This window comes from Falsiroseomonas ponticola (genome assembly GCF_016805305.1).
Lineage (GTDB): Bacteria > Pseudomonadota > Alphaproteobacteria > Acetobacterales > Acetobacteraceae > Falsiroseomonas > Falsiroseomonas ponticola.
The window spans coordinates 1-52,511 of sequence record NZ_JAERQN010000020.1 but is presented as its reverse complement, the minus strand read 5'-3'; the positions used below and the strand labels follow the sequence as shown (position 1 = coordinate 52,511).

The 52,511-nt window shown below is 71.8% G+C and carries 49 protein-coding genes and 1 tRNA gene; 18 read left to right on the top strand and 32 right to left on the bottom strand.

What is annotated here, in order from left to right:
* Positions 1-121: 121 nt before the first annotated feature.
* From gap to JJI54_RS30790, 4 genes are all read right to left on the bottom strand, one after another.
* Positions 122-1,144: a type I glyceraldehyde-3-phosphate dehydrogenase gene (gene gap, locus JJI54_RS30805; RefSeq protein ID WP_203077259.1), complete on the bottom strand. Its 1,023-nt coding sequence runs from the start codon at positions 1,142-1,144 to the stop codon at positions 122-124.
* A 22-nt stretch (positions 1,145-1,166) separates the two neighbouring features.
* Positions 1,167-3,110, bottom strand: a complete 1,944-nt coding sequence (tkt, locus tag JJI54_RS30800; protein WP_203077261.1) for a transketolase — start codon at positions 3,108-3,110, stop codon at positions 1,167-1,169.
* Between the two features lie 199 nt (positions 3,111-3,309).
* A complete protein-coding gene (locus JJI54_RS30795) occupies positions 3,310-4,389 on the bottom strand; it encodes a calcium:proton antiporter (protein WP_203077258.1) in 1,080 nt (359 codons plus the stop codon).
* 40 nt (positions 4,390-4,429) lie between these two features.
* Positions 4,430-5,455, bottom strand: coding sequence for an alpha/beta hydrolase family protein (locus tag JJI54_RS30790; RefSeq protein ID WP_203077257.1), 1,026 nt, complete (start codon positions 5,453-5,455; stop codon positions 4,430-4,432).
* A 97-nt stretch (positions 5,456-5,552) separates the two neighbouring features.
* Here JJI54_RS30790 and JJI54_RS30785 point away from each other — a divergent pair, with 97 nt between their 5' ends.
* Positions 5,553-6,302, top strand: coding sequence for a VIT1/CCC1 transporter family protein (locus JJI54_RS30785; RefSeq protein ID WP_203077256.1), 750 nt, complete (start codon positions 5,553-5,555; stop codon positions 6,300-6,302).
* Positions 6,303-6,376: 74 nt separating this feature from the next.
* Here the strand turns inward: JJI54_RS30785 and JJI54_RS30780 are convergent, their stop codons facing one another.
* The 3 genes from JJI54_RS30780 to JJI54_RS30770 form a co-directional block, all read right to left on the bottom strand.
* A complete protein-coding gene (locus JJI54_RS30780) occupies positions 6,377-7,810 on the bottom strand; it encodes a coiled-coil domain-containing protein (RefSeq protein WP_203077255.1) in 1,434 nt (477 codons plus the stop codon).
* Between the two features lie 170 nt (positions 7,811-7,980).
* Positions 7,981-9,228, bottom strand: coding sequence for a Zn-dependent hydrolase (locus JJI54_RS30775; RefSeq protein WP_203077254.1), 1,248 nt, complete (start codon positions 9,226-9,228; stop codon positions 7,981-7,983).
* Positions 9,229-9,321: 93 nt separating this feature from the next.
* Positions 9,322-9,891 (bottom strand): peroxidase-related enzyme, encoded by a 570-nt coding sequence (locus tag JJI54_RS30770; protein WP_203077253.1) that lies wholly within the window; start codon positions 9,889-9,891, stop codon positions 9,322-9,324.
* 68 nt (positions 9,892-9,959) lie between these two features.
* On the opposite strand from JJI54_RS30770, the gene JJI54_RS30765 reads away from it, so the two are divergent.
* The 6 genes from JJI54_RS30765 (at position 9,960) to JJI54_RS30740 (ending at position 15,308) form a co-directional block, all read left to right on the top strand.
* Positions 9,960-10,748 (top strand): aldolase, encoded by a 789-nt coding sequence (locus JJI54_RS30765; protein WP_203077252.1) that lies wholly within the window; start codon positions 9,960-9,962, stop codon positions 10,746-10,748.
* Between the two features lie 162 nt (positions 10,749-10,910).
* On the top strand, positions 10,911-11,585 hold the full coding sequence (locus JJI54_RS30760; RefSeq protein ID WP_203077251.1) for a hypothetical protein: 675 nt from the start codon (positions 10,911-10,913) through the stop codon (positions 11,583-11,585).
* 32 nt (positions 11,586-11,617) lie between these two features.
* Positions 11,618-12,508, top strand: a complete 891-nt coding sequence (locus JJI54_RS30755) for a DMT family transporter (protein ID WP_203077250.1) — start codon at positions 11,618-11,620, stop codon at positions 12,506-12,508.
* 19 nt (positions 12,509-12,527) lie between these two features.
* On the top strand, positions 12,528-13,712 hold the full coding sequence (locus JJI54_RS30750; protein ID WP_203077249.1) for a class I SAM-dependent rRNA methyltransferase: 1,185 nt from the start codon (positions 12,528-12,530) through the stop codon (positions 13,710-13,712).
* Positions 13,709-14,077: a DUF3293 domain-containing protein gene (locus JJI54_RS30745; protein WP_203077248.1), complete on the top strand. Its 369-nt coding sequence runs from the start codon at positions 13,709-13,711 to the stop codon at positions 14,075-14,077. The genes JJI54_RS30750 and JJI54_RS30745 overlap by 4 nt, the downstream gene beginning before the upstream one ends.
* A 58-nt stretch (positions 14,078-14,135) precedes the next feature.
* Positions 14,136-15,308 carry a zinc-dependent alcohol dehydrogenase gene (locus JJI54_RS30740; protein WP_203077247.1) on the top strand — a complete coding sequence of 391 codons (1,173 nt, stop codon included), beginning with the start codon at positions 14,136-14,138 and terminating at the stop codon, positions 15,306-15,308.
* 87 nt (positions 15,309-15,395) lie between these two features.
* On the opposite strand, the gene JJI54_RS30735 is transcribed toward JJI54_RS30740, so the two are convergent.
* From JJI54_RS30735 to JJI54_RS30710, 6 genes are all read right to left on the bottom strand, one after another.
* Entirely contained in the window at positions 15,396-15,770 is a 375-nt protein-coding gene (locus JJI54_RS30735; RefSeq protein WP_203077246.1) for a hypothetical protein, read from the bottom strand.
* A gap of 171 nt (positions 15,771-15,941) precedes the next feature.
* The gene (locus tag JJI54_RS30730; protein ID WP_203077245.1) at positions 15,942-17,048 is read right to left on the bottom strand and encodes a patatin-like phospholipase family protein; all 1,107 of its coding nucleotides are present in this window, start codon (positions 17,046-17,048) and stop codon (positions 15,942-15,944) included.
* Between the two features lie 160 nt (positions 17,049-17,208).
* Positions 17,209-18,003, bottom strand: a complete 795-nt coding sequence (locus JJI54_RS30725) for a 3-hydroxybutyrate dehydrogenase (RefSeq protein ID WP_203077244.1) — start codon at positions 18,001-18,003, stop codon at positions 17,209-17,211.
* Positions 18,004-18,059: 56 nt separating this feature from the next.
* Positions 18,060-19,514, bottom strand: a complete 1,455-nt coding sequence (locus JJI54_RS30720; RefSeq protein WP_203077243.1) for a dihydrolipoyl dehydrogenase family protein — start codon at positions 19,512-19,514, stop codon at positions 18,060-18,062.
* Between the two features lie 80 nt (positions 19,515-19,594).
* Positions 19,595-19,849: a DUF1150 family protein gene (locus JJI54_RS30715; protein ID WP_203077242.1), complete on the bottom strand. Its 255-nt coding sequence runs from the start codon at positions 19,847-19,849 to the stop codon at positions 19,595-19,597.
* Positions 19,850-19,913: 64 nt separating this feature from the next.
* Entirely contained in the window at positions 19,914-20,411 is a 498-nt protein-coding gene (locus JJI54_RS30710; RefSeq protein ID WP_203077241.1) for an Hsp20 family protein, read from the bottom strand.
* A gap of 150 nt (positions 20,412-20,561) precedes the next feature.
* Between JJI54_RS30710 and def the strand changes: the two genes are divergently transcribed.
* Genes def through truA form a run of 3 tightly spaced genes read left to right on the top strand, consistent with a single transcriptional unit; the run spans position 20,562 to position 22,788 of the window.
* Positions 20,562-21,104 carry a peptide deformylase gene (def, locus tag JJI54_RS30705; protein ID WP_203077240.1) on the top strand — a complete coding sequence of 181 codons (543 nt, stop codon included), beginning with the start codon at positions 20,562-20,564 and terminating at the stop codon, positions 21,102-21,104.
* Entirely contained in the window at positions 21,101-22,027 is a 927-nt protein-coding gene (gene fmt / locus JJI54_RS30700) for a methionyl-tRNA formyltransferase (protein ID WP_203077239.1), read from the top strand. Before def ends, fmt begins: the two co-directional genes overlap by 4 nt.
* Positions 22,027-22,788, top strand: a complete 762-nt coding sequence (gene truA, locus JJI54_RS30695; protein ID WP_203077238.1) for a tRNA pseudouridine(38-40) synthase TruA — start codon at positions 22,027-22,029, stop codon at positions 22,786-22,788. Before fmt ends, truA begins: the two co-directional genes overlap by 1 nt.
* A gap of 3 nt (positions 22,789-22,791) precedes the next feature.
* On the opposite strand, the gene JJI54_RS30690 is transcribed toward truA, so the two are convergent.
* From JJI54_RS30690 to dapD, 4 genes are all read right to left on the bottom strand, one after another.
* Positions 22,792-23,844 (bottom strand): Ldh family oxidoreductase, encoded by a 1,053-nt coding sequence (locus tag JJI54_RS30690; RefSeq protein ID WP_203077237.1) that lies wholly within the window; start codon positions 23,842-23,844, stop codon positions 22,792-22,794.
* A 29-nt stretch (positions 23,845-23,873) separates the two neighbouring features.
* The gene (locus JJI54_RS30685) at positions 23,874-24,440 is read right to left on the bottom strand and encodes a hypothetical protein (protein WP_203077236.1); all 567 of its coding nucleotides are present in this window, start codon (positions 24,438-24,440) and stop codon (positions 23,874-23,876) included.
* Between the two features lie 71 nt (positions 24,441-24,511).
* On the bottom strand, positions 24,512-25,633 hold the full coding sequence (dapE, locus tag JJI54_RS30680; protein WP_203077235.1) for a succinyl-diaminopimelate desuccinylase: 1,122 nt from the start codon (positions 25,631-25,633) through the stop codon (positions 24,512-24,514).
* Positions 25,634-25,711: 78 nt separating this feature from the next.
* On the bottom strand, positions 25,712-26,548 hold the full coding sequence (gene dapD, locus JJI54_RS30675; RefSeq protein WP_203077234.1) for a 2,3,4,5-tetrahydropyridine-2,6-dicarboxylate N-succinyltransferase: 837 nt from the start codon (positions 26,546-26,548) through the stop codon (positions 25,712-25,714).
* Positions 26,549-26,668: 120 nt separating this feature from the next.
* Here dapD and JJI54_RS30670 point away from each other — a divergent pair, with 120 nt between their 5' ends.
* From JJI54_RS30670 to JJI54_RS30660, 3 genes are all read left to right on the top strand, one after another.
* Complete coding sequence (locus JJI54_RS30670) at positions 26,669-27,916, top strand: sensor domain-containing diguanylate cyclase (protein WP_203077233.1); 1,248 nt, start codon at positions 26,669-26,671, stop codon at positions 27,914-27,916.
* Positions 27,916-29,106, top strand: a complete 1,191-nt coding sequence (locus tag JJI54_RS30665; protein ID WP_203077232.1) for a DUF2336 domain-containing protein — start codon at positions 27,916-27,918, stop codon at positions 29,104-29,106. The genes JJI54_RS30670 and JJI54_RS30665 overlap by 1 nt, the downstream gene beginning before the upstream one ends.
* A 97-nt stretch (positions 29,107-29,203) precedes the next feature.
* Positions 29,204-30,448: a phosphotransferase gene (locus JJI54_RS30660; RefSeq protein ID WP_203077231.1), complete on the top strand. Its 1,245-nt coding sequence runs from the start codon at positions 29,204-29,206 to the stop codon at positions 30,446-30,448.
* A gap of 15 nt (positions 30,449-30,463) precedes the next feature.
* Here JJI54_RS30660 and argB read toward each other — a convergent pair whose 3' ends face one another.
* From argB to JJI54_RS30585, 15 genes are all read right to left on the bottom strand, one after another.
* Entirely contained in the window at positions 30,464-31,348 is an 885-nt protein-coding gene (gene argB / locus JJI54_RS30655) for an acetylglutamate kinase (protein WP_203077230.1), read from the bottom strand.
* A 113-nt stretch (positions 31,349-31,461) separates the two neighbouring features.
* Entirely contained in the window at positions 31,462-31,800 is a 339-nt protein-coding gene (locus JJI54_RS30650) for a hypothetical protein (RefSeq protein WP_203077229.1), read from the bottom strand.
* Between the two features lie 72 nt (positions 31,801-31,872).
* Complete coding sequence (gene yihA, locus JJI54_RS30645) at positions 31,873-32,562, bottom strand: ribosome biogenesis GTP-binding protein YihA/YsxC (protein WP_203077228.1); 690 nt, start codon at positions 32,560-32,562, stop codon at positions 31,873-31,875.
* Positions 32,559-34,394, bottom strand: a complete 1,836-nt coding sequence (gene yidC / locus JJI54_RS30640) for a membrane protein insertase YidC (protein ID WP_203077227.1) — start codon at positions 34,392-34,394, stop codon at positions 32,559-32,561. Before yidC ends, yihA begins: the two co-directional genes overlap by 4 nt.
* An 11-nt stretch (positions 34,395-34,405) precedes the next feature.
* Positions 34,406-34,684: a membrane protein insertion efficiency factor YidD gene (gene yidD / locus JJI54_RS30635; protein ID WP_203077226.1), complete on the bottom strand. Its 279-nt coding sequence runs from the start codon at positions 34,682-34,684 to the stop codon at positions 34,406-34,408.
* Positions 34,681-35,052, bottom strand: coding sequence for a ribonuclease P protein component (gene rnpA / locus JJI54_RS30630; RefSeq protein WP_203077225.1), 372 nt, complete (start codon positions 35,050-35,052; stop codon positions 34,681-34,683). Before rnpA ends, yidD begins: the two co-directional genes overlap by 4 nt.
* Positions 35,053-35,077: 25 nt before the next feature.
* Complete coding sequence (gene rpmH, locus JJI54_RS30625) at positions 35,078-35,212, bottom strand: 50S ribosomal protein L34 (RefSeq protein ID WP_164694090.1); 135 nt, start codon at positions 35,210-35,212, stop codon at positions 35,078-35,080.
* Positions 35,213-35,529: 317 nt separating this feature from the next.
* Positions 35,530-36,132, bottom strand: coding sequence for a ribosome hibernation-promoting factor, HPF/YfiA family (hpf, locus tag JJI54_RS30620; protein WP_203077224.1), 603 nt, complete (start codon positions 36,130-36,132; stop codon positions 35,530-35,532).
* 67 nt (positions 36,133-36,199) lie between these two features.
* On the bottom strand, positions 36,200-37,693 hold the full coding sequence (gene rpoN, locus JJI54_RS30615) for an RNA polymerase factor sigma-54 (RefSeq protein WP_203077223.1): 1,494 nt from the start codon (positions 37,691-37,693) through the stop codon (positions 36,200-36,202).
* Positions 37,694-37,744: 51 nt separating this feature from the next.
* Complete coding sequence (lptB, locus tag JJI54_RS30610) at positions 37,745-38,485, bottom strand: LPS export ABC transporter ATP-binding protein (protein WP_203077222.1); 741 nt, start codon at positions 38,483-38,485, stop codon at positions 37,745-37,747.
* Between the two features lie 62 nt (positions 38,486-38,547).
* Positions 38,548-39,597, bottom strand: coding sequence for an LptA/OstA family protein (locus JJI54_RS30605; RefSeq protein ID WP_203077221.1), 1,050 nt, complete (start codon positions 39,595-39,597; stop codon positions 38,548-38,550).
* Positions 39,594-40,289 (bottom strand): LPS export ABC transporter periplasmic protein LptC, encoded by a 696-nt coding sequence (lptC, locus tag JJI54_RS30600; protein ID WP_226382266.1) that lies wholly within the window; start codon positions 40,287-40,289, stop codon positions 39,594-39,596. The genes JJI54_RS30605 and lptC overlap by 4 nt, the downstream gene beginning before the upstream one ends.
* Before the next feature lie 148 nt (positions 40,290-40,437).
* The gene (locus JJI54_RS30595) at positions 40,438-41,061 is read right to left on the bottom strand and encodes a ribonuclease D (protein WP_203077220.1); all 624 of its coding nucleotides are present in this window, start codon (positions 41,059-41,061) and stop codon (positions 40,438-40,440) included.
* A 161-nt stretch (positions 41,062-41,222) separates the two neighbouring features.
* Complete coding sequence (locus tag JJI54_RS30590; RefSeq protein ID WP_203077219.1) at positions 41,223-42,836, bottom strand: sensor domain-containing diguanylate cyclase; 1,614 nt, start codon at positions 42,834-42,836, stop codon at positions 41,223-41,225.
* A 317-nt stretch (positions 42,837-43,153) separates the two neighbouring features.
* Positions 43,154-43,240, bottom strand: a tRNA-Leu gene (locus tag JJI54_RS30585).
* A 154-nt stretch (positions 43,241-43,394) separates the two neighbouring features.
* On the opposite strand from JJI54_RS30585, the gene JJI54_RS30580 reads away from it, so the two are divergent.
* The 5 genes from JJI54_RS30580 (at position 43,395) to fzlA (ending at position 52,395) form a co-directional block, all read left to right on the top strand.
* Positions 43,395-44,339, top strand: coding sequence for a complex I NDUFA9 subunit family protein (locus tag JJI54_RS30580; protein ID WP_203077218.1), 945 nt, complete (start codon positions 43,395-43,397; stop codon positions 44,337-44,339).
* A gap of 219 nt (positions 44,340-44,558) precedes the next feature.
* Positions 44,559-45,998: an NAD(P)-dependent oxidoreductase gene (locus tag JJI54_RS30575; RefSeq protein WP_203077217.1), complete on the top strand. Its 1,440-nt coding sequence runs from the start codon at positions 44,559-44,561 to the stop codon at positions 45,996-45,998.
* Positions 45,999-46,003: 5 nt separating this feature from the next.
* A complete protein-coding gene (gene gltB / locus JJI54_RS30570) occupies positions 46,004-50,545 on the top strand; it encodes a glutamate synthase large subunit (RefSeq protein WP_203077216.1) in 4,542 nt (1,513 codons plus the stop codon).
* Complete coding sequence (locus tag JJI54_RS30565; protein WP_203077215.1) at positions 50,542-51,654, top strand: endo-1,4-beta-xylanase; 1,113 nt, start codon at positions 50,542-50,544, stop codon at positions 51,652-51,654. Before gltB ends, JJI54_RS30565 begins: the two co-directional genes overlap by 4 nt.
* Before the next feature lie 72 nt (positions 51,655-51,726).
* Complete coding sequence (fzlA, locus tag JJI54_RS30560) at positions 51,727-52,395, top strand: FtsZ-binding protein FzlA (protein WP_203077214.1); 669 nt, start codon at positions 51,727-51,729, stop codon at positions 52,393-52,395.
* Positions 52,396-52,511: the final 116 nt, after the last annotated feature.

Genomic DNA, 52,511 nt, shown 5'->3' with positions numbered 1-52,511 from the left:
GGTGCCGCTTGGCGGCGGGGGGGGGGAGGGTTTTGGCCCGCGCGCGGCTGACCTGGTCCGGCGGGGGGGGGCGGGCCCCCACCCCGACCCTCCCCCGCGGAGCGGGGGAGGGGGAAGGCGGTCAGAGGCTGCCGAACAGCGCCGCCGTGTCGGACATGCGGTTCGAGAAGCCCCACTCATTGTCGTACCAGGACATCACGCGCACCAGGCCGCCATCGACCACCTGGGTCTGGGTGGCGTCGAAGGTGCTGCTGTGCGGGTCGTGGTTGAAATCGATGCTGACCAGCGGCGCGGTGTTGTAGCCGAGGATGCCCTTGAGCGGGCCGGATTCGGAGGCCGCCTTCATCACGGCGTTGATCGCTTCCTTGGTCAGGCCTTCCGTCTTCGCGGGCACGAAGTCGAGGCTGACGAGGGAGACGTTCGGCGTCGGGATGCGGATGGCGGTGCCGTCCAGCTTGCCCTTCAGCTCCGGCATCACCAGGCCCACGGCCTTCGCGGCGCCCGTCGAGGTCGGGATGGCGGAGACGGCGGCCGCGCGGGCGCGGTGCAGGTCCTTGTGCAGCGTATCGACCGTGTTCTGGTCGCCGGTATAGGCGTGGATCGTCACCATGTAGCCGCGGACGATGCCGAAATTCTCATGCAGCACCTTGGCGATGGGGGCCAGGCAGTTGGTGGTGCAGGAGGCGTTGGAGATGACCGTCATCTCCTTCGTCAGCGTCTGGTGGTTCACGCCATAGACGATGGTGGCGTCGGCGTTGTCGCCGGGCGCGGAGATGACGACCTTGCGCGCACCCGCGGTGATCAGCGCGGAGGCCTTCTCCTTGCTGGTGAAGATGCCGGTGCATTCCATGGCGACATCGACGCCCTGGAAGGGAACCTTGGTCGGGTCACGTTCCGCGCTGACGACGATGGGCGCGTAGGTGCGGCCATTGGCGGTGATGATGATCTTGTTGCCATCGACGGCAACCTCGCCGGGGAAGCGGCCATGCACGCTGTCGTAGCGGAACAGGTGGGCGTTGGCTTCCACGCTGCCGAGGTCGTTGATGGCCACGCATTCGACGTCGGTGCGGTTGCTCTCGATCATCGCGCGCAGCACCAGGCGGCCGATGCGCCCGAAGCCGTTGATGGCGACCTTCACTGCCATAACCCGATCTCCCCTTCCTTGATCAACCCAGTCGCTTCTTCACGGCGGCCACCGTGGCCTCCGCGGTGATGCCGAAATGGCGGAACAGCGCCTCCGCCGGCGCGCTGGCGCCGAAGCCCTGCATGCCGATGAAGATGCCCTCCGGCCCGAGCCAGCGATCCCAGCCGAAGGGGAGCGCCGCCTCGATGCCGACGCGCAGCGCGCTGCCCAGCACCTGGCTGCGATACACTTCGTCCTGGAGGGCGAAGAGTTCCCAGCACGGGAGCGAGACCACCGCGGTCGGGATGCCATCGGCCTCCAGCGCATCCCGCGCCGCGAGGGCCAGGTGCACCTCCGACCCCGTCGCGATCAGCGTGGCGCGGCGTTCGCCGGACGCCTCCGCCAGCACATAGCCGCCGCGGGAGGAGCGGTTCTCCCCGCTATCGGTGCGGAGCGCCGGCAGGTTCTGGCGGGTCAGCGCCAGGACCGAGGGGCCATCGGCGCGCTTGACCGCAAGCTCCCAGCATTCCGCGGTTTCCAGCGCATCGGCCGGGCGGAAGACGCAGACATTCGGGATGACGCGGAGCGAGGCCAGAGTCTCCACCGGCTGGTGCGTGGGCCCGTCCTCGCCGAGGCCGATGCTGTCATGCGTCAGGACATGGATCACGCGTTGCCGCATGAGGGCCGCCAGCCGCAGGGCGGGGCGGAGGTAGTCGGCAAACACCAGGAAGGTGCCGGAATAGGGGATGATGCCGCCATGCAGCGCCATCCCGTTCATCGCGGCCGCCATGCCGTGTTCGCGCACGCCCCAATGGACGTAGCGGCCGGCATAGTTGCCGGGGCTGATGGCGGGGATGCCCTTGACGTTGGTGTTGTTCGACCCCGTCAGGTCGGCGGAGCCGCCCACCATCTCCGGCACCGCCGGCACCAGGGCCTCCAGCGCCTTCTGGGACGCGATGCGGGTGGCGATCTTGGGCTTGTCCTCGGCATGCCTGGCGCGGAGCGCGGCCAGGGCCTCGTGCCAGGATTCCGGCAGGCGGCCGGCCATGGCGCGGTCGAAATCCTCGCGGGACGCGTGGTTGGCCAGGCGCTTGAGCCAGGAGCGGCGGGTGCCGGCGCCGCGGCGGCCGGCGGCTTCCCAGCGTTCCTTGAGCCCCTCCGGCACCTCGAAGGGCCCATGGTTCCAGCCCATGGCGGCCTTGGCGGCGGCGGCTTCCTGGGCGCCGAGCGGGCTGCCATGGCTGGCGGCGGTGCCGGCCTTGGTGGGGGCGGCGAAGCCGATGATGGTGCGGCAGGCGATCAGCGTCGGCTTGCGGCTGCGCATGGCCCAGGCCATGGCGCTGGCGACCTGTTCATGGTCGTGGCCGTCAACGCGGCGGGTCGCCCAGCCATAGGCCTGGAAGCGCTTCAGCGCGTCATCGGAGAGGGAGATGGCGGTGTCGCCATCGATCGAGATGTTGTTGTCGTCATAGAGGACGCAGAGGCGATCGAGCTTCAGGTGGCCGGCGAGCGAGGCGGCCTCGTGGCTGATGCCCTCCATCAGGTCGCCGTCGGAGGCGATGACCCAGGTGCGGTGATCGACGAGCGACTTGCCGAAGCGCGCGGCCAGCATCCGCTCCGCCAGCGCCATGCCGACGGCGGTGGCGATGCCCTGGCCGAGCGGGCCGGTCGTGGTCTCGATGCCCGGATGCTCGCCGAATTCGGGGTGGCCGGCGGCGGGGGAATGCAGCTGGCGGAACTTCCTGAGGTCCTCGATGCCCATGCCGGCACCGGTGAGGTGCAGGAGCGCATAGAGCAGCATGGAGCCGTGGCCGGCGGAGAGGACGAAGCGGTCCCGGTCCGGCCAGCGGGGGTCCGCCGCGTCATACTTCAGGAAGCGGGTGAAGAGGACGGTCGCGACATCGGCCATGCCCATGGGCATGCCGGGATGGCCGGACTTGGCCTGCTCCACGGCATCGATCGCGAGCGCGCGGATGGCATCCGCCATGCGGCGCTCCTCCGTCGCGGGGCGGGCGAGCAGCAGGGCCTGGGCGGCCTGGGCCGGGGTCGGCTCCGCGCGCGGCTGGGTATCGGGTTCGGTGCTGGCCAAGGGAGAAAAAACCTCGTGCGCGGGGGGTGTCGCGGGCGCCGACCCTATAGAGGGGGGGGCGGCGAGCGGCAACCGGCCAGGAAGGCGGGGCTGGCCGTCAGGGAACGAAGACCAGGAACAGCCAGGCCAGGCCGAGCGTGAGGTGGACGGCGCCCTGCAGGACGGTGGTGCGCCCGGCGCCGAGCGTCAGGATCGAGACCATGAAGGTGGCGGCCAGCAGGACCATGCCGGAGGGGGCGAGGCCCAGCACCAGGGGCTGGTCCAGCACCAGGGCGAGCGCCACGACGCAGGGCACGGTGAGGCCGATGCAGGCCAGCACCGAGCCGAGCGCCAGGTTCAGCGCCGTCTGCAGCCGGTTGGCGCGCGCCGCGCGGATGGCGGCGACGGATTCGGGCATCAGGATGAGGCAGGCGATCACCACGCCGACGGCGGCCGCCGGGGCGCCCGCGGCATCCAGCCCCGCCGTCACCGCGGGGGTGAGGGACTTCGCCAGCAGCACCACGGCGACGAGGGAGGCGCAGAGGAAGGCCAGCGCGATCCAGGTGTCGCGCAGGGAGGGCGGCGCGGCATGGGCGCCTTCGCTGTCATCCTCCGGCAGGAAGTAGTCGCGGTGGCGCAGCGTCTGGACGAAGACGAAGACGGTGTAGAGGCCGAAGGCGGCGAGGCCGACGAAGGCCATCTGCGGGCCGGTGAGGACCGGGCCCTCCGCGCTGATCGTCGTGTTGGGCACCACCAGCACCAGCGTCGCCAGCACGACGATGACGGAGAGGAAGGCGGAGGCGCTGCGGGCCTGGAAGCCCTGTTCGTGGTGCCGCGCGCCGCCCAGCAGCAGGCAGAGGCCGACCAGCAGGTTCAGCACGATCATCACCGCGGCGAAGAGCGTGTCCCGCGCCAGGGCCGCCTGGTCGATCGGGTCCGAGATCATGAGCGAGACGATCAGCGCGACCTCGATCACCGTCACCGCGATGGCGAGGATCAGGGTGCCGAAGGGCTCCCCGACCCGGGCGGCCACGACTTCCGCGTGGTGGACGGCGGCGAAGACGGTGCCGCCGAGGACCAGCGCCATGGGCAGCGCCACCCAGCCGCCGGCGCCGAAGAAGGCGGCGAGCAGGCCGATGGCGGCGAGGGGGAAGGCCCAGGACCAGGCGGGAAGGGGGGCGTGGGGAGAGGAAGCCATGGGCCCCCCTGTGAAGGACGAGGCCCGGGATGACAACCCGTTAACGCAGCAGCCCGCGCCGTTCCAACCAGGAATTGATCCGCGCGGCCACGTCGTCGCTGTTGGTGTCCATCATGATCATGTGGCTGTTGCCGCGCACGCCCTCCGCCGGCATGTCGAGCGTATCGGCCGTGCCGCCGGCCGCGCGGATCTGCGCCTGCCAGCGGTCGATATTGGCGCGGATGCGCTGCCAGAACGGGTTGTCCGCGGTGTAGTCGCCCCAGACGACGAGGTGCGGGATGTCCTTCAGCGCGGCCGCGTCCTGGCTTCCGGGCGGCGCGCCGGACGGTTCGACGGCGATGACGGCGCGGACCTTGTCGGGCGCGTTCAGCGCGGCGCGGAAGCCGAAATTGCCGCCCTGGCTGTGCACCAGCAGCACGCAGGGGCAGACCTGCTGGACCAGCGCATCGTAGCCCGCCTGGATCTGGCGGTCCGTCGTCACCCATCGCGGCACCGCCTGCATCATGAACTGGTTCCAGGCGGCGGCCGGGAAGCGGCTGTCGGGGAAGGCGCGGCGCTGGGCGGGGTCGATGTTCCAGCCATCCTGCGGCCCGATGCGGAACAGGCCCCAGCCTTCCCCCATGGTGCGGAAGACGGGGTCGCCCTGGAACACCTGGGGGAAGCGCGCCCAGCCGGAGCGGCCGCGTTCCACCGCATCCGTCACGAAGACATCGTGGCCGGCGCGGAGGAAGGCCATCTGCCAGCCGGGGCGGCCATCCGGCGTCGTCTCATAGGTGACGCCGGTCAGGCCGCCGCCATGGGCCAGGATCAGCGGGAAGCGCGCGCGGGGGTCCTGCAGCCGCACATATTGCGCGTACATCTGCTCCACCTGGAACTGGCCGTTCGGGTTGATGCGCAGCGGCGGCGCGCCGGGGCTGAAGGTGATCTCCTGCTCCGGCAGGCCGCTGATCTCCGCGATGCGGCCGCCGACATGCAGGCTGCCGATCTCCCGCACCTGCAGGGGCTGGGCGGTGGCCCCGCCGGCGAGCGTGGCGGTGAGCAGCGCGGCGATGGCGATGCGACGCATGTGCAGTTCCCTCCTGCGATTTCTCGAAGCTTGCCAGAAGCGCGAGCGGCCGTGGAAGGGCGTGACGCGGTGCCGCGCGGGCCTGTAGTCTCGGCGCATGCAGGATGTCTTGTCTCCCCCCGTGCTGGCCGAGCCGTCGCGTGACGGCCTGCCGCCCATGCCCCCCGGCCCGCCGCATGAGGAGCGCCACTTCGCGGAGGCCGGTGCCGGGCGCGACCTGGTGGTGGGGGCGGGGCAGGGGCTGGTGCTGCCCTTCGCGCTGGCCGCCGCGCTGTCCGGCGCGGGGGCCGGGCCGGGCGTGATCCTCACCGCGGGGCTGGTGGCCGTTGCCGCTTCCTCGCTCGCCGCCGGTCTCGGCGCCTGGGCGCAGGCGCGGGAGGAGGCGGCGCATTACGCGCTGGAGCGGCGGCGGGAGGAGGAGGAGAGCCAGCTCTATCCCGACCGGGAGCGGTGGGAGGTCGCCGCCATCCTGCACCGCTATGGCGTGAAGGGTGACGTGCTGCGCCAGGCGGTGGAGGCGATCGCGGCCGATCGCCGGAAATGGGTGGATTTCATGATGCGGTTCGAACTGGACCTGAGCGAGCCCGACCCCTTCCGCGCCGCGCGTTCCGCCGTGACGACGGGTGCGGCGGGCCTGGCCGCGGGGCTGGTGCCGCTGCTGCCCTTCCTGGGTGCCGGCCGGCCCCTGCTGGTCTCCGCCCTGCTGACCGCGCTGGCGATGCTGGCGCTGGGTGCCATCCGTGCCCGCGGCAAGGGCCTGCCCGCCGCGCCCGGCGCCGCCCAGGCCCTTGGCATCGGGGCCGCCGTCGCCGCCGTCGCCTGGTTCGTCGGCCGCCTCGCAGCCTGATTCCCGGCGGTCCAGGGTCCCCCCGGACCCTGGCGAGGGGGTTCAAGGGGGAGCAGCGCTCCCCCTTCCTTCCCTCAATTGCCCGCCGGCGCCGCCTCCCGAGCCCGGCGCTCCGCTTCCGCGATGGATTGCTGCAGCCGCGCCAGCGTCGCCTCCGCCTGCCGCGCCTGGGTGGCGAGCGCCGCCGCGCGGCGTTCGGCCGCCGCCACGTCATTCGCCGCGGCGGTGGCGCGCTGGGTCGCCTGCTCGATCGCCGTGCGGCGCTCGGCCAGCGTCGCCTCCGCCTGCCGCGCCTGGGTGGCGAGGGTCGCGGCCTGCTGCTCGGCTTCCGTCACGCGGCGGCGCCGTTCCTCCAGCGCCGCATCGGCCTGGGCCGCCTGGTCCCGCAGCGCGGCCAGGCGCCGTTCCTGGTCCTGCGTCTCCGCGGCCAGGGTCTGCAGGCGCTGCTCGGCGGCGGTGGCGCGGCTGGCCTGTTCCGCCTGGCGGGCTTCGGCCTGCTGCGCGCTGCGGGCGGCTTCCTCCCGCGCCGCCGTCAGGCGCGCCAGCTCCGCCTGGGCGCGTTCGGCGGCCTGGCGGCGTTCATCCCGCTGCTGCTCCGCCTGGGTCGCCTCCGCGCGCAGGCTGGCGAGGCGCGACTGCGCTTCCCCGGCCGCGCTGGTGGCGCGGGCGATGTCCGCCTGGGTGGTGGCAAGGCGGCTGGCGGCCTGTTCCGTGCCCTGGGTCGCCTGGTCGAGCCGCGCCTGCGCTTCCGCCAGCGCCGCGCGGCGCGTGTTGAGATCGGCCTCCCGCAGCGCGAGTTCGTCGTTCAGGCCGCGCAGGCGCTGTTCGGCGCCGGCGAGGGCGGCTTCGCGCGCCGTCAGCGCCTCCTGCGCCCGGCCCGTCTCCGCCGTCAGGCTGGCCAGGCGCGCTTCCGCCGCCTGCACGCCGGCGGAGGCCTGGGCGAGGCGGGCTTCCAGGGTGCGCAGCGCTTCCGCCGTGCTGTCGCGGCTGGCGGCGGCCCGCGTCTGCTCGGCTTCCGCCGCGCGGGCGGCCTCCGTCCGGCGCGCGATCTCCTGCTCCGCCGCCTGCACGCCCTGGGTCAGTTCCGCGAGGCGCGCCTCCGACTGGCCGATGCCGGCGGCGAGCTGGGTGGCGCGGGCGGTCGCGGCCTCGGCCTCCCGCGTCCGGGCCTCGAGGTCCGTGCGCAGCGCGGTGGTCCGCTGCTCGGCTTCCGCGCGGGCGGCCTCCGCCTGCGTGCGCGCGGCCTCCGCCTGCGCGCGGGCGGCCTCCACCTGCTGGGCGCGGGTGCGGATGGCGGAGAGGTCGCCATTGGCGCGGCGTTCCTCGGCCAGCGTCGCCTCGATGCGGGCGCGCTGTTCCTGCTGGGCGCGGGCGCGGGCATCGGCTTCACGGATATCGCCGCCGCGGCTGATGGCGACGACCCAGCCGATGAGGGCGAGGAGGAGGAAGGCGCCGGCGGTGATCTGGGCCGGGCGTGGCCATGCCATCGGGTTCAGCGTCGGGTTCATGGTGCGTCGCTCGCTGCTGCTCGGGGGCGAAGAAGCCATCGGCGGCGCGGCCGTGCCACTCACGGAAGGGTTGGCACCCTTCACGGTTGCGGCAGGCCGCGCCGCCATGGCGGGCTTGCCCGGGGAGCGCGGGGGACGCGGCGGGGTTCCCCGCCTGCCGTTCCGGGCCATCAGGCGGGCACCCGGTTGGCGCGGGCGACCACCGCTTCGAACAGCACCTGGCAGCCGGCCTCGGCCTCCTCCGGCTCGATGCTCTCGGCCTCGTTGTGGGAGAGGCCGTCCTTGCAGGGGGTGAAGATCATGGCGGCGGGCATCCGGCGGGCGACATAGACGGCATCATGCCCGGCGCCGGAGACGATCCGCCGGGCGGGGTGGCCGAGGCGCTTGGCCGCGGCTTCCACCAGCGCGACGCAATCCGCATCGAAGGGCTGGGCGTCGTAGTGCAGCACCGGGGTGAGTTCGATCGTGCAGCCGGTGGGGGCGACGGCCGCCTGCGCCATGGCGGGGAAGTCGCGCGCCAGGGTCGCGATATCGGCGCTGTCGGGGTGGCGGAATTCGATGCTGAAGCTGACCTCGCCCGGGATGACGTTGCGGCTGTTGGGCTCCACCTTGAGGAAGCCGACCGTGCCGCGGCCTTCGTCGCCGCGGTCGCGCATCAGGCGATCGACCAGGGTGATGACCTGGGCGGCGGCCACCAGGGCGTCGCGCCTGGCATAGGGCGGCGTGGTGCCCGCATGGCTGTCCTGGCCGGTGATGCGGGCATCCCACCAGACCTGCGCCTGCGCGCCGGTGACGATGCCGATGCGCGCCCCCTCCTTCTCCAGGATCGGGCCCTGTTCGATGTGGAGTTCGAAGTAGCTGTCGGCGGGGAAGGGGGCGGCCTCGTGCTCCCCCTGGTAGCCGATCTCGCGCAGCGCGGATTCGACCGTCGTGCCCTCGATGTCCCGCAGGCCGTAGCTGCGCGCGATGGGATAGACCCCCGCCCAGGTGCCGCTGCCCATCAGGCTGAGGCCGAAGCGGCTGCCTTCCTCATCCGTCCAGTTCACCAGCTCCAGCGGCGCTTCGGTGGCGATGCCGAGGTCATTCAAGGTCCGCATCACCTCCAGCCCCGCCACCACGCCGAGCGCGCCGTCGAATTTTCCGCCCGAGGGCTGGCTGTCGAGGTGGGAGCCGAAGAGGACGGGCAGGCGCGTGGGGTCACGGCCCTCGCGCCGGGCGAACATGTTGCCGATGGCGTCCACGCGCACCGTCAGGCCGAGGCTTTCGCATTGCGCGCGGAAATCGTCGCGCGCGGCCTTGTCGATCGTGGTCAGCGTCAGGCGGCGGACGCCGCCCTTGGGCGTGGCGCCGTGGCGGGCCATGGCCATGAGGCTGTCCCACAGGCGCTTGCCGTCGATGCGCTGGTTGCTGCCGGTCATGCCGTCGATGTTCCTGGTGCTATCGCTCCAGGATACCGCGCGCACCCCCGCTCACCCAACCCTCTCCCCCCGGTGGGGGGAGAGGGCTTGCGGTCAGGCGCGGCCGATCTTCTGGAACTCGGCGTTGGGCTTCAGGTCGATGGCATTGGCCAGGCGGTTGGACATGGAGAAGAAGGCGGCGATGGCGGCGACGTCCCAGGCCTCGTCCTCCGAAAGCCCGGCCTCGCGCAGCGCGGCGCGGTCCTCCGCCGTCACCAGATGCGCCTCCGCCGCCACCTTGGTGGCGAAGGCCAGGATGGCGCGGCCGCGCGCGCCGATCGGCGCCTTGCGCCAATTGGCGCCCACCAGCTCACTGATCGCGGGGTCCTTGGCGCGGACGCGCAGGATGGCGCCATGGGCCACGACGCAATACTGGCACTGGTTGGCGGCCGAGATGGCGACGACGATCATCTCCCGCTCCGCCGCTGTCAGGCCCTCCCGCTTGTTCATCAGCGTGTCGTGATAGGCCATGAAGGCGCGGAACTCCTCCGGCCGCCAGGCCAGCGCCAGGAAGACATTGGGGACGAAGCCCGATTTCTCCTGCACCGCCAGGATGCGGGCGCGGATATCGTCCGGCAGCGTGTCGATGGCGGGGACGGGGAAGGCGCTGATGGACGTGGTCACGGCGTTGTCCTCCTTGCCGGATCGGTGCCGGCTTGCGATGCATGCGGCGTGAACCGGAGGAACCCCCCATGGCCCATGCCCTTGGCGGCGCGCAGGCGCCGGCCGTGCTGCGCAATAGCGCGCTGGATGCGGAGGCCGTAAGGCAGGCCCGCGTGGACCTCGCCGCCTGTTTCCGCATGGCGGCGCGGCTTGGGCTGCATGAGGGCATCTGCAACCACTTCTCCTTCGTCGTGCCCGGGCGGGACGATTTGTTCCTGGTGAACCCCTATGGCTGGGCGTTCAGCGAGGTGACGGCATCGCGCCTGCTGGTCTGCGACTTCGAGGGCAACGTGATCGCGGGGGACGGCGTGCCGGAGGCGACGGCCTTCTTCATCCATGCGCGCATCCACAAGAACGTGCCGCGCGCCAGGGCCGCCTTCCACACCCACATGCCGAACGCGACCGCGCTGGCGATGACGGAGGGGCCGCCGCTGCTGTTTGCCGGGCAGTCCGCGCTGAAGTTCTACGGCCGCACCGTGGTGGACGAGGACTATAACGGCCTGGCGCTGGACACCGACGAGGGCGACCGCATCGCGGCCTCCATCGGGGATGCCGACATCGTCTTCATGAAGAACCACGGCGTGATGGTGGTGGGCCCGACCATCGCGGAGGCCTGGGACGACCTGTACTACCTGGAACGCGCGGCGGAGGCGCAGCGCCTGGCGCTGTCCACCGGCCGCCCGCTGAAGCAGGTGCGCCCCGACATCGCCGCCAAGACGGCCGCGCAGATGCGGGAAGGGGACCGGGAGAGCGCCCGGCTGGCGCTGGAAAGCGTCAAGCGCATCCTGTCCCGCGAGGAGCCGGATTTCCTTGACTGACACCACCCTGGGTTGCTGACCTTCGCGCGGGCCCCGCTAAAGCACTATCCGATCAAGCTGAATCAGCTTGATCGGATTTCGTGCTTTAGAAACAATAACTTCTAGAGCACGCGATCCGTCCAACTGGACGGATCGTGCTCTAGGGGGGCCGGCGGAGGTCCCATGACCCTCGGTGCCAGCATCACCCTGCCCTTCCCGCGCCAGGGCCGCATCGCGCTGGTGGTGCGCTACAAGCCATCGCGCGACGTGCCGCCGCCGGGCGAGGGCCATGCGGATGTCATCATGCCCTCCGGCGCGCCGGTCGGCTTCTTCGTCGATGTGGCGACCGAAAGGCGGGGCACGCTGGGCTTCGACGTGCCGGGCCAGGTCTATGGCTATGCCGCCTTCGCCTCCTACCGCCCGGCCTATGTGAACCTGGCGGATGCCACGGCGGGGAACGTCGTCTCCGGCGTGCTGCTGATCCAGGCGACGGCGCGGGAGCAGGATCTGTTCCAGCGGGCCTGGCAGGCGATGCGCACGCGGCCCGGCACCTTCACCATCGCGGGCTGGAACTGCTCCAGCCACGCGGCCCTGGCCTTCCACCTGGCCGGGCTGGTGGGGCGGGAGATCCCGGGCCTGGATACGCCCGACAACCTGTTCCACGAGCTGCGCCGTCGGCATGCCAGGCGCTGCGAGGACCATTACGGCTATCTCGGCTTCCTGCCCCGCGAATCCTCGGGCGACGAACTCGATCTGCATTGCGATGTCGGCATCGACGCGGTGCGCGCGCCGGTCACCGGGCCGGTACCGCCGCGGCGTCCGACCTCGGTGGGCGATGTGGCGCGGCCGGGGGCCTGACCGAGCGATCCAATCCGGGCTAAGTGTGGTGGATGCCGCCTGCCAGCCCCGTCGCGCGCCCAAACCCCGCCGGGCTGCTGCTGCTGCTCGCCACCGTCACGGGCTGGGGCTTCAACTGGCCGGCGATGAAGCTGCTGCTGGTGGAGGTGCCGCCCTTTTCCATGCGCGTGGTCTGCGCGGTGGTGGGCATCGCGCTGCTGGCGGCGATCGCGAAGGCATGGGGCGAGTCGCTGGCGGTGCCGCGGGGGCTCTGGCCGCGGCTGGTGGTGGCCTCGCTGCTGAATGTGACGGCCTGGATGGGGCTGGCGTCCTTCTCCCTCGTCTGGCTGGCGGCGGGGGAGGCGACGATCGTCTGCTACACCATGCCGGTCTGGGCCTCGATCTTCGCCTGGCTGGTGCTGGGGGAGAGGCTGACGGCCAGGCGGCTGCTGGCGCTGGGCGTCGGGCTGACGGGCCTCGCCGTGCTGGTGCTGGCGCAGGGGGTGGAGGCCGGGATCGGCAAGCTGCCGGGGGTGGGCTTCGCGCTGGCGGGCGCCATCCTCTTCTCGCTGGGGACGGTGGTGACCAAGCGCTGGCCGCTCGGGCTGCCGCCGGCGTCTTCCGTGATCTGGCAGATGGGGGTGGGGACGCTGCCGCTGCTGGCCGGCGCGCTGCTGATGGAGCATCCGGACTTCCCGGCGGTGACCACGCAGGGCTGGCTGCTGATCCTCTATGGCGGGGTCGGGCCGCTCGGGCTCTGCTACCTCGCCTGGTTCGGGGCGCTGCGGCGGCTGCCGGCCTCCGCCGCCGCGGCGGGGACGCTGCTGACGCCGGTGGTGGGGGTGGTGAGCGCGGCGCTGATCCTGGGGGAGCCGCTGGGGCTGCGGGAGGTGCTGGCGCTGTCGCTGACCGTCTCGGGCGTGGTGCTGGCGGTGCGCGGCTAGGCAAGGCATTAGGCGCGGCATGACCGACCGCACCCTGATCCGCCTGGCCCCTGGCGGCGACCGCCGCGTGAAAGCGGGGCACCCCTGGGCCTTCTCCAACGAGATCGCCATGACGCCCGCACTGCGCGCCCTGCCGCCGGGCAGCGTGGTGCGGCTGGAGGGGGATGACGGGTGGCGCCACGGCGCCTGGCACTTCAACCCGCACAGCCTGATCGCGGCGCGGCGGCTGGATGCGGACCCGAATGCCGCCTGCGACGCCGCCTGGTACAGGGCGCGGATCGGCGCCTGCCTGGCGCTGCGGCAGCGCCTGTTCGACACGCCTTTCTACCGGCTGGTGCATGCGGAGGCCGATGGCCTGCCGGGGCTGATCATCGACCGCTACGGCGATGCCGTCGCGCTGCAGGCCAATACCGCGGGGATGGAGGCGGCGACGCCGCATATCCTGGCGGCGCTGCGGGACCTCTTCGACCCCCGCGTGGTGGTGGCGCGGAACGACAGCGCCGTGCGCAAGCTGGAGGGGCTGGAGGAGGCGGTGACGCTGCTCGCCGGCAGCGACGGCACCGCCACGGTCGAGGAGCACGGGCTGCGCTTCCCGGTCGATCTGCTGGGCGGGCAGAAGACCGGCTGGTTCTTCGACCAGCGGGCGAACCGGGCGATGGTGGCGCGCTTCTGCGCGGGGCGGAGCATGCTCGACGCCTTCTGCCACACCGGCGGCTTCGGGCTGGCGGCCGCGGCGGCGGGGGCGCGGGAAGTGACGCTGCTGGACCGCAGCGAGCATGCGCTGGACCTGGCCATGCAGGCCGCGCGGCTGGCGGGCTTCGGGGATCGCGTGACGCCCCTGAAGGCGGAGGCGCTGGAGCACCTCGAGAAGATGGCCGCCAGCGGCCGCCGGTTCGAGGTGGTGGTGACGGACCCGCCGGCCTTCGCCAAGACGCGGAAGGACCAGCCCGCGGCGCTGCGCGGCTACGCCAAGCTGGCGCGGCTGGCGGCGGGGCTGGTGGAGCGGGACGGGATCCTGTTCATCGCCTCCTGCTCCCACCACGTGGCGCCGCCCGATTTCGCGGAGGCGGTGACCTGGGGCGTGCACAAGGCGCGGCGGGAGGCACGGATCCTGGCGAGTGTCGGCGCGGGGCCGGACCATCCCGTGCATCCGGCGCTGCCGGAGAGCGCCTACCTCAAGGGGCTGCTGCTGCACCTCGCATGAATAGGCGGCTGATCCGAGCCTTCCGGGCGACGACCTATGAGGCCGAGGGCGCCGTCGCGCGGATCGGCCGGCGGTCGCGCGGCATCGATGCGCTGCTGACCGGGCCGGCGGCCTTCATCACGGCCTGGAACCCCTATAGCCGGCCCATGCCCTTCGGCTGGAACGACCGGATGCAGGACCGGCTGCGGGACGCCGTGGCCGGGAGCGTGATCGGGGAGGGGTTCGGCCGCGGCCGCGCCTGGGCGGAGCATCACCTGCTGGTGGCGGGGGCGCCCGCCCGCCTTCGCGTGGTGGCGCGCCGCTTCCGGCAGCACGCCATCGTCATCGTCGCACCTGGTCGCCCCGCCCGGCTGCTGGCCGCGTAACGGCGCGCAACCCCGCGCTCCACCCCCCGTTGGCGCCCTGACGGACAGGGAGGCGGCAATGCGGGCGATCTGCTGGCACGGCAAGGGCTACATGCGGGTCGATACGGTGCCCGACCCGCGCATCGAGCAGCCGGGCGACGCCATCATCCGCATCACCGCCACCGCGATCTGCGGCAGCGACCTGCACCTCTATGACGGCTACGTCCCGATGATGAAGGAAGGCGACATCATGGGCCATGAGCCCATGGGCATCGTCGAGGAGGTGGGGCCGGAGGTGACGCGGCTGAAGAAGGGGGACCGCGTGGTGGTGCCCTTCGTCATCGCCTGCGGGTCCTGCTTCTTCTGCGAGAAGTCGCTGTTTTCCTGCTGCGACACCACCAACCCCGATGCGGCCGCACTGTCTGAATTGCAGGGTCATGCGGGGGCGGGGCTGTTCGGCTACTCCCACCTCTATGGCGGCTATCCCGGCGGGCAGGCGCAGTACCTCCGCGTGCCGCATGCCGATGTCGGGCCGGTGATCGTCCGCAGTGACCTGCCGGATGAGAAGGTGCTGTTCCTGTCGGACATCCTGCCGACGGGCTGGCAGGCGGCGGAGCAGGGCAACATCCAGCCCGGCGATACCGTGGCCGTCTGGGGCTGCGGGCCGGTCGGGCAGATGGCCATCATCTCCGCCTGGTTGCTGGGCGCGGGGCGCGTCATCGCGATCGACCGGGTGCCGGAGCGGCTCGAGATGGCCCGGATGCATGGCAAGGCGGAGGTGATCGATTTCACCCGCCAGGATGTCTATGACCAGCTCCAGGTGATGACGAAGGGGCGCGGCCCCGATGTCTGCATCGATGCCGTGGGGGCGGAGACGCATGGCCTGGGATCGATGGATGCGATGATGGACAAGGCGAAGGCCGCGGTCGGGCTGACCACGGACCGCATCCATGCGCTGCGCCAGGCCATCAATTGCTGCCGCAAGGGTGGCACCGTCTCGGTCCCCGGCGTCTATATCGGCTTTCCCGACAAATTCCCGATGGGCGCGGCCTTCGGCAAGGGGCTGACGATGCGCATGGGGCAGACCCATGCGCAGCGCTTCCTCCAGCCGCTGCTGGACCGGATCGACAGGGGCGAGATCGATCCGAGCTTCGTCATCACGCACAAGCTGTCGCTGGAGGAAGGGCCCGCGGCCTACGACACCTTCCGCGACAAGAAGGATGGCTGCATCAAGGTGGTGCTGACGCCCTGAACGGGCGTGCCCTCAGGCGCCGGGCGGCCGCGTCCGCGGCCTTGGCCGACGTCGTTGGCCGCAGGGCGTGGCGATTCGCTCCGTGCCTCACCGCTTGTAGAGCGACCAGCCGCCGACGACGATCCGCAGGATGCCGCGGAAGCGGATCGTCTCACGCCCGATGGTGATGCGGCCGCAGACGCGCTGGACATCGACGGCGCCGATGCTGGGCTGGGGCCTGGCGCTGCGGCCCTCCGTGATGATCGCGTCGCGGACCTGGTCGAGCGTCCAGCCGGTATCCTCCAGCTGCAGCGTCTCCACGCCATCGGCCTCCGTCAGCCGCAGGTCGCCATCCCCGGGGTGCCAGACCTGCACGGGGTTGCGGGCGCGCAGCCGCGTGTGGATGGGGCCGGTGCGCCAGCGGCTGAAGGGGGGCGGTTCCTCGGGCTCGCAGGCCCAGGACTGGGGGGCGGTTCTGTCCATCGCCGAAGCTCCTCTCCGCGTCGTTGTTCGATGCGGTGATGAAGCCCGGGCGGGCGGGGCGCTTCCAATCCGAAGCGCCTGTGGAGGCGATAGGGATTGCCTTTGTTGCAGGCGGGGACTGCGACGAATCGAAGGCGAGTGGCGGCGCCTATGGCGGCGATAGGCGATTCCTCAGAGAAACCGCTCCCGGATATCGACGCTGCTCTCCCGCCCCAGCTTGTCGAAATGCTCCCGCAGCCAGAGATCCGCCGCTTCCCGCCCATAGCGCTTGAGCGTCGAGAGAAACTCCCAGTCGCCGTTCAGCTTGGTCGAGAGCTTGAACTCGCGCATCCGCGGCTCATCCTCGATGCAATGCAGGAACAGCCGGCGGTAGCGCGGCTGTTCCAGGCGGCCGGCATCGAGCAGGCGCTGGACGAAGTCGATGGCTCGCATTTCCGCCATCAGTGACGCGTTGAAGCTGATCTCGTTCAGGCGGTTCACGATCTCCGTCGGGCGCGTCGGCAATTCGTCGCGCACGATGGGGTTCAACTGCACCAGCACGATGTCCGGCGGCCCGCCCTGTTCGTACAGCGGCCAGAGCGCGGGGTTGCCGAGGTAGCCGCCATCCCAGAAGGGTTCGCCATCGATCTCCACCGCCTTGAAGAATTGCGGCAGGCAGGCGGAGGCGAGGATGGTGTCCACCGTCACCTCCTCCTTCGAGAACACCCGCGGCTTGCCGGTGCGGACGGAGGTGGCGGAGATGAAGAGCTTCGGCCCGGCACCCTGGCAGAGCACGGCCGGGTCCACCGCTTCCTCCAGCACCTGGCGGAGCGGGTTGAAGTCGTAGGGCGTGGGATTCATCTGGTAGGGGGAGAGGACGCGGGTCAGCGTCTCGAAGGTCTGGTAGGCGAAGGACCAGGTCAGGTCATGGCCCCAGATCGCCTTCTCCAGCGGCGTGTTCTGCAGCGGGCTGACGGCCATGCGCGCCGCGGCGCCGCGCCAGAAGCGGTCGAGCGCCGCGATCGCGCCGTCCCGCCCGCCCTCGCAGAGGCCCTGGACGAAGACGACGGCGTTGACCGCGCCGGCGGAGGTGCCGGAGACGGCCTCGAACTCCAGCCGCTCATCCTCCAGCAGCCGTTCCAGCACGCCCCAGGTGAAGGCGCCATGGGTGCCGCCGCCCTGCAGGGCCAGGTTGATGCGGCGCGTGGTGCGCTGGGGCTTCGGCGTGGGCTTCGGCGCCTGGGTGGCGCCGGCGGCGGCGAGGGTGTCGGCGGCCTCTTTCTTGAACTCGTCGATCATAACAGGACGGGCACGCCCGTGCCGCCCGCGATGGCGGCCCGCTTCGCGGGCCGAGGCCGCGAATGCGGCCCGCGCCCAGACCAACCGTGCAGTTCAGCGCGGCAGTGCAGGGCGCGAAGGCAAGCCGGCGGAGCCGGCGCCCGCCGTCTGAGGGCAAGAATCATTGAGCGACCCAGCCGCCATCGATGCTGAGGGAAGTGCCGTTGATGGAGCCGCTGTTGGGGCCGGCGAGGTAGAGCGCGCCTTCCGCGATCTCCTCCACCTCCACCCAGCGCTTGTTGGGCTGCCGTTCCAGCAGGAAGTCGGTCAGCGCCTTCTCCTCGGAGACGTTGTGCTTCGCGGCCAGCGGCGCGACCTGTGCTTCCGCCAGCGGCGTGCGGACGAAGCCGGGGCAGATGGCGTTGCAGGTGACGGGGGTGCGCGCGACTTCCAGCGCCACCGACTTCGTCAGGCCGACCACGGCATGCTTGGCGGAGACATAGGCCGTCTTGAAGGGGCTCGCGACCAGGCCGTGCGCGCTGGCGACGTTGATGATGCGGCCGAAGCCCTTGGCCTTCATCGCCGGCAGCGCCGCCTTGATGGCGTGGAAGTTGGAGGTGAAGTTGATCGCGATGATGCGGTCGAACTGCTCCTCCGGGAATTCCTCCACCGGGGAGACGTGCTGGATGCCGGCGTTGTTCACCAGGATGTCGAGCGAACCGAGGCTCGCCTGGCATTCCGCCACCATGGCGCGGATCTCGGCGGGCTTCGACATGTCCGCGGCGGAGTAGGGGGCCTCCGCCACGCCCATGGCGGCGCCGACCTTGGCGCGGGCCTCCGCGATGGCTTCCGGCTTGCCGAAGCCGTTCAGCATCACCCTGGCGCCTTCGGCGGCATAGGCCAGCGCGATGGCGAGGCCGATGCCGGAGGTCGAACCCGTCACCAGGGCCACGCGGCCCTCCAGCTTCCTCGCCATCCGTCGATCCTTCCTCGTTTGGGTATGTTGCAGCGCGGCAGAGCCGGGAGGGTTGCTCAGGGAAGCCGCTTGAGCAAGCCGACGACGCGCTTGACGAAGGGCGACATCAACTTGGGGGCATAGAAGTCGCCCGCCGCGCGCTTCGCGGCCTCCGCCAGGGTGGGGTAGGGCAGGACCAGGCTGGCCAGGGTGGAGAGCTTCATCTTGCGGCCGATCATCAGCGCGAAGGTGCCCGCCATCTCCCCGGCATGCGGGGCCAGGATGCCAGCGCCGAGCAGGACGCCGGAGGGCGTCGCCACCAGCTTCACCAGGCCATGCGGCACGCGTTCCGCCACCGCGCGATCGGTCTCCGGCACGGGGAAGCGGAGGATGCGGATCTCATGGCCGGCCTTGCGCGCCTCCTCCTCCGTCATGCCGACCTGGGCGAGTTCGGGGTCGGTGTAGGTCACGCGCGGCAGGGCGGCGTAATCCACCTTGGCGGGCAGGCGGAACAGCATGGCGCGGGCCAGCACCCCGGCATGCTGGGAGGCCACATGGGTGAAGGCGCGGGGGCCGATGCCGATGGGGTCGGCGATGTCCCCCACCGCGAAGACGCGGCGGTTGGTGGTGGATCGCAGCCCGGCATCCGTGGTGATGCCCGCCCGGGTATGCGCGACCTGCCCGGCTTCGAGGTCGAGCCCCGCCAGGCGCGGCGCGCGGCCGACCGCCAGCAGCAGGTGGGTGCCGCCGATGCGGCGGCCATCCGCCAGCACCGCCACCAGCCCCGGCGTGCCATCCTCCGCCGGGTCGGGCTCCACGCTGGCGAGCTTCGTGCCCTCCAGCAGCGTGACGCCATCGGCGGTGAGCGCGCGGCGGAGGCCGTCCGCCAGCTCCGGGTCGTCCCGCCCCGCGATGCGCCCGGCCTCGATCACCGTGACCAGGCAGCCGAGGCGCGCATGGGCCTGCGCCATCTCCAGCCCGATCGGGCCGCCGCCCAGGATGATGAGGTGGCCGGGCGGCTCCTCCAGGTCGAAGATCGTCTCGTTGGTCAGCCAGGGGACGGGGCCGAGGCCGGGAATGTCCGGCACGATGGCCTGGCTGCCGGCGGCGATGACGCAGCGGCGGAAGCCGAGGCGCCGGCCGCCGGCCTCCACCACGTCCGGCGCCGCGAAATGGGCGCTGGCGCGGATGACATCGACGCCCATGGCGCGGAAGCGGGCCTCGGAATCCGTGGGCGCGATGTGGTCGATGGTGCCGCGGATATGGGCGCGCAGCGCCGCCCAGTCGATCTCGGGCGGGGGCAGGCGGATGCCGAAGCGGTGGGCGTTGCGGGCGCTGGCCGCGGCATGGGCGGCGGCGAGCATGGCCTTGGAGGGGACGCAGCCGAAATTCAGGCAATCCCCGCCCATGGCGCCACGCTCGATCAGCGCGACCTTGAGGCCGAGGCCCGCGGAGAAGGCGGCGGTGGAAAGCCCGGCGGCGCCGGCGCCGATCACCACCACGTCGAAGTCAGGCGTGCCGCCGAAGGCCATGGGCCGCGTCCTCTGCCATGCGGCCCCGGCAATGCCGCCTGGCGCCGGCCGGGGCAAGCCCCGGCCGGGATGGGCTGGCCTCAGTGGACGGAGGCGGGTTCCATGTCGTGCTGGCGGATGGCGGCGGCGGCGAGGCTCGCGCTGGGGGCGGCGCCGATCGGCGTGCCGTCCGCGGCATGGATGCTGAAGGCGACCGCGCCGTTCATCACCACGGGGCGGAGATAGGCGACGTGGTCCGCGCCCAGCCGGGCGAAATCGCGGTTGGAGAGGCTGCGCAGCGCCTGGCTGCTCAGGAAGCCCGGGGCCTCATCGGCCTGGTGGTCATGGTCGTTCATCGTACTACTCCTTCCGGCATGTCCCGAAGGCCCATGCGGTTGAACGCGGGCGGGGTATCGGGGATCACCCCTCCCTGTTGCGGAACCCGTTCAGCGGCGCCGGCGGCAGGTCGCCCACCTGGCTGACGACGGGGCGTTGCGGCGCGCCATTGCCGCGCGTCGCGATCTGGATGGTCTTCACGCGCACCTCCGGCACCGGCCGGCGGAGATCGACATGCAGCAGGCCGTTGTCGAGCCAGGCGCCCTCCACCTCGATCCCCTCGGCCAGCACGAAGGCGCGCTGGAACTGGCGGGCGGCGATGCCGCGGTGGAGGAAGATGCGCCCTTCCGAATCGTCGCGCTGCCGCCCGCGGATGACGAGCTGGTTGTCCTCCTGCGTGATCTGCAGGTCGTCCATCGAGAAGCCGGCCACGGCGAGCGTGATGCGCAGCCGCGTCTCCCCGGTCTGCTCGATGTTGTAGGGGGGGTAGCCGTCGGCGGATTTCTGCACCCGGTCGAGCATCTGCTCCAGGTGGTCGAAGCCGAGGAAGAGCGGCGAGCCGAACAGGGAAGGGCGTGACATTGGTAGCTGATGCCTCCTCGCTCAGGAGCGAAGCGTTGGTCCGCGGGGCCCCAAGGCACCCCGTGAGCCCTGATTTTGGCGGGAGACGGCGCCGTTGCAAGGGGGGCGGGGCGGGGCTACCTCTGCCCGCCCTTCCGCCACCAAGGCCCGATGATGTCCACGCCCGCCGATGCCGCGCTGATGCCGATCCTCTACGTCCCCGACCCGCGGCTGCGCGCCAAGGCCAAGCCGGTGGCGGCGGCGGGGCCGGAGATCGCGGCGCTGTCGGAACGGATGCTGGCCACCATGTACAAGGCGCCCGGCATCGGCCTGGCCGCGCCGCAGGTGGGGGAGATGCTGCGCCTGGTCGTCATCGACCTGCATGAGAACGACGTGCGGGCGCCGATGGTGCTGGTGAACCCGACCATCGTGGCGGCGAGCCAGGAGCTGGCGTCGCGGGAGGAGGGGTGCCTGTCCCTGCCCAACCAGTTCGCGGAGGTGACGCGGCCGGCGCGGGTGAAGGTGGCCTACCAGGACCTGACGGGGGCGAAGAAGGAAGTGGAGGGGGAGGGGCTGCTGGCCGCCTGCCTCCAGCATGAGATCGACCACCTCGATGGCGTGCTGTTCGTGGACCATCTCTCCGCGCTGAAGCGGAACATGCTGCTGCGCAAGCTGGCGAAGGAGCTGAAGGCCAGGGCGGCGGAGCGGGAATGAGCCGCGCCCTCCGCCTGGCGTTCATGGGCAGCCCGGACTTCTCGGTGCCGGCGCTGCGGGCGCTGCACGGGGCGGGGCACGAGATCGTCGCGGTCTATACCCAGCCGCCCAAGCCCGCCGGGCGCGGGCAGAAGGAGACGCCCTGCCCGGTGCATCGCGCGGCGCTGGAACTCGGCCTGCCCGTGCGCACGCCGGCGCGGGTCCGCAAGGATGAGGCGGAGCATGCGGCGTTCCGGGCGCTCGACCTGGATGTGGCGGTGGTCGCGGCCTATGGGCTGATCCTGCCGAAGGCGATGCTGGATGCGCCGCGGCGGGGGTGCCTGAACATCCATGCCTCCCTGCTGCCGCGCTGGCGGGGCGCGGGGCCGATCCAGGCGGCGATCCTGGCCGGGGACAGCGAGAGTGGCATCACCATCATGCGGATGGAGGAGGGGCTGGATACCGGCCCCATGCTGCTGAAGCAGAGCGTGCCGGTCACGCCCCGCATGACGACGCCGGAGCTGCATGACGCCCTGGCCGCCATCGGCGGGCCGCTGGTGCTGCGGGTGCTGGCGGAGAACCCGGAGGCGGTGGCGCAGCCGGAGGAGGGCGTGACCTATGCGCCGAAGCTCTCCAAGGCGGATGGGCGCATCGACTGGTGGCAGGATGCCGCGGCGCTGGACCGGCGCATCCGCGCCATGAATCCCTGGCCCGGCTGCTTCTTCCAGGCGGGGGCGGAGGTGATCCGCGTGCTGGCGGCGGAGCCCGTGGCGGGTGGCGGCCTGCCCGGGACGGTGCTGGACGGCGCGCCCACCATCGCCTGCGGGGCCGGCGCCATCCGGCTCACGCGCCTGCAACGCGCGGGCAAGGCGGCGCTGCCGGCGGCGGAGTTCCTGCGCGGCTTCCCGATGCCGGTCGGCACCGTGCTCGCGCCTTCCGCCTGATGCCGCGCTACGCGCTGCGCCTGGAATATGAGGGTTCGGGCTTCTGCGGCTGGCAGCGCCAGGGCGACCTTCCCAGCGTGCAGAAGGTGCTGGAGGAAGCCTGCGCCTTCCTGAACAACGGCGCGCTGCCGACCGCAACGGCGGCCGGGCGCACCGATGCCGGCGTGCATGCGGAAGCGGCCGTCGCTGATGTGGACCTCGCGCAGGATCTGCCGGCCTATCGCATCCGGGATGCCATCAATTTTCGTACGTTGCCGCACCCCGTCGTGGTGACGGCCGCGGCGCGCGTGGCGAATGACTGGTCGGCGCGCTTCGACTGCATCGGGCGGGGCTACCGCTACCGCATCCTCAACCGGCCTTCACGGCCGGGGATGGAGCCCGGGAAGGTCTGGCATGTGAAGCGGCGGCTGGATGCGGGGGCGATGCATGAGGCCGCGCAGATGCTGCTCGGCCGGCATGATTTCTCCGCCTTTCGCGCGGCCTCCTGCCAGGCGAAGTCGGCGCTGCGGACGCTGGACCGGCTGGACGTGTCGCGGGTGGGGGAGGAGGTGGTGATCGTGGCGGAGGCGCGGTCCTTCCTGCACCACCAGGTCCGCAACCTCGTCGGCACGCTGGTGGAGGTGGGGGATGGGCGGAGGCCCGTGACCTGGCCGCGCGCGCTGCTGGAGGGGCGGGACCGCACCAAGGCCGGCATGACGGCGCCGCCGGACGGGCTGGTGTTCCGCTATGCGCGCTACGAACCCGAGCCCGACTGGAGCTGATCTCTACAGCGGCTCCGGCGCCTCCAGCTCGAACCGCTTCGCCAGCTTCGCCAGCGCGGGCGGGATGGCGGGGTGGAGTGCGACGCCCTTCTCCATCGCCTCCGCGCGGCGCGCCATGGCGCGTTCGCCGGGCAGGCGGGGGGCGGCGTGGCCGGGGCGGGGCGGGTTCGCGTGGACGGCATCGGCCATCCAGCCGGTCTCCCGCATGAAGGCCTCCGTGCCGCCGAAGCGGGCGGGGTCCAGCACCATGACCAGGACGGAGGCGCCCCAGCCCGTGGGGTTGTCGGCGCGGCCATGGCCGGCCAGCGCGCTGGTCAGCGCCTCCACCAGCAATCCCAGCGCATAGCCCTTGTGCCCGGCCTCGATGCCGCCCAGCGGCAGCAGCGTGCCGGCGGGTTCCGCCCAGAAGGCGTTGGGGTCCGTGGTCGGGTTGCCCGCGCCATCCAGCAGCCAGGGATGGTCGAAATGTCGGCCCTCCGCCCGCTTGCGGGCCGTCATGCCGTTCGTCGTGTTGGACATGGAGACGTCGATGATCACGGGCCCGGCCGGGGTCGGCCAGGCGGCGGCCAGCGGGTTCGGCGTGTAGATCCGCTTCGTGCCGCCCCAGGGGGCGACGCTGCCCGTGGCGGGGTCGGAGCAGGTGAGGATCAGCATCCGCCCGGCGGCGGCGACCGGCGGGCCATAGGCGGCGAGGCAGCCGATATGGTGGCAGCGGCGGATGCTGATGGCGCCCATGCCGAAATCCGCCGCCAGTTCCTGCGCCTTGTCGATGGCGCGGCGCACCAGCCAGGGGCCGGGCAGCTTGCGGCCGTCCCAGGTCTCGGCCACCGGCGTCGCCGCCACCAGCTCCGGCTCCCCCACCGCGCGCATGTCGCCGGTGCCGAGGGCATCGAGGTAGGGCGCCAGCAGCGCCAGGCCATGCGTGTCATGGCCCATCAGGTCGCCTTCCAGCAGCACCTCCGCCACCGCGCGGGCCTTTTCGGGATCGAGCCCCGCGGCCGCGCAGGCGCTGATGGCGAATTGGCGGAGTCCCGCGACCTCATGCCGGTCGGCCATGCGCCGTACCTCCCCTTGCTTCTTGTCGTTCAGCCCAGCGACAGCCGCTGCGCCAGCCCGGCCAGGAAGACGCCGATCATCAGGTCGAGCAGGACGATCGCCGTCGCCCGGCTGCCCGTCAGGCCGAGCGCCACCCGCACGGTGAACCATTCCAGCCAGACGAGGTAGCCGAAAGCCGCCAGCGTCAGCCCCTGCAGGAGGAGGCCGGAGGCGCCGAGCGCGATCGGCACGGCGAGCGCCAGCCAGACCAGGTACTGGACGATGTTGATCCAGTTCCAGCCCGCGACGAAGCGGGGCCAGGCGGCGCCGCGGCCCCACAGCTCCGCCACCCAGAGCGTCACGAGCGGGAAGATGACCCAGCCCAGCGCATAGGTGATGAATTCCGCCAGCAGCGGCCTGCCCAGCACCTCCATCCCCGCGCCGGCCTGGGCCCAGCTGAAGAAGCGCAGCGCCAGGAAGGCGGGCAGGCAGATCGCGGCGGCGATGAAGGACCGCCAGGCGCCGGCGGGGGTGCCTTCCATCAGCACCATCCCCTCCGGCCGCCCGCGCGCCAGCAGCGCGGCCCCGGCCAGGCCGGCGGCGATCGCCAGGCGCAAGGGGGGCGCGGGCGGGGGCGCCGGCGGCGGCGGACCCGGCGGCGGCGAACCCGGCGGCGGCGGGGCGCCGCTCAGCCGAGCACCTCCTCGATCACCCGGGCATAGAGGCGGGAGAGGGCGCGCAATTCCTCGACCGGCGTGCGTTCATCGGCCTGGTGCATGGTGGCGCCGACGGCGCCGAGTTCCGCGACGGGGCAGTACCTCGCCACGAAGCGCGCGTCCGAGGTGCCGCCGCCCGTGTCGAGCGCGGGCTCCCGCCCGCATTCGGCGCGCACGGCGCGGACCAGCGCATCGACGAAGGGGCCGGGCTGGGTGAGAAAGCTCTCGCCCGAGCATTCGATGGCGAGGTCGTGGCGCGGCGCCTCCGCCGCCAGCGCCGCCCTGATGCGGGCGGTCAGGCTGGCCTCGCTATGCAGCTCGTTGAAGCGGATGTTGAGCCGCGCCGTCGCCTTCCCCGGGATGACGTTGGTGGCGGGGTTGCCGACATCGATGCTGGTGACCTGCAGGCTCGTCGGCTCGAAGAACCGCGTGCCCTGGTCGAGCGGCTCCGCCGTCAGCGCGTGCAGCACGCGGACCAGGCGGTGGACGGGGTTGTCGGCGCGCTGGGGATAGGCGGCGTGGCCCTGCGTGCCATGCACGGTGATGGCGGCGTTGAGGCTGCCGCGGCGGCCGACCTTGATGGTGTCGCCGAGTTCCACCTTGCTGGTGGGCTCGCCGACCAGGCAGGCATCGGGGATCTCGCCCCGGTCCTTCAGCCAGCCCAGCACCTTCACCGTGCCGTCCAGCGCCGGGCCTTCCTCGTCGCCGGTGATGAGGAGGGAGAGGCTGCCGGGCAGGGCCGGGTTCCGTTCCAGCACGGCGGCGATGGCGGCGACGAAGGCGGCGACGCCGCCCTTCATGTCGGTGGCGCCGCGGCCATACAGCACGCCGCTCCGCACCTCCGCCGCGAAGGGATCGGTGGTCCAGGGGCCCTGGCCCGGCGGCACCACATCCGTATGGCCGGCGAACATGAGGTGCGGGCCCGCGCTGCCGCGCCGCGCATAGAGGTTCGGCGTGGTGCCGAAATCGACGCGCTGGCAGGCGAAGCCGAGCGGCGCGAGCGCCGCTTCCAGCACCGCCAGCGCGCCGTCATCCGCGGGGGTGACGGAGCGGCAGCGGATCAGCGCCTGGGCGAGGGGAAGGGGGTCTGTCATGCGGCCTGCTCCCTCCCCCGCGCTTGCGGGGAAGGGTTGGGGTGGGGGTTGGCGGGGGAGGCGGCCACGACCGCCCCATCAATCCCGCAGCAGGTCGTTGATGCTGGTCTTGGCGCGGGTCTTCTCATCCACGCGCTTGACGATGACGGCGCAGTAGAGGCTCGGGCCCGGCGTGCCATCCGGCAGCGGCTTGCCGGGCAGGGAGCCCGAGACGACGACGGAATAGGCGGGGACGCGGCCGTAGAAGACCTCGCCCGTCGCGCGGTCGATGATCTTGGTGGACATGCCGAGATAGACGCCCATGGACAGCACGCTGCCGCGCTCCACGATGACGCCTTCCGCCACTTCCGACCGCGCGCCGATGAAGCAGTCATCCTCGATGACCACGGGGTTGGCCTGGAGGGGTTCGAGCACGCCGCCGATGCCGGCGCCGCCGGAGATGTGGCAGTTCTTGCCGATCTGCGCGCAGGACCCGACGGTGGCCCAGGTATCCACCATGGTGCCGCTGTCCACATAGGCGCCGAGGTTCACGAAGGACGGCATCAGGATGACGCCCGGCGCGATATAGGCGGAACGCCGCACCACGGCGCCCGGCACGGCGCGGAAGCCCGCCGCCTTGAAGCGGTTCTCGCCCCAGCCCTCGAACTTCAGGGGCACCTTGTCATAGGCGCCGGCGGCGGTGTCCATCGGCTGGCTGTCGGACAGGCGGAAGGACATCAGCACCGCCTGCTTCAGCCACTGGTTCACGCGCCAGCCGCCCTTGCCGTCCGGTTCCGCCACGCGGGCGCCGCCGGAATCGAGCAGGGCGAGGGCTTCCTCCACCGCGCTGCGGTCGGCGCCATGGGTCTGCGCGTTCAGCGTATCCCGGCGCGCCCACAGCGCTTCGATGCGGGCCTGGAGGGCAGTCTTGTCCATGATGATTCGCGTGTCCTGGCGGGGAGGTCGATGCGCGGGGACCATGCATAGCGCGCTGGCGCGATGTCAACGGAAGGGGCGCTAACCGGCAATTCACCCGGCTCCCGCATCCTCCCGCGCATGGATGTCCTTTCCGACGATCGCGAACAATCGCTGGCATCCGCGCTGATCGACAGCCGTGCGCGCTGGCGCGATTTCGCCCTGCTGGCGGCCGACCTGGTGTTCGAGACCGATGGCGCGGGCTGCTTCACCTTCATCGGACCGGACGAGGTGCTGGGCTGGCGGGCGGATGCGCTGCTGGGCCGGCCGGCGGCGGCGCTGCTGGCCAGCGGGGATCTGGGCCCCTTCCGCGCGCGCCAGGCGGTGCGCGGCGCGCGGGTGTGGCTGAAGCGGGCCGATGGCCCGCCTTCCTGCTTCGACGTCACGGTGGTGCCGCATGAGGAAGGGCTGCGCGGCGCGGCGCGGGACGTGACGGCGGAGGAGCGGATGGCGGAGATCTCCGCCCGCGCGCTGCGGCGCGCCACCACGCTCGGCCGGCTGCTGCGGCTGGGGCAGCGGCAGGGCGACCCGGTGGCGGCGCTGGCGGCCATCCTGCGCGCGCTGCCGGCGGCGCTGCCCGCCATGGGCGCGGCGCTGCTGCTGCCGGAAGGCGCGGGCTGGCGCCTGGCGATGGAAGGCACCGCCCCCGTGCCGATGGGCCGCCTGCCCCCGCCCGGGGAGCCACCCTCCCCGGATGGCCGGCTGCTGGTGGCGGGCGCCGAGGGCGGCGCCAGCCTGGTGGCGTGGCGGGAGGAGACGCAGCCCGATTTCGATGCCGAGGACCGGGACCTGCTGGAGGCGCTGGCCATGCCGGTGGCGGGCCTGCATGCGGAGGCGCTGCGCCAGCGCGAACTGGCGCAGGCCGCGCATGGCGATGCGCTGACCGGGCTGCTGAACCGCCGCGGCTTCACCCTGGCGCTGGCCGGGCGGGTGCGGCCCTCGGCCGGCGCCCTGGTCTTCGTGGACCTGGATGGGCTGAAGCCGCTGAACGACATCCTGGGGCATGAGGCCGGGGACGCGGCGCTGCGCGGCATGGCGGAACGGCTGCGCTCCGTGGCCTGGCCGGGCGACGTGGTGGCGCGGCTCGGCGGCGACGAATTCTGCGTCTGGCTGGATGGGGTGGGCAGCGAGGCGGCGGCGCTGGACCGCGTCCTGCCGGTGGGCCGCCCGGGCCCGCTGCCGGGCTGGCCCCAGGCGGGGGATGGCGCGCTGCGCGCGAGCCTCGGCATCGCGCTGCCGGCGGCGGGGGAGGATCTGGGGAGCCTGATGATGCGCGCCGATGCCGCGATGTATGCCGCGAAACGCGCCAAGGGCGGGGAGCGGCGGTGATGGCGAGGCTGGCGGCGGTGGCCCATGGGGCGAGCCCGGAGGCGGTGCATGCCGCGCGGCATGGCGACACGGCCGCGCGCGCCGCCGTGGCGCGGGAGGCGGGGACGCCGCCCGAGCTGCTGACCTACCTGGCCGCCGACCCGGCGGCGGAGGTGCGCCGCGCCGTCGCCGCCAATGCCGCGACGCCGCCGGCGGCGGACCGCCTGCTGGCCGATGACCGGGACGCGGCGGTGCGCACGGAGCTGGCGCGCCGCGTCGCGAAGCTGGCGCCCCGCATGAATGCCGGCGCGCAGGACCGCATGACCCGGCTGACCGGCGGCACGCTGGCGCTGCTGGTGGAGGACACCGCCGTCGAGGTCCGCGCCGCCCTGGCCGCCGTGCTGCGGGACATGCCGGATGCGCCGCGGGACCTGATCCTGCGCCTGGCGCGGGACGCCGCCATGGCGGTGGCGGAACCGGTCATCCGCCTGTCGCCGCTGCTGACGGATGACGACCTGCTGGCCCTGGTGGCCGACCCGCCGGCCCCCGGCACCCGCCGCGCGGTGGCGCGCCGCCCGGCGCTGACGGAGCCCGTCACCGACGCCATCGCCGCCACCGCGGACAGCGCCGCCGTCGCGGTGCTGCTGGCCAACCCATCCGCCGCGATCCGGGAGGCGACGCTGGATTCGCTGGTGGCGGCTTCCGGCAGCCGGCCGAACTGGCAGGCGGCGCTGATCCGCCGGTCCCGCCTGCCGCCGCGCACCGTGCGGGCGCTGGGCGAGATCGTGGCCGACCACCTGATCAGCCGCCTGGCCGCGCGGCCGGATCTGCCGGCGGGGCTGGCCGAATCGCTGCGCAGCCGCGTCATCGCCCGGATGGCGGAGGCGGAGGGCGAGGTGGCGCCGCATGAGGCCACGCTGTTCACCGCCGCCCGCGTCGGCGACCGCGACGCGCTGCTGGAGGCGCTGGCGCGGGATTCCGCCATGACGGAGGGGCAGATCGAGGCCGCGCTGTCGCTGCGCAGCGGCCGGGCGCTGGCCGGGCTCTGCCACCGCGCGGGCTGGTCGCCGCAGCTGGCGGAGGCGGTGCAGCTGGTGCTGGGTGGCCTGCCGCCGCATGAGATCGTCCGCCCCACCGCGGCCGGGGGCTGGGCCATGGGGGATGCGGAGCTGGAGTGGCAGGCGGAATTGCTGGAAGGCCTGCCCGCCTGACGGCGCCTTCCTGCTGGACTTTTCACGAATCCGTAACCATCGTCCGGCGCGAAAGACCGAAGCGGCCGGGCACGGTCTGGCGGTGCGAGTGGATGGAATGACAGCTGGGAGCCGGGCGGAGCCAGCCGCCGGAGCGGGGGCGGCGCGGACCGACCCGGCGCAGGCGCTGGGCACGGCGCTGGAGGCGCTGCGCGACGGGCGGCGCGATGCGGCGCGCGCGGCGATCGCCCCCCTGGTGGCGCCGCTGCCGGAAGCGGCCGGGAGCTGCGTGCTGACCGACCCCGCGGCGCTGGCGGGGCTGGCGCAGCACTACACCGCCGCCATGGATTGGTCCGCGGGGCAGCTGGCCTATGACGTGCTGCTGGCGGCCGGCCACGACCAGTTCGCCGGCAAGCGGGACTGGCTGGCCCGGCGGGTTTCCGTGCAGCGGGACTTCCTGGCGCATTTCGAGGGCCAGCCGAGCCTGGCGCGGCTCGGCCCCGTGCTGGAACACCGGCTGGGCCGGCCGGCGCGGCGGATCGAGACGACGCGCATGCGCCCCGGCATGGTGGCCATGGCGCTGTACCGGCACGAGGTGACGCTGGACGGCGAGGCGAAGCCCCTGGTGCTGGTGGAGAAGACCTTCAGCGACCGCGAAAGCGATGTCGAGAAGCTGACCATGCAGGACCTGCTGTTCGGCGCGCTGCCGGCGGCGCGGCTGCGGGCGCCCGCCTATCACGGCATGCTGCGGGACGGGCCCTTCGGGTCCAGCCTGCATGCGCTGGTGCCCGGCCAGCCCCTGGCGCCGGAGCGGTGGGAGCTGGTGCGGCGGGAGCTGATCTACCACTACTGGTGCCAGGTGCCGCCGGCGCGGCTGGCGCCGGGCAAGCGCCTGCTGCGCCAGGTGCTGGCGGACCTGCGGCGCGTGGCGGGCGGGCGGATCCCGGATCCGGTCCGGGCGCAGCTGGACGATCCCTGGCGGGCGGATGGCGCGGCCGCGGCGGCGGCGGCGAAGCTGCCGGTGATCGAGGCCGCGCTGGCGCCGGTCCCGCTCTTCGTCATGCATGACGACCTGCATTGCGGGAACATCCTGGTGGACGGCCTGGGCACGCCCTGCGTCATCGACTGGGACCGCTGGTGGCTGGCGCCGATCGGCGCGGGCTGGGCGGTGCCGGTCGGGCAGCGGGAGGTGGAGCCGATGTCGCTGCGGCGCATCACCTGGGCCAGGGCGCTGCCGGCGGGGGTGGGGGTGCCGCAGATGATGCTGGCGGCGACGCTGTGGGCCTGGCACTTGGCCGCGCGGACGGGCCGCCACTACGACGCCGCGCGGCACCTGGAACGGCTGCTGGGGTGGGAGGGCTGATCGCCCCCCCGCGCGTCAGGCGCGGATCAGCGTGCCCGCGCCCTTGTCCGTGAAGAGTTCCAGCAGCACGGCGTGGGGGACGCGGCCATCGAGGATGACGGCGCCCTTCACGCCACGCTCCACGGCGTAGATGCAGGTCTCGACCTTCGGGATCATGCCGCCGGAGATCCAGCCGGCCTCGATGCCAGCCTTCACCTCGGCCACCGTCATCTCCGGGATCAGGTTGCCATCGGGGCCGAGCACGCCGCGCACATCGGTCAGCATCAGCAGCCTTTCGGCATCCAGCGCGCCGGCGATGGCGCCGGCCACGGTATCGGCGTTGATGTTGTAGGTCTGGCCATCGGCGCCGACGCCGACGGGGGCGACGACGGGCACGATGTCCGCGCCGATCAGCAGGCGCAGCACGCGGGCATCGACGCTTTCGGGTTCGCCGACGAAGCCGAGGTCCAGCACCTTCTCGATGTTCGAGCCGGGGTCGCGGTAGGTGCGCGTCAGCTTGCGGGCGCGGACCAGGCCGCCATCCTTGCCGGAGATGCCGACGGCCATGGCGCCGGCGCGGGTGATGGCGCTGGCGACCTGCTTGTTGACGGGGCCGGCGAGCACCATCTCGACCACGTCGAGCATCGCCTCATCCGTCACGCGCAGGCCCTGGACGAAGGTGGACTGCACGTTGAGGCGCTTGAGCATGGCGTTGATCTGCGGGCCGCCGCCATGGACGACGACGGGATTCACGCCGACCTGTTCGAGGAGCGCGATGTCGCGCCCGAAGCGCAGCGCCGTCTCCTCCTCCCCCATCGCGTGGCCGCCATACTTCACGACGACGATCTGGTCGTCGTAGCGCTTCAGGAAGGGCAGCGCGCCGGCAAGGATCGCCATCTGGTCGAGCGCGTCATCGGTCATGGTCTAGGCGTCCCCGTGCGCCCCGGACCTTTCGCCGTGGGCGGCGCGGTTTGGGGCCGAACGCCGCAGGGGTCAAGGGTGGTGGCGGCGGGGCGGGCCCGCCGCCCGCGGCCTCAGCGCGCCTCGATCCCGCGGCGCGTGGCGATGATCTCGGACGCCTCGCAGATGTTCACCCGCATCAGCTCCGCCGTCTCGCCACTGGCCCAGACCACCTTGAAGTCATAGGCGCCGCCACGGCCGCCCGGGTTGTAGGAGACGGAGCGGCCATGCGGCAGGACATTCTCGCCCAGCCGGTCGCGGCCCCAGCTGGAATTGCTGGAGGGGCCGAAATAGAACTCGTTCACCTGCGCGCCGGAGTTGTTGCGCAGCGTGAAGCGCGTGTCGCATTGCGCGAAGGCGGGCAGGGCGGTGGCGGCGGCCAGCACGGCGCCAAGGAGGAAGCGACGGATCATCGGGGCATCCTTCATGGTGGACGCCGCGAGGATAGGGCGGAAGGATGAAGCGGCGGTTTGCGCGCGGGCGCGTCAGGCCGCCAGCCCCGCCAGTTCCGCCCGCAGTTCCGGGATGCCGAAGCCCTTCTCGCTGGAGGTCACCATGACCAGCGGATGGGCGGCGGTGCGCTTCTTCACCAGCGCCTCGATCTCCGCCAGGCGCTTCTTCAGCTGGGCGGGCTTCACGTCATCCACCTTGGTGACGACGATCTGGTAGGCGACGGCGGCATCGGCCAGCAGGTCCATCGCCGCGCGGTCGGCGGGCTTGGTCTCGACGCGCGCATCCATCAGCAGCAGCACGCGGCGCAGCGTGGGGCGGCCGCGCAGGAAGTCGAACATCAGGCCCTGCCAGTCCTCCTTCAGCGCCTTGCTGGCCTGGGCGTAGCCATAGCCCGGCATGTCCACCAGCGTCAGGCGGCCCTCGTCCAGGTCGAAGAAGTTGAGCTGCCGCGTGCGCCCCGGCGTGACGGAGACGCGGGCCAGCGCCTTCTGCCCCGTGAGCGCATTGAGGAGCGAGGACTTGCCCACGTTGGACCGGCCGCAGAAGGCGATTTCCGGCCCGCGGATCGGCGGCAGCTGGTCGATCTTCTGGGCGGCGTAGAAGAAGGTGCAGGGCCGCGCGAAGAGGAGGCGCCCGGCCTCGATCAGGGCCGCGCGGTCCTCCTCCAGCTTCGCCTCGGCCAGGCCGCCCGCGGGAAGGGGGGCGGCCGGGGGAAGGGTCATCCCTTCTTCCCCTTGGTTGGCGCGACGACGGCGGCCTTGGCCGGCGGCGGGGCCGCGGGCGGGCGCGCCTGGCGCTTCTTGTCCAGCTGCTGGATCCAGTACTGCTGCGCGATGGAAAGCAGGTTGTTCCAGGTCCAGTAGATCACAAGGCCCGCCGGGAAGGAGGCCAGCATGAAGGTGAAGATCAGCGGCATCCAGGCGAAGATCTTGGCCTGGATGGGGTCCGGCGGCGTCGGGTTCAGCTTGAACTGCAGGAACATCGTGATGCCCATCGCGATGGCCCAGGCCGGCATGTGGAACAGGCTGGACAGCTGCATGGGGTCGTAGGGGATCAGGCCGAACAGGTTGAAGAGGTTGGTGGGGTCCGGCGCCGAGAGGTCGTGGATCCAGCCGAAGAAGGGCGCGTGCCGCATCTCGATGGTCACGAAGAGCACCTTGTAGAGCGCGAAGAAGACCGGGATCTGCAGCAGGATGGGCAGGCAGCCGGAGGCGGGGTTCACCTTCTCCGACCGGTAGAGGGCCATCATCTCGGCCTGCGCCTTGGCGGGGTCGTCCTTGTAGCGCTCCCGCACCTCCGTCATCTTCGGCGCCAGCGTCTTCATCCGCGCCATGGAGATGTAGGCCTTGTTGGCCAGCGGGAAGAAGGCGAGCTTCAGGCCGAAGGTGAAGACCAGGATCGCGACGCCGAAGTTCCCGAAGATGTGGAACAGCCAGTCGATCGCGTAGAAGAAGGGCTTGGTCAGCCAGTAGAACCAGCCGAAGTCGATCGCCTTGTCGAAATCGACGATTCCGAGCTGGCTCTCATACCGGTCCAGCGTCCGCACTTCCTTGGCGCCGGCGAAGAGGCGGGTGGCGAGCGTCGCCTCCGCCCCCGCGGCCACGGTCTGCGGCGCCGGGGTGGCCATGTCCACCTGCCAGCGATCCTGCCCGCCCTCGCCGGAATGGCGGTAGGCGGTGCGGACCTGGGTCGTCTGCTCCACCGGCGTCAGCGCGGCGAGCCAGTACTTGTCGGTGAAGCCGGCCCAGCCGCCGGGGCTTTCCTGCTCCACCGCCGGGCCGCGGCGCTTCTCGGCCTCGGCGCGCGCATCCTTGTAGGTCCACTCCACCAGGCGGCCGTTCAGCACGCCGACGAAGCCCTCATGCAGGATGAAGAAGCCGGCGACCTGGGGCGTCGTCTCCCGCCGCACGCGGGCCCAGGGCAGGACCTGGATGGGCTCCGCGCTGGTGTTGCGGACGGATTGGCGCGCCGTGACCATGAACTCGTCATCGAGTTCGAGGCGGATGCGGAATTCCTGGCCCTGGCCGTTGTCCCAGCGCAGCGTGACGGGCGCGTTGGGGCCGAGCGGCCCGCCTTCCACCGTCCAGTCCGTGTCCGGGCCGGGGACGACCGTGCGGCCATCGGCCGCCGTCCAGCCCCATTGGGCGAAATAGGGGTTGGCTTCGGTGCGGGGCGCGAAGAGGCGGACCAGCGGGCTGTCCGGCCGCACCGTCTCCCGGTACCGGCGCAGCACCAGGTCATCCAGCCGCGCGCCGCGCAGGCCGATGCTGCCCTGCAGGGACGCATTCTCCAGCGCCACGCGCTGCTCCGGCCCGCGATTGGCGGCGGGCGCGGTGCTGGCGCCGCCCGGCGCCTGGTTGGCCACGGCGGTGGGGGCGGCGGGCACGGGCACGGCGACGCCGCCCGGCGTGGCCGGGGCGGCGGCCTGCTGCTGGGCGGTGATCTCCGCCTGGCGGGCGCGCTCGGCCTCCCGCGCCGGACGGTTCCAGAGGTCGAAGATCAGCAGGATGCCGACCGACAGGGCGATGGCGGCGAGGAGGCGCTTCTGGTCCATGACGGCCTGGTTCAGCCTTTCGTCACGCCGGCGGCGGCGGTGTCCGCGCCGGGGGCGTTCGGGGAAGAGGAGGGTGGCACCGGGTCATACCCACCCGGGTGCCAGGGGTTGCAGCGCAGGATGCGGCGGGCGGTCAACCAGGACCCCTTCAACGCCCCATGCGCCGCGACGGCTTCCAGCCCGTAGTCGCTGCAATGCGGCAGGAAGCGGCAATTGCAGCCGATGATCGGGCGCAGCGTGTACTGGTAGGTGCGGATGGCGCCGCGCAGCAGGTGCTGCTGGGGTGTCACGGCACGGAATCCGCGGGCTTCGGCTGGTCCAGGCGCAGCCCCGCCTGCTTCAGCGCGCCGCGCAGGTCCCCGACCAGGGTGCGGAAATCGCGCGTCGCGGTCGCGTCACGCCCGATCAGCACCAGGTCGTAGCCCGGGGGCGCGCCTTCGCCCAACAGCAGGCGCGCCGCTTCCCGCAGCCGGCGCCGGGCGCGGTTGCGGGTGACGGCGTTGCCGATCTTCTTGGTCGTCGTGAAGCCGATGCGCAGGGGCGCCTCGGTCCCGGCCAGGACTTGCAGCACGAGTCCCGGCCGCGCGACGCGGGTGCCGCGGGAGGAGACGCGCTGGAATTCGCGGCGCTGCTTCAGTCGCGGCGGGCGCGCCGGCATGGCACAGGCCTCGCCCGCCCCGCGATCAGGCCGAGAGCTTCTTGCGGCCCTTGGCGCGGCGATTCGCCAGCACCTTGCGGCCGCCCACGGTCTCCGTGCGGGCGCGGAAGCCATGGCGGCGCTTCCGGACGAGCTTCGAGGGCTGATAGGTACGCTTCACGACACACTCCCGCGGTGACCGGACCCGTCCACCGCCGCGGGGATGCCCCGATGGCGCCGACGATCCGGCAGGTATCTCTATGGGATCGTCATGGCGGCCGCGAAGGACCCAGGGCGCGCCCCGACGAAGGCCCGGACGTATAGGGAGGGGGGTGGCCTGCCGTCAACCGCGCGCGGGGGGCGGGGCAGGGGGGGAAGTCAGCTTCTGGCCATAAATCGGGGTGAGGGGAGGCGCCAGGCGTCACCCATCCGCGCCTGCCGCCTCACCAAACCCTCTCCCCCGGTGGGGGAGAGGGCTTTTCCGCAGGGACTCGGTCCCTAGTTGGTGCGGGGGTCGATCCAGCCGATATGGCCGTCTTCCCGCCGGTAGACCACGTTCAGCGCGTTGGTGGCGCGGTTGCGGAACATCAGGACGGGGACATGCGCCAGGTCCATGCGCATCACCGCCTCCCCCACCGTCAGGCGGTCGATGGTGGCGGGCGTCTCGGCCACCACGGCGGGGTGGTCGGTGCCGTTCGCCAGCACGGGCTCGGGCTCGATCTCCTCCTCCGGCTCCGACCGCAGCACCACCTGGCGGGCGGGCTCGCCCATCTCCGGCTCCCGCTCCCCGGCCAGGTGCCGGGCGTGGTCGTTCATCCGCCGACGGTATCGTCGCATGCGCTTGGCGACATGCTCCGCCGCTTCCTCGAAGGCCTTGTGGGCGTCCGTCCCCTCGCCCTCGCCGCGCATGAACAGGTTGCGCCCGGCCTTGAGGTTGATGTCGCAGACGAAGGCATGGCCCTTCGCGTCGCGGCGGAAGGTGACGTTCGCTTCGAGCGCGTGGTCGAAATACTTCCGCGCGATGGTGCCGAGGCCGTCCCGCACATGCGTCTTCAGCGCATCACCGGTTTCGACCTGCTTGCCCGCGACTGTAATGTGCATGAGGGATTTGCTCCTTCTCCGGTTCGGAAAAGGCCGCCCGGATGGAACCGGCGGAACAGCGCCAAGGTCAGGCCGGGACGGCCTTCTCCCGCTTGCGCTGCACGGAAGACGGGATGCGCAGCGCCTCCCGGTATTTGGCCACCGTTCGACGGGCGATGTCCACGCCTTCCTTGCGCAGACGCTCGACAATCGCGTCATCGGACAAGACGTCGTCAACACCCTCGGCCATGATCATCTCGCGGATGCGAAATCTCACCGCCTCCGCGCTATGACTTTCGCCACCACTGGTGCCGGCGATGGCAGTGGTGAAGAAATACTTGAGCTCGAAGGTCCCGCGCGGCGTTGCTATATATTTGTTCGCGGTCACGCGGCTGACCGTGCTCTCATGCATGGAGACGTGCTCCGCCACGTCCCGCAGGATCAGCGGCCGCAGGTGCCCGACGCCGAGGCGGAAGAAGGCGTCCTGCCGGCGGACGATCTCCGCCGCCACCTTCAGGATGGTGTTGGCCCGCTGTTCCAGGGACTTCACCAGCCAGGTCGCGCTCTGCAGCTTGTCGGCGATGAAGGCCTTGTCGTCCCGGCTGCGGGCGCCGACCACGGCGCGTGCGTGGAAGCCGCGATTGACCAGGATGCGGGGCAGCGTCTCCGGGTTCAGCTCCACCGCCCAGCCGCCATCATTGGTGCGGCGCATCAGCACGTCCGGCACCACGGCCATGGCGGGCGCCGCGTCGAAGCTGGCGCCGGGCTTGGGGTCGAGGCGCCGGAGCTCCGCGACCATCTCCGCGATGTCCTCGGAATCGACGCCGCAGACGCGCATCAGCCCGCGCAGGTCGCGCCGGGCCAGCATCTCCAGATTGTCGAGCAGCGCCTCCATGCAGGGGTCGAGGCGGTTGCGGTCCGCCAGCTGCACGGCCAGGCATTCGCGGAGGTCGCGGCAGAACATGCCGACGGGGTCGAAGCGCTGCATGCGGGCGCGCACGGCGGCGACCTTCGCCTCCTCGCACCCCATGGCGGCGGCGATGGCGGCATCCGGCACGGGCAGGCGGCCGGCGGGATCCACCATGGCCAGCATCTGCGCCGCGATCAGCCGGTCCCGGTGGTCCGCGAAGGTCAGGCGGATCTGCTCGCCCAGGTGTTCGCGCAGCGTCTTGCGGGCATCGGCCAGGTCCTCGATGCCGGAGAGGTCGTCGTCGAAATCGGTGCGGCCGCCGCGGCCGCCCGATTCACCGCCCCCGGCGCCGAGCCCGCCGCCGCTGCCATCCCCGTCATAGACATTGCCGTAATCGGCATCGAGGGGGCTGTCCGCCATGGCGGTGGCGGTCGCGGCTTCCAGCGAATCCCGCGGCTCCGGCGCCAGCGCTTCCGGCGCGCGTTCATCCGCGGCGGTGCGGGGTTCGGGGCGCTCATCCCGCTCCAGCAGCGGGTTGCGCTCCAGCTCCTCCTCCACGAAGGCGGTGACTTCCATGTTGGAGGATTGCAGCAGCTTGATGGCCTGGCGCAGCTGCGGCGTCATCACCAGCGACTGCGTGTGCCGCATGTCGAGCCGCGGGCCGATGGCCATCGCCCTCAGCCCCCCGCCCGGTGATGTGCGGCGCCCATCATGATGCGGGGCCTACAGGGAGAAGCGTTCGCCGAGATAGACCCGCCGCACGCCCTCATGCGCGACGATGTCGCGGGGGCTGCCCTCCATCAGCACCTGGCCGTCGTGCAGGATGTAGGCGCGGTCGATGATCTCCAGCGTCTCTCGCACATTGTGGTCGGTGATCAGCACGCCGATGCCGCGGTCCTTCAGGTGCTTCACCAGGTCGCGGATCTCCCCCACCGCGATGGGGTCGATGCCGGCCAGCGGTTCGTCCAGCAGGATGTAGCTGGGCTGGGTGGCGAGCGCGCGGGCGATCTCGCAGCGCCGGCGTTCGCCGCCGGAGAGCGCGAGGGCGGGGGCGCGGCGGAGATGGCCGATGCCGAATTCGGCCAGCAGCGCGTCCAGCATCTGCTCCCGCCGGTCGCGCACGGGCTCCACCACCTCCAGCGCCGCGCGGATGTTGTCCTCCACCGACAGGCCGCGGAAGATCGAGGCTTCCTGCGGCAGGTAGCCGAGGCCGAGGCGCGCGCGCCGGTACATGGGCAGGAAGGTCACGTCATGGCCATCCATGGTGACCATGCCCTCATCCGGCTGCACCAGGCCGGTGATCATGTAGAAGGTCGTGGTCTTGCCGGCGCCGTTGGGGCCGAGCAGGCCGACGGCCTCGCCCCGCTTCAGGCTGATGGAGACGTTCCGCACGACGGGGCGCTTCTTGTAGCGCTTGCCGAGGCCCTTCGCGACCAGGCCGGCATTGTCGGCGGCGAGCCGCATGGCCGGCGCGCCGGGGCGCGGGGCGGCGTTCGGGCCCCCTTTCTGGGGACCATCCGGCGGCGTCATCGGCTGGCCCCCTGGGGCGGGCGGGGTGCCGGGGGCGGCGGCGCGGGCACCGCGGGCGCCGCCTGGGCGGGCGCCGGGCGCGGGGCGGGCCGGCTGGCCGGGGGGACGCTGCCGGGGGCGGGCTGCTGCTGCGGCACCACCAGGCCCTGCACGCGGTCGCCGGGGGCGGAGACGAGGCGGGAGACGCCGGTGCGGAGGTTCACGATCGCCTCCGTCCCGTTCAGCTGGTTGTCGCCGCGGGTGATGCGGACGCCGCCCATCAGCCGGGCGAGGCCGGTGGGCGGGCTGTAGACGCCGCGGTCGCCGCGGACGACTTCCTCCGGCGACCGGATCTCGACGCTGCCATAGGCTTCCACGCGATCGATGCGACTATTCTCCGTATTGCCGGGCAGGCCGGGGATGGCGGCCGGGCGATTGGCGGCGGTGGCCGGGGCCGCCGGAGCGGGCGCGGGCGCGGGCGCGGGCGCGGGCGTTGCCGCCGGTGCGCCCGGGGCGGGAGATTCGAGAAAATAGGCCACCAGCGTATCGGCGGCGATGCGGCGGTTGTCGCTGGTGGTGACCACCGCGCCGCCGCGGCCGACCGCCATGCGGCGCTGCGGCCAGTATTCCAGGCTGTCCCGCGCCGTGATGCGCTGGTCCGGCGTGGTGAGGGAAAGGTTGCGGCCCGACATCACCATCACCGCCTGGTCGATGTCATAGACCGCGCGGTCCCCTTCCGCGCGTTCGGTGGCGGAGGTGACGCGGACATTGCCCTCCGCCTCGAAGCGGAAGATCTCGCCCCCCGAGAGCGGGCTTTCGCCGGGCTGGGCGGTGGTGCCGGCGCGGGGGCGGTAGCGGGCGATCAGCCGGTCCGCATCCACCGTCACGCCATCCCGCACCGCGCGGGCATTGCCGCGGGCGACGACGACCTGTTCCTGCTGGCGCCATTCGATGCCGTCGGTGGCGGTGATCTCCACCGGGCCGCCCTGGGTCAGGTCCAGGTTCTGGGCCGGCGCCGGGGTGGCGAAGGCCAGCAGGGCGGCGAGGAGCAGGGCGCGGCGGGTCACTTGCCGCCCTCCAGCACCGCGCGGGCGCGGCCGGTGAAGACGACGACCTGGCCGCGGTCGATCAGGCGGAAGCCCTCGGCCGTCAGCGTGCCGAAGGGGCCCTGCGCGGCCACGGGATCGTCGCCGGAAGCCGCGCCGGCGGCCAGGTCCACCGCCGCCTTCTCCGTCACGAACTGCGTGCCGTCATCGTGGTGGACGGTGACGCGCCCGGTCAAGTCCAGGTGGTTGCGGGGCCGGTCGTAGCGGCCGTCGCGCGCCTCGATGTAGATCCAGGCGCCGTCGCTCATCAGCAGGTCGGCGCGCGGCGCCTGGAGGTTCACGAGATCCTCGTTCCCCGCCTGGGTGGCGAGGGTGGCGGTGACGTTGTAGGGGCGGTTCTGCTCATCCACCCCCTGGTAGCGGGGATCGACGATGCGCAGCGCATCGGGCCGCGCCGACATCACCCGCTGGAAGGAGATGCGGCCCCGGTCCGCCGCGCTGTCGAATTCCGGCCAGAGGGCGATGGCGGCCAGCAGGCACACGGCCGCCAGCGGCAGCACGCGCTTGGCGATGCTGACGGCGATTCGCCGCCGGGCGAGTTCCGCCGGCCGTGGCGCGCGCCGTTCCCGGGACGGGGCCAGCATGCGGCGCGGCGGCGCGCGGAAGCCGCCGGGCGCGGAGCCGACGGGGCGGGAGGAGATGGGCGGGGGCAATCGCACCCGGCTTGTATGGGCCTGCCGGGCCATAGGGTCAACGCGCCGATGGCCCTTCCGGCCCTGTCCGGACAAGAAACGTGCCAACCTTTCGTCAACCCTGGCGCGACTTGGCAATGATCGCGCAATTTCAAGGCAGACCCGGCCGTCAGTGGCTGAACAGGTCGGGGTCCTCGTAGCCCAGCAGGTCCAGCCGGCCGCGCATGGGCAGGAAGCGGTAGCAGGCCTCCGCGATGTCGAGCCGGCCCTCCCGCTCCAGCAGCGCCTTCAGCCGCGCCCAGAGGGCGTGGAGGTGCAGCACGTCCGAGGCCGCATAGGTCAGCTGCTCCGGCGTCAGCTCCGGCTGGCCCCAGTCGCTGGATTGCTGCTGCTTCGAGATCTCGACCCCCAGCAGGTCCTTGCAGAGGTCCTTCAGGCCGTGGCGGTCGGTGTAGGTGCGCACGAGCTTGGAGGCGATCTTGGTGCAGACCACCGGCGCCACCTCCACGCCCAGGGCGTTGTAGAGGGCGGCGACGTCGAAGCGGGCGAAGTGGAAGATCTTCAGCACCGAGGGGTCGGCCAGCAGCTTCTTGAGGTTCGGGCAATCGGCGCCGCGGCCGCCGAGGGAGGGCGGCAGGATCTGCACGCAATGCGCCGTGCCGTCGCCGGCGGAAAGCTGCACCAGGCAGAGCCGGTCCCGGCGCGGGTCGAGGCCCATCGTCTCGGTGTCGATGGCGACGGAGGAGCCGAAGCTCAGTCCTTCCGGCAGGTCGTGCCGATGCAGCTGGATCATGGCGTTCCGCGTGAAAAGGGTCTGGCCCTGGCCGCCGGCGCCCCGGGCGGGGGCCGGGGGCGGCGTCGGGCCGGCCCGATGGAGGGTAGGGCGGGGCCCGCCCCGGGGGAGGGTATCGGTCATCGGCCGGCGGCGGCTATAGCGCGCGGCCCCAGCGGCCGCTACCGCGACAGGCTGCTGGCGCGCATCTCCTTCGGCACCTCGGTCACCATGCGCAGCTCCACCCGGTTGCGGCCCTTGGCCTTGGCCAGGAAGACGGCGGCATCGGCGCGCTTCAGCAGGTCCTCCGCCGCGCTGTCACGCGGCAGCAGGCCGGTGACGCCGATGCTGGCGGTGAGCCGCGCCGGGGCATCGTCATCCCCCGCCGTGAAGTTCTGGCGGGCGACGTCGGCGCGCATGCCCTCCGCCACCGTGGCCGCCGCATTGGCGTCCATGCCGGGGAGGGAGACGGCGAAGACCTCCCCGCCCAGCCTTCCGAGATTGGCGGGCATGCCTTCCAGCCTGGCGGCCATCAGCCGGGCCGCGGCCTGCAGCGCGGCATCGCCGGCGGCATGGCCGCGCATGTCGTTCAGCAGGCGGAACTGGTCGAGGTCCAGCAGCACCAGCGCCAGGGGCGTGCCCTGGCGCCGGGCGGCGGCGATCTGCTCCGCCAGGCTGCGCAGGAAATAGCCGCGGTTGCCGATGCCGGTCAGGTCGTCCGTCTCCGCGCGGTAGCGGAGTTCGGCGGTGCGGTCCGCCACCTCCTCCGTCAGCCGGGCATTGCCCTCGGCCAGGCGCGCCTCGGCCTCCCGCCGCTCGCTCAGCAGCGCCATCAGCGCCAGGGCGTTGGTGGCCATCAGCACCACCATCATGCCGACGGCCCGCAGCGGATTCGGCACGACATCCGGCTGGAAGGGGCCGAGGCCGGCCAGGGTGCCGATGGTGGCGACAACGCTGATGAGGGTCAGCAGGCTGTAGGCGGCGCGGAGCGAGATGCGGAGCGTGACCCAGGTGACGGGAATGGTCAGCAGCGCCACCGCTTCCGGCTGGACCAGCGCATCGAGCGGCGGCGGCAGGGCGAAGACGAGGGTGGCGAGGCCGGCCGTGGCGGCGAAGACCAGCGCATCGCCGGTGGCCATGCGGTGGCCCGGCACGGGGGGCGTGCGCTCGGCGCCGATCCAGAGCATCAAAGCGGGGGCGAAGAAGAAGACGCCGCCGGCATCGCAGAGCACCCAGCGGGAGAAGACGAAATAGGCGTCCTCCACCGGCAGGCCGCCGCCGGCGAGCAGCGCCGCGGTGCCGCCCAGCGCGGTGATGATGGATTGCGTCAGCACGCCGCCCGCGACGAAGCCCAGCACGCCCTGGAGGCGGGTGAAGAGGCCGGTGGGCGGGCGCAGCGCGCGGGTCAGCAGCGCGCCCACCCAGGGGCCGAGGCTGTTGGAGGCCGAGATCAGCGCCGCCGTCGCCAGCCCGGCGTCCAGCAGCCAGCCATTGACGAGGAAGGAGCCCGCGAAGATGCCGGGCACGAGGCGCCAGCCGCCGACCAGGGTGGCCACCGCGGCGATGCCGGCGGGCAGCCAGATGGGCGCCGGGAAGAGGCCGTAGCGCGCGAAGAACAGGCCGACCGCGGCGCCGAGCCCGGCATAGAGGACGGCGACAAGGAGATTGGCGAGGAGCAGGGGCAGCGGGCCGGCCAGTGCTTCCGCGATCGGGTTCGCCGCCGCCGCCGGAATCGGGCCCTGGTCGCCAGTCGCCGGGGTGCGGGAGCCGAAGGCGCCCAGGTGCCAGTCTCGCATCAGATAGGGACGATCTCGCGGAAGTCGTGTGTAGGCGCAGGCGGTGGTGGCGCTGGGGCCACCTGGGATGGCTGCGGGCGGGATCGGCACCGGGGTGCGGTGGCGTGCCGGCTGGCGCAGGCCGTGCCATGCGTTCGCGTCGGTGCGGTGACGCGTGGCGCCATCAATCTGGCACCGCGCCGGCCGCGCCGCAACAACCTGTTAAGTGATCCGGGCGCCTCGCCCGGAACGCAGCCGACGCGGCATGAAGCCGTGCCGCCACCACGCATCGATATCTGGTGTCTGCTGCCGCGATCCCGCGCCGACCGGCGGGGAGATGGTGCCCAGGAAAGGACTCGAACCTTCACGACCTTGCGGTCACTGGCACCTGAAGCCAGCGCGTCTACCAATTCCACCACCTGGGCAGGGGGCGTCGTTCAGCGAGGGGCGATTTACGGGGTGGGGCGGGGGGCGTCAAGCGGGGGTGCCGCGACAAGTTGTGGACTGTTTCCGATGCTTGGCGGGGCAGGGACGCCCCCATATGGTCCGGCACGGATTTCCCGGATGGAGTGACGGATCATGCGCACGGCGGATCGCAGGGTTGCGACGGTGTTCGGCGGCGCCGGTTTCATCGGCCGCTACGTGGTGCAGCGGCTGGCGGCGCAGGACTACATCGTGCGCATCGCGGGGCGGGACCCGCTGGCAGCCCGCTTCCTCTGCACCCAGGGGCGCGTCGGCCAGATCGTGCCGCTGCGCGCCGCCGTCACGGATGCCGCCGCCGTGGCGCGCGCGGTGGAAGGGGCCGAGGTGGTGGTGAACCTGGTCGGCATCCTGCACGGGGATTTCGAGAGCATCCAGGCCAGGGGCCCGGGCATCGTCGCGCAGGCGGCCGCCGCGGCGGGGGCGCGGCGATTCGTGCAGGTGTCCGCCATCGGCGCGGATGCGTCGAGCGACAGCCGCTACGCCCGCAGCAAGGCGGAGGGAGAGGCTGCGGTGCGCGCGGCCTTCCCGGCGGCGACGATCCTGCGCCCCTCCGTCGTCTTCGGGGCGGAGGACAATTTCTTCAACCGCTTCGCCGGCATGGCACGGCTGCTGCCCTTCATGCCCGTCGTCTCCGGCGACACGAAGTTCCAGCCGGTCTTCGTGGGCGATGTCGCGGATGCGGTGCTGGCGGCGGTGGCGCGGGACGATGCGGCCGGCCGGACCTATGAGCTGGGCGGCCCGCGGGTGATGACGATGCGCGAGGTGCTGCGCTTCATCCTGGACACCACGCGGCGCAGCAAGCGGCTGGTGGACATGCCGATGGGGCTGATGGGCTTCCAGGCCGGGATCCTGGAGAAGCTGCCGAATCCGCCGCTGACGACGGACCAGTTGAAGCTGCTCGGCCGCGACAATGTGGTGGGGGAGGGCGTGCCCGGCCTTGCCGATCTCGGCATCGCGCCGACCTCGGTGGAGGCGGTGGTACCGGGCTACCTGCGCCGGTTCCGCCCCGGGGGCGGGCGGCGGGATGTGGCGGCGGCCTGACCGGGGGTGAGGGACCAAACCGGACCTAATCAGGGTCCGGTTTGGCCGGGTGGTTGGGCCCCCGGACCGGTTTGGCAAAAATAATGACAGCTATGCTGTCGCATTAATGCATTTCGGACTCGCGTCGCCCTTTTCGGTGCTGTAGAGGGGCCAGGCGCGAACCCCGGGGGGATGACAGGGGGCGCGTGCCTCGTCTTGCCCCTAGGGAGCGTCGCCGCCATGGCTGACCGGATGCTGCAATTCGTGCGCCTCGACCAACGCCTGCCGGAAAAGCGGAAGGCGGATCTGCGGCGCGAGGATTTCGACGAGATCTACAAGGCCTTCGACCCGGAAGGCGCCAAGACGCAGGCCAGCCGCTGCAGCCAGTGCGGCGTGCCCTTCTGCTCCGTCCACTGCCCGCTGAACAACAACATCCCGGACTGGCTGAAGCTGACCGCGGAAGGGCGGCTGGAGGAGGCCTATGAGGTCGCCTCCGCCACCAACACCTTCCCCGAGATCTGCGGCCGCATCTGCCCGCAGGACCGCCTCTGCGAAGGCAACTGCGTCATCGAAAAGGATTTCGGCAGCGTCACCATCGGGTCGGTGGAGAAGTACATCACCGACACCGCCTGGGAGAATGGCTGGGTCAAGGCGCCGAAGCCGCGGCGGGAGCTGGCGCAGAGCGTCGGCATCATCGGCGCCGGCCCGGGCGGCCTGGCGGCGGCGGAGCGGCTGCGCATGCGCGGCTACCAGGTGCATGTCTATGACCGCTACGACCGCGTCGGCGGCCTGATGATCTACGGCATCCCCAACTTCAAGCTGGAGAAGGAGGTGGTGCTGCGCCGCTGGAAGCAGTTCGAGGAAGGCGGGATCCACTTCCATCTGAACGTCGCCGTCGGCCGCGACATCACGCTGGCCGAGCTGCGGGAGAAGCATGACGCGGTGCTGGTCGCGACCGGCGTCTACAAGGCGCGCGACATGGCCGCACCCGGCATCGGGCTGGACGGCATCGTCCCCGCGCTCGACTACCTGACGGCGTCGAACCGCGTGGGCCTGGGCGAGACCGTGCCCGCCATGGAATCGGGCGCGCTGAACGCGGCGGGCAAGCGCGTCGTCGTCATCGGCGGCGGCGACACGGCCATGGACTGCGTGCGCACCGCGGTGCGCCAGGGTGCGACCTCCGTCACCTGCCTCTATCGCCGCGACAAGGCGAACATGCCGGGCTCGATGCGCGAAGTGCACCACGCGGAGGAAGAGGGCGTCAGCTTCGAATGGCTCGGCGCGCCGGAAGCCTTCCTGGGCGATGGAAAGGTCAATGCGGTGCGCGCGCATCGCATGCATCTCGGCCTGCCCGATGCCTCCGGCCGCCAGCAGGTGGAGCCGATCGCGGGCAGCAGCTTCACCCTGCCGGCGGACCTCGTGATCATGGCGCTGGGCTTCGACCCCGAGGACCTGCCCAAGGCCTTCGAGGAGCCCGCCCTGCCGGTGACGCGCTGGGGCACGCTGAAGGTGAACCACCGCACGATGATGACGGACCTGCCGGGCGTCTTCGCGGCCGGCGACATCGTGCGCGGCGCCAGCCTCGTCGTCTGGGCGATCCGCGACGGGCGCGACGCGGCGGAACAGATGCACGGCTACATCCAGCAGAAGACCGCGGCGCTCGCCGTGGCGGCGGAGTGACTTCGATGGACAACGGCTTCGAGACCGGCGCGCAGTTCGCCGAAGGCTATGTCGAGAACCTGAAGACCCTGCAGGACGCGCATATCGACCTGACCGAGCATGACGCCTGCGGCGTCGGGCTCGTTGCGGCGTTGGATGGCCGCGCGCGGCGCGATGTGGTGCAGGCCGGCATCGATGCGCTGAAGGCGGTGTGGCACCGCGGCGCGGTGGACGCCGATGGCAAGACCGGCGACGGCGCCGGCATCCATATCGAGATCCCCCAGGACTTCTTCGCGGAAGTCGTGCAGCGCGGCGGCGATGCCGTGCGCCCGGGCCGCATCGCGGTCGGCATGGTGTTCCTGCCGAAGACCGACCTCGGCGCGCAGGAACGCTGCCGCCAGATCGTCGAGACCGAGATCCTCAACGCCGGCTACAACATCTATTCCTGGCGCCAGGTCCCGATCGACGTCGCCTGCATCGGCGAGAAGGCCAATGCGACGCGCCCCGAGATCGAGCAGATCCTGGTCTGGAACCCCCGCGGCGTCGATGACGACACCTATGAGCGCGACCTCTACGTCATCCGCCGGCGGATCGAGAAGCAGGCCATCGCGGCGCAGATCCCGGAGCTCTACCTCTGCTCGCTCTCCTGCCGCTCGATCATCTACAAGGGCATGTTCCTGGCGGAGAACCTGACGGATTTCTACCCGGACCTGAACGATGCGCGCTTCGTGTCGCGCTTCGCCATCTACCACCAGCGCTACTCCACCAACACCTTCCCGACCTGGCGCCTGGCCCAGCCCTTTCGCACGCTGGCCCATAATGGTGAGATCAACACCGTCCACGGCAACATCAACTGGATGAAGAGCCACGAGACGCGGCTCGCGCATCCGCTGCTCGATGCCTGGATGGAGGACATCAAGCCGGTGGTGCAGGCCGGTGGCTCCGACACCGCGACGCTCGACAACGTGTTCGAGCTGCTGGTCCGTGGCGGCCGCGACGCGCCCATGGCCAAGGCCATGCTGATCCCCGAAAGCCTCGGCAACAACGCGACGATGCCCGAGGCACACCGGGAATTCTTCCTCTACTGCAACGCGGTGATGGAGCCCTGGGACGGCCCGGCGGCGATCGCGGCGACGGATGGCAAGTGGGCGATCGGCGGGCTGGACCGCAACGGCCTGCGCCCGATGCGCTACACCATCACCACCGACAACATGCTGGTCACCGGTTCCGAGACCGGCATGGTGAAGATCGCGGAGGACCGCATCATCGCCAAGGGCCGCGTCGGGCCCGGGCAGTGCATCGCCGTCGATCTCTCGACCGGCCGCTTCTATGGCGACACGGAGCTGAAGGACCAGCTTTCCAGCCGCAAGCCCTTCGGCGACTGGACGCGCCGCACCACGCGCATCGACGGCATCGTCAAGGCCGGCGCGGATGAGCAGGCGGCATGGAGCGGGGAGGCGCTGCGCCGCCGCCAGCTGGCCGTCGGCTACACGCTGGAGGAGCTGGAGACGATCCTGCACCCGATGGTGGAGGAGGCGAGCGAGGCCGTGGGCAGCATGGGCGACGACACGCCCATCGCCGTGCTGTCGGGCCAGTATCGCGGCCTGCACCACTATTTCCGGCAGTCCTTCAGCCAGGTGACGAACCCGCCGATCGACAGCCTGCGCGAGACGCGGGTGATGTCGCTGAAGACGCGGCTCGGCAATCTCGGGAACATCCTCGACGAGGACCCGACGCAGTGCGACATGCTGATGCTGGACAGCCCCGTGCTGTCCAACGCGGAATTCGCCGCGATGCGCGCCTATATGGGCGCCACCGCCTGCACGGTGGACGCGACCTTCCCGGTTTCCGAAGGGGAGCAGGGGCTGCGCCGCGCGATCGAGCGCATCCGGCGCGAGGCGGAGGAAGGTGTCCGCAGCGGCTGCGCGCATGTCATCCTGACCGATGAGGCGCAGGGGCCGGAGCGCGCGGCCATCCCGATGATCCTGGCGGTCGGTGGCGTGCACACGCATCTCGTGCGCCATTCGCTGCGCACCTTCACCTCGCTCAATGTGCGCTGCGCGGAATCCATCGACGTCCACTACATCGCCGTGCTGATCGGCGCGGGGGCGACGACGGTGAATGCCTACCTGGCGCAGGAGAGCATCGCGGACCGGCACCGCCGCGGGCTGTTCGGCGGCCTGTCGCTGAAGGATTGCGTCGCCCGCTACAAGAAGGCGGTGGACAAGGGGCTGCTGAAGGTGATGTCCAAGATGGGCATCTCCGTCATCAGCAGCTACCGCGGCGGCATGAACTTCGAGGCCATCGGCCTCTCCCGTGCGCTGGTGGCGGAGTTCTTCCCCGGCGTCGCCAGCCGCATCTCCGGCATCGGCCTGTCCGGCATCGCGCGCCGCGTGCTGGAACTGCATGCCAAGGCTTGGGATGCGGATGCGGTGACGCTGCCGGTGGGTGGCCTCTACAAGCTGCGCAAGCGCGGCGAGAACCACGCCTTCGACGGCAGCTTGATCCACACGCTGCAGAAGGCGGTGGAGACGGACAGCTACCAGACCTTCAAGCGCTACTCCGAAGGCGTGCGCAAGCTGCCGCCCGTGGCGCTGCGGGACCTGCTCGATTTCCGCGCGGATGGGCGCACGCCCGTCTCGCTGGAGGAGGTCGAGAGCATCACGGAGATCCGCAAGCGCCTGGTGGCGCCCGGCATCTCGCTGGGTGCGCTGAGCCCGGAGGCGCATGAGACGCTCTCCATCGCCATGAACCGCATCGGCGCGCGCAGCGACAGCGGCGAGGGTGGCGAGGATCCGGCGCGCGCGCGGCCGCGCCGCAACGGCGACAACGCGAACTCCGCCATCAAGCAGATCGCCTCGGGCCGCTTCGGCGTCACGGCCGAGTACCTGAACAACTGCAAGGAGATCGAGATCAAGGTCGCGCAGGGCGCCAAGCCCGGCGAGGGCGGGCAGCTGCCCGGCTTCAAGGTGACGGAGCTGATCGCGAAGCTGCGGCATTCCACGCCGGGCGTGATGCTGATCTCGCCCCCGCCGCACCACGACATCTACTCGATCGAGGACCTGGCGCAGCTCATCTACGACCTGAAGCAGATCAACCCGGAAGCGACGGTCTGCGTGAAGCTGGTGGCGCGCAGCGGCATCGGCACCATCGCGGCCGGCGTCGCCAAGGCGAAGGCGGATGCGATCCTGGTCTCCGGCCATTCCGGCGGCACGGGCGCCTCCCCCGTCTCCTCCATCAAGCATGCCGGCCTGCCCTGGGAGATGGGGCTCAGCGAGACGCACCAAGTGCTGATGCTGAACCGGCTGCGCCACCGCGTGAAGCTGCGCACCGATGGCGGCATCAAGACGGGGCGGGACGTGGTGATCGCGGCCATGCTGGGCGCCGAGGAATTCGGCATCGGCACGGCCTCGCTCGTCGCCATGGGCTGCATCATGGTGCGGCAGTGCCATTCCAACACCTGCCCGGTCGGCGTCTGCACGCAGGATGACGCGCTGCGGCAGAAGTTCACCGGCACGCCGGAGAAGGTCATCAACCTCTTCAGCTTCGTGGCGGAGGAGGTGCGGGAGATCCTGGCCGGCCTCGGCTTCCGCAAGCTGACCGACGTGATCGGCCGCACCGACCTGCTGCGCCAGGTGAGCCGCGGGTCGGACGACCTCGACGACCTCGACCTCAACCCGCTGCTGGTGAAGGCGGATGCCGGCGCGCACGCCGCCTACTGCACCATGGACGGGCGGAACGAGGTGCCGGAGACGCTCGACGCCGACATGATCCGCGACGCCGCGGCGCTGTTCGAGCGTGGCGAGAAGATGCAGCTGGCCTACAACATCCGGAACACGCATCGCGCCATCGGCACGAAGATCTCCTCCAAGATCGTGCGCAAGTTCGGGATGGAGGGGCTGCAGCGCGGGCATCTCACGGTGCGGCTGCGCGGCTCCGCCGGCCAGTCGCTCGGCGCCTTCGCGGTGCGGGGCCTCAAGCTGGAAGTCTTCGGCGACGCCAACGACTATGTCGGCAAGGGGCTCTCGGGCGGCACCATCGTGGTGCGGCCGGCGCCGTCCTCCACGCTGGTGTGGCGGGAGAACACGATCATCGGCAACACCGTGCTCTACGGGGCGACCGGTGGCGCGCTGTTCGCGGCGGGGCAGGCGGGCGAACGCTTCGCGGTGCGCAATTCCGGCGCGCTGGCGGTGGTGGAAGGCTGCGGCGCCAACGGCGCGGAATACATGACGGGCGGCTGCGTCGTCATCCTCGGGCCCGTCGGCGACAATTTCGGCGCGGGCTTCACCGGTGGCATGGCCTTCCTCTATGACGCCGACGGCACCTTCGAGAAGCGCGTGAACCCGGAGACGCTGCTGTGGCAGCGCCTTGGCGGCAGCGCGCATTGGGAAGGGGTGCTGCGCGAACATGTGCAGCGCCATGTGAAGGAAACGGGCAGCCCCTTCGCCGCCCGCATCCTGAATGCCTGGGCGGAGGAGCGCGGCCATTTCTGGCACGTCGTGCCGAAGGAATACGCGAAGTACCTGCCCAAGCCGATGACCGACGCCGCGGCCGTCGCCGCGGAGTGATCGGCCGCCGGTGGCTGCTGGCATCCCCCGCGTTGCTCGGCGCGGGGTGTGCCAGGGCGCAGGTGCCGCCGCCCATCCCGCAGGCGGCGGCAGGGCCGGGCCTGCATGCGCGGGCCGCGGCCAAGGGCCTGGCCTTCGGCACCGCCGTCACGACGGGACAGCTGGCGGAGCCCGACGCCGCGGCCGCCATCCGCGCGGAATGCGGGCTGCTGGTCGCGGAATACGAGATGAAGTGGGACCAGGTGGAGCCGAGCCGCGGCGACCGCCGCTTCCGCCTGCCGGACCGCCTCATGGAATTCGCCCGCGTCAACCGCATGGGCATGCGCGGCCATACGCTGGTCTGGCACGAAAGCGACCCGCCCTGGATGGCGCGGCTGGAGGCGCGGGGCCTGGCCAATGCCATGCAGGACCATATCGAGGCGACGGTCGGCCGCTGGCGCGGCCGCATCGGCACCTGGGACGTGGTGAACGAGGCGGTGCGCGCGGAGGATGGGCGCGTGGACTGGCTGCGCCGCACGCGGATGCTGGAGGTGCTGGGCCCGGACTACATCCCCGCCGCCTTCCGCGCCGCCCGCGCCGCGGACCCGGCCGCGCGGCTCGCCTACAACGATTTCGGCTGCGAACACGCGACGGTGGCCGCGCGGCGCAAGCGCATGGGCGTGCTCGGCCTGCTGCGCGGGCTGAAGCGGGCCGGCGCGCCGGTGGATGTGCTGGGGGTGCAGGCGCATCTCCAGGCCGGGCAGCCCTTCGCCGCCGATGAATGGCAGGATTTCCTGTCCGATGTCGCCGAACTCGGGCTGACGATCGAGGTGACGGAACTCGACGTGAACGACCGTGCCCTGCCGGCCGATACCGCGGCGCGGGATGCCGCCAGCGCCGACCTGGTGCGCCGCTTCCTGGAAGCGACGCTGGCGCAGCCCGCGGTGCGCGCCGTGGTCACCTGGGGCCTGTCCGACCGCCACAGCTGGGTGCATGCCGGGCGCCTGCCGGAACACCGCCGGCGCGACGGCGCGCGGGCGCGGCCGCTGCCCCTGGATGATGCGATGCGCCGCAAGCCGATGTGGCATGCCATCGCCATCGCCTTCGACGGCGCCCCGAACCGGGCGTGATGACGCGGCCTGTTGGCCTGCCGCGCCCCGCATGCGATACGGCGGTTCACTCCCAGCGAAGCCTCAGCCTGCATGCGGATCCTCTACCACCTTCCCCTTTCGCCCTTCTCCCGCAAGGTCCGGCTGGCCCTGGCCGAGAAGCGGATTCCCTTCGACCTGCGGGTGGAGAAGGTGTGGGAGAGGCGGGATGAGTTCCTGGCCGTGAACCCCGCCTGCACGGTGCCCGTGCTGCAGGAGGCGAACGGCCTCTCCATCGTCGATTCCAACGCCATCTGCGAATATCTCGACGAAGCCTATCCGGACATGCCGCTGCTGGGCCGCACGCTGGCGGAACGGGCGGAGGTGCGGCGCCTGGTCGCCTGGTTCGACCAGAAATTCTACGCGGAAGTCACCCGGAACCTGCTGTTCGAGAAGCAGATGAAGCGGCTGCTCGGCCGCGGCAATCCGGATGCGGCCTCCATCCGCGCGGGCTATGCCAACCTCAAGCCGCATCTCGAATACATCGGCTGGCTGGCGGAGACGCGGGCCTGGCTGGCGGGGCCGGCGCTGAGCCTGGCCGACCTGGCGGCGGCGGCGCAGCTTTCGACGCTGGACTATATCGGGGACCTGGACTGGACGATCTCCGACGGCGCCAAGGACTGGTATGCGCGCATCAAGTCCCGCCCGTCCTTCCGCAACCTGCTGGCGGACCGGGTCAGCGGCGTGACGCCGCCGCCGCATTACGCGGACCTCGATTTCTAGGCTCAGGACCCATTAATCAGCTTGCGCCGACGCGGCCTGGCGTGATTCTGAACGGGGCGGAGGTGTCGCCATGTCCGTCCCGTTCCTGCTCACCCCTGCCCAGATGCGGCGTATCC

Bases quoted from the DNA above. Each gene is read 5' to 3' on its own strand.
- gap (WP_203077259.1), bottom strand. From the start codon at position 1,144: ATGGCAGTGAAGGTCGCCATCAACGGCTTCGGGCGCATCGGCCGCCTG.
- tkt (WP_203077261.1), bottom strand. From the start codon at position 3,110: ATGGCGGATGCCATCCGCGCGCTCGCGATCGATGCCGTGGAGCAGGCC.
- JJI54_RS30795 (WP_203077258.1), bottom strand. From the start codon at position 4,389: ATGGCTTCCTCTCCCCACGCCCCCCTTCCCGCCTGGTCCTGGGCCTTC.
- JJI54_RS30790 (WP_203077257.1), bottom strand. From the start codon at position 5,455: ATGCGTCGCATCGCCATCGCCGCGCTGCTCACCGCCACGCTCGCCGGC.
- JJI54_RS30785 (WP_203077256.1), top strand. From the start codon at position 5,553: ATGCAGGATGTCTTGTCTCCCCCCGTGCTGGCCGAGCCGTCGCGTGAC.
- JJI54_RS30780 (WP_203077255.1), bottom strand. From the start codon at position 7,810: ATGAACCCGACGCTGAACCCGATGGCATGGCCACGCCCGGCCCAGATC.
- JJI54_RS30775 (WP_203077254.1), bottom strand. From the start codon at position 9,228: ATGACCGGCAGCAACCAGCGCATCGACGGCAAGCGCCTGTGGGACAGC.
- JJI54_RS30765 (WP_203077252.1), top strand. From the start codon at position 9,960: ATGGCCCATGCCCTTGGCGGCGCGCAGGCGCCGGCCGTGCTGCGCAAT.
- JJI54_RS30760 (WP_203077251.1), top strand. From the start codon at position 10,911: ATGACCCTCGGTGCCAGCATCACCCTGCCCTTCCCGCGCCAGGGCCGC.
- JJI54_RS30755 (WP_203077250.1), top strand. From the start codon at position 11,618: ATGCCGCCTGCCAGCCCCGTCGCGCGCCCAAACCCCGCCGGGCTGCTG.
- JJI54_RS30750 (WP_203077249.1), top strand. From the start codon at position 12,528: ATGACCGACCGCACCCTGATCCGCCTGGCCCCTGGCGGCGACCGCCGC.
- JJI54_RS30745 (WP_203077248.1), top strand. From the start codon at position 13,709: ATGAATAGGCGGCTGATCCGAGCCTTCCGGGCGACGACCTATGAGGCC.
- JJI54_RS30740 (WP_203077247.1), top strand. From the start codon at position 14,136: ATGCGGGCGATCTGCTGGCACGGCAAGGGCTACATGCGGGTCGATACG.
- JJI54_RS30735 (WP_203077246.1), bottom strand. From the start codon at position 15,770: ATGGACAGAACCGCCCCCCAGTCCTGGGCCTGCGAGCCCGAGGAACCG.
- JJI54_RS30730 (WP_203077245.1), bottom strand. From the start codon at position 17,048: ATGATCGACGAGTTCAAGAAAGAGGCCGCCGACACCCTCGCCGCCGCC.
- JJI54_RS30725 (WP_203077244.1), bottom strand. From the start codon at position 18,003: ATGGCGAGGAAGCTGGAGGGCCGCGTGGCCCTGGTGACGGGTTCGACC.
- JJI54_RS30720 (WP_203077243.1), bottom strand. From the start codon at position 19,514: ATGGCCTTCGGCGGCACGCCTGACTTCGACGTGGTGGTGATCGGCGCC.
- JJI54_RS30715 (WP_203077242.1), bottom strand. From the start codon at position 19,849: ATGAACGACCATGACCACCAGGCCGATGAGGCCCCGGGCTTCCTGAGC.
- JJI54_RS30710 (WP_203077241.1), bottom strand. From the start codon at position 20,411: ATGTCACGCCCTTCCCTGTTCGGCTCGCCGCTCTTCCTCGGCTTCGAC.
- def (WP_203077240.1), top strand. From the start codon at position 20,562: ATGATGTCCACGCCCGCCGATGCCGCGCTGATGCCGATCCTCTACGTC.
- fmt (WP_203077239.1), top strand. From the start codon at position 21,101: ATGAGCCGCGCCCTCCGCCTGGCGTTCATGGGCAGCCCGGACTTCTCG.
- truA (WP_203077238.1), top strand. From the start codon at position 22,027: ATGCCGCGCTACGCGCTGCGCCTGGAATATGAGGGTTCGGGCTTCTGC.
- JJI54_RS30690 (WP_203077237.1), bottom strand. From the start codon at position 23,844: ATGGCCGACCGGCATGAGGTCGCGGGACTCCGCCAATTCGCCATCAGC.
- dapE (WP_203077235.1), bottom strand. From the start codon at position 25,633: ATGACAGACCCCCTTCCCCTCGCCCAGGCGCTGATCCGCTGCCGCTCC.
- dapD (WP_203077234.1), bottom strand. From the start codon at position 26,548: ATGGACAAGACTGCCCTCCAGGCCCGCATCGAAGCGCTGTGGGCGCGC.
- JJI54_RS30670 (WP_203077233.1), top strand. From the start codon at position 26,669: ATGGATGTCCTTTCCGACGATCGCGAACAATCGCTGGCATCCGCGCTG.
- JJI54_RS30665 (WP_203077232.1), top strand. From the start codon at position 27,916: ATGGCGAGGCTGGCGGCGGTGGCCCATGGGGCGAGCCCGGAGGCGGTG.
- JJI54_RS30660 (WP_203077231.1), top strand. From the start codon at position 29,204: ATGACAGCTGGGAGCCGGGCGGAGCCAGCCGCCGGAGCGGGGGCGGCG.
- argB (WP_203077230.1), bottom strand. From the start codon at position 31,348: ATGACCGATGACGCGCTCGACCAGATGGCGATCCTTGCCGGCGCGCTG.
- JJI54_RS30650 (WP_203077229.1), bottom strand. From the start codon at position 31,800: ATGATCCGTCGCTTCCTCCTTGGCGCCGTGCTGGCCGCCGCCACCGCC.
- yihA (WP_203077228.1), bottom strand. From the start codon at position 32,562: ATGACCCTTCCCCCGGCCGCCCCCCTTCCCGCGGGCGGCCTGGCCGAG.
- yidC (WP_203077227.1), bottom strand. From the start codon at position 34,394: ATGGACCAGAAGCGCCTCCTCGCCGCCATCGCCCTGTCGGTCGGCATC.
- rnpA (WP_203077225.1), bottom strand. From the start codon at position 35,052: ATGCCGGCGCGCCCGCCGCGACTGAAGCAGCGCCGCGAATTCCAGCGC.
- hpf (WP_203077224.1), bottom strand. From the start codon at position 36,132: ATGCACATTACAGTCGCGGGCAAGCAGGTCGAAACCGGTGATGCGCTG.
- rpoN (WP_203077223.1), bottom strand. From the start codon at position 37,693: ATGGCCATCGGCCCGCGGCTCGACATGCGGCACACGCAGTCGCTGGTG.
- lptB (WP_203077222.1), bottom strand. From the start codon at position 38,485: ATGCGGCTCGCCGCCGACAATGCCGGCCTGGTCGCGAAGGGCCTCGGC.
- JJI54_RS30595 (WP_203077220.1), bottom strand. From the start codon at position 41,061: ATGATCCAGCTGCATCGGCACGACCTGCCGGAAGGACTGAGCTTCGGC.
- JJI54_RS30590 (WP_203077219.1), bottom strand. From the start codon at position 42,836: ATGCGAGACTGGCACCTGGGCGCCTTCGGCTCCCGCACCCCGGCGACT.
- JJI54_RS30580 (WP_203077218.1), top strand. From the start codon at position 43,395: ATGCGCACGGCGGATCGCAGGGTTGCGACGGTGTTCGGCGGCGCCGGT.
- JJI54_RS30575 (WP_203077217.1), top strand. From the start codon at position 44,559: ATGGCTGACCGGATGCTGCAATTCGTGCGCCTCGACCAACGCCTGCCG.
- gltB (WP_203077216.1), top strand. From the start codon at position 46,004: ATGGACAACGGCTTCGAGACCGGCGCGCAGTTCGCCGAAGGCTATGTC.
- fzlA (WP_203077214.1), top strand. From the start codon at position 51,727: ATGCGGATCCTCTACCACCTTCCCCTTTCGCCCTTCTCCCGCAAGGTC.